62 protein-coding genes, 1 tRNA gene and 2 pseudogenes are annotated in these 50,996 nt (G+C 63.5%); 32 read left to right on the forward strand and 33 right to left on the reverse strand.

What is annotated here, in order from left to right; translation table 11 throughout:
- Nucleotides 1–283: 283 nt before the first annotated feature.
- Nucleotides 284–604, reverse strand: a complete 321-nt coding sequence (locus AC0L3E_RS14995) for a Bbp19 family protein (protein WP_473605068.1) — start codon at nt 602–604, stop codon at nt 284–286.
- Nucleotides 601–2,355 carry a portal protein gene (locus AC0L3E_RS15000; protein ID WP_473605069.1) on the reverse strand — a complete coding sequence of 585 codons (1,755 nt, stop codon included), beginning with the start codon at nt 2,353–2,355 and terminating at the stop codon, nt 601–603. Before AC0L3E_RS15000 ends, AC0L3E_RS14995 begins: the two co-directional genes overlap by 4 nt.
- A 294-nt stretch (nt 2,356–2,649) precedes the next feature.
- Between AC0L3E_RS15000 and AC0L3E_RS15005 the strand changes: the two genes are divergently transcribed.
- A complete protein-coding gene (locus tag AC0L3E_RS15005; RefSeq protein ID WP_473605070.1) occupies nt 2,650–3,261 on the forward strand; it encodes a class I SAM-dependent methyltransferase in 612 nt (203 codons plus the stop codon).
- 339 nt (nt 3,262–3,600) lie between these two features.
- Here AC0L3E_RS15005 and AC0L3E_RS15010 read toward each other — a convergent pair whose 3' ends face one another.
- A complete protein-coding gene (locus AC0L3E_RS15010) occupies nt 3,601–4,185 on the reverse strand; it encodes a hypothetical protein (RefSeq protein ID WP_473605071.1) in 585 nt (194 codons plus the stop codon).
- A 638-nt stretch (nt 4,186–4,823) separates the two neighbouring features.
- On the opposite strand from AC0L3E_RS15010, the gene AC0L3E_RS15015 reads away from it, so the two are divergent.
- Nucleotides 4,824–5,195 (forward strand): nuclear transport factor 2 family protein, encoded by a 372-nt coding sequence (locus AC0L3E_RS15015; RefSeq protein ID WP_473605072.1) that lies wholly within the window; start codon nt 4,824–4,826, stop codon nt 5,193–5,195.
- Nucleotides 5,196–5,524: 329 nt separating this feature from the next.
- On the opposite strand, the gene AC0L3E_RS15020 is transcribed toward AC0L3E_RS15015, so the two are convergent.
- Nucleotides 5,525–6,427 carry a class I SAM-dependent methyltransferase gene (locus tag AC0L3E_RS15020; protein WP_473605073.1) on the reverse strand — a complete coding sequence of 301 codons (903 nt, stop codon included), beginning with the start codon at nt 6,425–6,427 and terminating at the stop codon, nt 5,525–5,527.
- A 195-nt stretch (nt 6,428–6,622) separates the two neighbouring features.
- Between AC0L3E_RS15020 and AC0L3E_RS15025 the strand changes: the two genes are divergently transcribed.
- Together AC0L3E_RS15025 and AC0L3E_RS15030 are read left to right on the forward strand one after the other, a co-directional pair.
- On the forward strand, nt 6,623–6,997 hold the full coding sequence (locus tag AC0L3E_RS15025; protein ID WP_473605074.1) for a helix-turn-helix domain-containing protein: 375 nt from the start codon (nt 6,623–6,625) through the stop codon (nt 6,995–6,997).
- A gap of 152 nt (nt 6,998–7,149) precedes the next feature.
- Nucleotides 7,150–7,818 (forward strand): hypothetical protein, encoded by a 669-nt coding sequence (locus AC0L3E_RS15030; RefSeq protein ID WP_473605075.1) that lies wholly within the window; start codon nt 7,150–7,152, stop codon nt 7,816–7,818.
- 36 nt (nt 7,819–7,854) lie between these two features.
- Here the strand turns inward: AC0L3E_RS15030 and AC0L3E_RS15035 are convergent.
- From AC0L3E_RS15035 to AC0L3E_RS15050, 4 genes and pseudogenes are all read right to left on the reverse strand, one after another.
- A pseudogene (locus AC0L3E_RS15035) lies at nt 7,855–8,604 on the reverse strand (phage terminase large subunit family protein); the annotation flags it as partial.
- A 243-nt stretch (nt 8,605–8,847) separates the two neighbouring features.
- On the reverse strand, nt 8,848–9,543 hold the full coding sequence (locus AC0L3E_RS15040) for a terminase large subunit domain-containing protein (RefSeq protein ID WP_473605076.1): 696 nt from the start codon (nt 9,541–9,543) through the stop codon (nt 8,848–8,850).
- Nucleotides 9,464–9,889 carry a hypothetical protein gene (locus AC0L3E_RS15045; RefSeq protein ID WP_473605077.1) on the reverse strand — a complete coding sequence of 142 codons (426 nt, stop codon included), beginning with the start codon at nt 9,887–9,889 and terminating at the stop codon, nt 9,464–9,466. The genes AC0L3E_RS15040 and AC0L3E_RS15045 overlap by 80 nt, the downstream gene beginning before the upstream one ends.
- Nucleotides 9,882–10,295: a hypothetical protein gene (locus AC0L3E_RS15050; protein WP_473605078.1), complete on the reverse strand. Its 414-nt coding sequence runs from the start codon at nt 10,293–10,295 to the stop codon at nt 9,882–9,884. The genes AC0L3E_RS15045 and AC0L3E_RS15050 overlap by 8 nt, the downstream gene beginning before the upstream one ends.
- A gap of 179 nt (nt 10,296–10,474) precedes the next feature.
- On the opposite strand from AC0L3E_RS15050, the gene AC0L3E_RS15055 reads away from it, so the two are divergent.
- From AC0L3E_RS15055 to AC0L3E_RS15065, 3 genes are all read left to right on the forward strand, one after another.
- Nucleotides 10,475–10,798: a hypothetical protein gene (locus AC0L3E_RS15055; RefSeq protein WP_473605079.1), complete on the forward strand. Its 324-nt coding sequence runs from the start codon at nt 10,475–10,477 to the stop codon at nt 10,796–10,798.
- A 294-nt stretch (nt 10,799–11,092) separates the two neighbouring features.
- Nucleotides 11,093–11,362, forward strand: coding sequence for a hypothetical protein (locus AC0L3E_RS15060; protein WP_127270778.1), 270 nt, complete (start codon nt 11,093–11,095; stop codon nt 11,360–11,362).
- 73 nt (nt 11,363–11,435) lie between these two features.
- On the forward strand, nt 11,436–11,741 hold the full coding sequence (locus tag AC0L3E_RS15065; RefSeq protein ID WP_023813813.1) for a hypothetical protein: 306 nt from the start codon (nt 11,436–11,438) through the stop codon (nt 11,739–11,741).
- Nucleotides 11,742–11,780: 39 nt separating this feature from the next.
- On the opposite strand, the gene AC0L3E_RS15070 is transcribed toward AC0L3E_RS15065, so the two are convergent.
- A complete protein-coding gene (locus AC0L3E_RS15070; RefSeq protein ID WP_127270776.1) occupies nt 11,781–12,209 on the reverse strand; it encodes a DoxX family protein in 429 nt (142 codons plus the stop codon).
- A 187-nt stretch (nt 12,210–12,396) separates the two neighbouring features.
- Between AC0L3E_RS15070 and AC0L3E_RS15075 the strand changes: the two genes are divergently transcribed.
- The 5 genes from AC0L3E_RS15075 (at nt 12,397) to AC0L3E_RS15095 (ending at nt 14,464) form a co-directional block, all read left to right on the forward strand.
- Entirely contained in the window at nt 12,397–12,576 is a 180-nt protein-coding gene (locus AC0L3E_RS15075) for a hypothetical protein (protein ID WP_164898530.1), read from the forward strand.
- Between the two features lie 502 nt (nt 12,577–13,078).
- A complete protein-coding gene (locus AC0L3E_RS15080) occupies nt 13,079–13,258 on the forward strand; it encodes a DUF3606 domain-containing protein (protein ID WP_023813816.1) in 180 nt (59 codons plus the stop codon).
- Nucleotides 13,259–13,429: 171 nt separating this feature from the next.
- Complete coding sequence (locus AC0L3E_RS15085) at nt 13,430–13,873, forward strand: GFA family protein (RefSeq protein WP_473605080.1); 444 nt, start codon at nt 13,430–13,432, stop codon at nt 13,871–13,873.
- A 95-nt stretch (nt 13,874–13,968) separates the two neighbouring features.
- The gene (locus AC0L3E_RS15090) at nt 13,969–14,205 is read left to right on the forward strand and encodes a DUF982 domain-containing protein (protein ID WP_128307680.1); all 237 of its coding nucleotides are present in this window, start codon (nt 13,969–13,971) and stop codon (nt 14,203–14,205) included.
- Between the two features lie 13 nt (nt 14,206–14,218).
- Nucleotides 14,219–14,464 carry a DUF982 domain-containing protein gene (locus tag AC0L3E_RS15095; protein WP_128307679.1) on the forward strand — a complete coding sequence of 82 codons (246 nt, stop codon included), beginning with the start codon at nt 14,219–14,221 and terminating at the stop codon, nt 14,462–14,464.
- Between the two features lie 86 nt (nt 14,465–14,550).
- On the opposite strand, the gene AC0L3E_RS15100 is transcribed toward AC0L3E_RS15095, so the two are convergent.
- Together AC0L3E_RS15100 and AC0L3E_RS15105 are read right to left on the reverse strand one after the other, a co-directional pair.
- On the reverse strand, nt 14,551–14,685 hold the full coding sequence (locus AC0L3E_RS15100; RefSeq protein ID WP_281035303.1) for a hypothetical protein: 135 nt from the start codon (nt 14,683–14,685) through the stop codon (nt 14,551–14,553).
- An 85-nt stretch (nt 14,686–14,770) separates the two neighbouring features.
- Entirely contained in the window at nt 14,771–15,079 is a 309-nt protein-coding gene (locus tag AC0L3E_RS15105) for a hypothetical protein (protein ID WP_128307678.1), read from the reverse strand.
- A 146-nt stretch (nt 15,080–15,225) separates the two neighbouring features.
- On the opposite strand from AC0L3E_RS15105, the gene AC0L3E_RS15110 reads away from it, so the two are divergent.
- Nucleotides 15,226–16,164, forward strand: coding sequence for an alpha/beta fold hydrolase (locus tag AC0L3E_RS15110; protein ID WP_206631174.1), 939 nt, complete (start codon nt 15,226–15,228; stop codon nt 16,162–16,164).
- Here the strand turns inward: AC0L3E_RS15110 and AC0L3E_RS15115 are convergent.
- Together AC0L3E_RS15115 and AC0L3E_RS15120 are read right to left on the reverse strand one after the other, a co-directional pair.
- Nucleotides 16,144–16,692, reverse strand: a complete 549-nt coding sequence (locus AC0L3E_RS15115) for an MgtC/SapB family protein (protein WP_127271137.1) — start codon at nt 16,690–16,692, stop codon at nt 16,144–16,146. The two genes, AC0L3E_RS15110 and AC0L3E_RS15115, sit on opposite strands and share 21 nt — an antisense overlap.
- A gap of 141 nt (nt 16,693–16,833) precedes the next feature.
- On the reverse strand, nt 16,834–17,889 hold the full coding sequence (locus tag AC0L3E_RS15120) for a PAS domain S-box protein (RefSeq protein WP_473605081.1): 1,056 nt from the start codon (nt 17,887–17,889) through the stop codon (nt 16,834–16,836).
- A gap of 186 nt (nt 17,890–18,075) precedes the next feature.
- Between AC0L3E_RS15120 and AC0L3E_RS15125 the strand changes: the two genes are divergently transcribed.
- The 5 genes from AC0L3E_RS15125 to AC0L3E_RS15145 all read left to right on the forward strand — a co-directional run bounded on the left by AC0L3E_RS15125 (nt 18,076) and on the right by AC0L3E_RS15145 (nt 20,300).
- On the forward strand, nt 18,076–18,558 hold the full coding sequence (locus tag AC0L3E_RS15125) for a pyridoxamine 5'-phosphate oxidase family protein (protein ID WP_128307677.1): 483 nt from the start codon (nt 18,076–18,078) through the stop codon (nt 18,556–18,558).
- 387 nt (nt 18,559–18,945) lie between these two features.
- Complete coding sequence (locus AC0L3E_RS15130) at nt 18,946–19,233, forward strand: hypothetical protein (RefSeq protein WP_164898529.1); 288 nt, start codon at nt 18,946–18,948, stop codon at nt 19,231–19,233.
- Nucleotides 19,234–19,317: 84 nt separating this feature from the next.
- Nucleotides 19,318–19,391: transfer RNA gene (locus AC0L3E_RS15135), tRNA-Gln, on the forward strand.
- Nucleotides 19,392–19,709: 318 nt separating this feature from the next.
- The gene (locus AC0L3E_RS15140) at nt 19,710–19,895 is read left to right on the forward strand and encodes a hypothetical protein (protein WP_128307676.1); all 186 of its coding nucleotides are present in this window, start codon (nt 19,710–19,712) and stop codon (nt 19,893–19,895) included.
- A 198-nt stretch (nt 19,896–20,093) separates the two neighbouring features.
- Nucleotides 20,094–20,300, forward strand: coding sequence for a hypothetical protein (locus AC0L3E_RS15145; RefSeq protein ID WP_127331684.1), 207 nt, complete (start codon nt 20,094–20,096; stop codon nt 20,298–20,300).
- 96 nt (nt 20,301–20,396) lie between these two features.
- Here the strand turns inward: AC0L3E_RS15145 and AC0L3E_RS15150 are convergent, their stop codons facing one another.
- On the reverse strand, nt 20,397–20,639 hold the full coding sequence (locus tag AC0L3E_RS15150) for a hypothetical protein (protein WP_127269195.1): 243 nt from the start codon (nt 20,637–20,639) through the stop codon (nt 20,397–20,399).
- A 281-nt stretch (nt 20,640–20,920) separates the two neighbouring features.
- On the opposite strand from AC0L3E_RS15150, the gene AC0L3E_RS15155 reads away from it, so the two are divergent.
- Entirely contained in the window at nt 20,921–21,238 is a 318-nt protein-coding gene (locus AC0L3E_RS15155) for a hypothetical protein (RefSeq protein ID WP_127269194.1), read from the forward strand.
- 104 nt (nt 21,239–21,342) lie between these two features.
- On the opposite strand, the gene AC0L3E_RS15160 is transcribed toward AC0L3E_RS15155, so the two are convergent.
- A complete protein-coding gene (locus tag AC0L3E_RS15160) occupies nt 21,343–22,212 on the reverse strand; it encodes an SDR family oxidoreductase (RefSeq protein ID WP_473605082.1) in 870 nt (289 codons plus the stop codon).
- A gap of 103 nt (nt 22,213–22,315) precedes the next feature.
- Between AC0L3E_RS15160 and AC0L3E_RS15165 the strand changes: the two genes are divergently transcribed.
- The 3 genes from AC0L3E_RS15165 (at nt 22,316) to AC0L3E_RS15175 (ending at nt 24,944) form a co-directional block, all read left to right on the forward strand.
- Nucleotides 22,316–23,200 (forward strand): LysR family transcriptional regulator, encoded by an 885-nt coding sequence (locus tag AC0L3E_RS15165; protein WP_128307675.1) that lies wholly within the window; start codon nt 22,316–22,318, stop codon nt 23,198–23,200.
- Nucleotides 23,201–23,618: 418 nt separating this feature from the next.
- Entirely contained in the window at nt 23,619–23,813 is a 195-nt protein-coding gene (locus tag AC0L3E_RS15170; RefSeq protein WP_128307673.1) for a hypothetical protein, read from the forward strand.
- Between the two features lie 129 nt (nt 23,814–23,942).
- Nucleotides 23,943–24,944, forward strand: coding sequence for an aldo/keto reductase (locus tag AC0L3E_RS15175; protein ID WP_473605083.1), 1,002 nt, complete (start codon nt 23,943–23,945; stop codon nt 24,942–24,944).
- A 101-nt stretch (nt 24,945–25,045) separates the two neighbouring features.
- Here the strand turns inward: AC0L3E_RS15175 and AC0L3E_RS15180 are convergent, their stop codons facing one another.
- The 6 genes from AC0L3E_RS15180 to AC0L3E_RS15205 all read right to left on the reverse strand — a co-directional run bounded on the left by AC0L3E_RS15180 (nt 25,046) and on the right by AC0L3E_RS15205 (nt 30,896).
- A complete protein-coding gene (locus tag AC0L3E_RS15180) occupies nt 25,046–25,693 on the reverse strand; it encodes a glutathione S-transferase family protein (RefSeq protein ID WP_127271145.1) in 648 nt (215 codons plus the stop codon).
- A 145-nt stretch (nt 25,694–25,838) separates the two neighbouring features.
- Nucleotides 25,839–27,824 carry an AI-2E family transporter gene (locus tag AC0L3E_RS15185; protein ID WP_128307671.1) on the reverse strand — a complete coding sequence of 662 codons (1,986 nt, stop codon included), beginning with the start codon at nt 27,822–27,824 and terminating at the stop codon, nt 25,839–25,841.
- Between the two features lie 128 nt (nt 27,825–27,952).
- Nucleotides 27,953–29,020 (reverse strand): D-alanine--D-alanine ligase family protein, encoded by a 1,068-nt coding sequence (locus AC0L3E_RS15190; RefSeq protein WP_473605084.1) that lies wholly within the window; start codon nt 29,018–29,020, stop codon nt 27,953–27,955.
- 26 nt (nt 29,021–29,046) lie between these two features.
- A complete protein-coding gene (locus tag AC0L3E_RS15195; RefSeq protein ID WP_128307669.1) occupies nt 29,047–29,664 on the reverse strand; it encodes a C39 family peptidase in 618 nt (205 codons plus the stop codon).
- Nucleotides 29,665–29,764: 100 nt separating this feature from the next.
- Nucleotides 29,765–30,280 (reverse strand): hypothetical protein, encoded by a 516-nt coding sequence (locus tag AC0L3E_RS15200; protein WP_127319408.1) that lies wholly within the window; start codon nt 30,278–30,280, stop codon nt 29,765–29,767.
- Between the two features lie 187 nt (nt 30,281–30,467).
- Complete coding sequence (locus AC0L3E_RS15205; protein ID WP_473605085.1) at nt 30,468–30,896, reverse strand: VOC family protein; 429 nt, start codon at nt 30,894–30,896, stop codon at nt 30,468–30,470.
- 322 nt (nt 30,897–31,218) lie between these two features.
- Here AC0L3E_RS15205 and AC0L3E_RS15210 point away from each other — a divergent pair, with 322 nt between their 5' ends.
- On the forward strand, nt 31,219–31,521 hold the full coding sequence (locus tag AC0L3E_RS15210) for a hypothetical protein (protein ID WP_245469453.1): 303 nt from the start codon (nt 31,219–31,221) through the stop codon (nt 31,519–31,521).
- Here AC0L3E_RS15210 and AC0L3E_RS15215 read toward each other — a convergent pair.
- The 3 genes from AC0L3E_RS15215 to AC0L3E_RS15225 form a co-directional block, all read right to left on the reverse strand.
- On the reverse strand, nt 31,498–32,697 hold the full coding sequence (locus AC0L3E_RS15215) for an aminotransferase-like domain-containing protein (RefSeq protein WP_206631175.1): 1,200 nt from the start codon (nt 32,695–32,697) through the stop codon (nt 31,498–31,500). The genes AC0L3E_RS15210 and AC0L3E_RS15215 overlap by 24 nt on opposite strands.
- A 176-nt stretch (nt 32,698–32,873) precedes the next feature.
- On the reverse strand, nt 32,874–33,326 hold the full coding sequence (locus tag AC0L3E_RS15220; RefSeq protein WP_473605086.1) for a GNAT family N-acetyltransferase: 453 nt from the start codon (nt 33,324–33,326) through the stop codon (nt 32,874–32,876).
- A 257-nt stretch (nt 33,327–33,583) separates the two neighbouring features.
- Nucleotides 33,584–34,336 (reverse strand): pyridoxamine 5'-phosphate oxidase family protein, encoded by a 753-nt coding sequence (locus AC0L3E_RS15225; protein WP_256746866.1) that lies wholly within the window; start codon nt 34,334–34,336, stop codon nt 33,584–33,586.
- A gap of 35 nt (nt 34,337–34,371) precedes the next feature.
- Here AC0L3E_RS15225 and pdxR point away from each other — a divergent pair, with 35 nt between their 5' ends.
- The gene (gene pdxR / locus AC0L3E_RS15230) at nt 34,372–35,796 is read left to right on the forward strand and encodes a MocR-like pyridoxine biosynthesis transcription factor PdxR (RefSeq protein WP_473605087.1); all 1,425 of its coding nucleotides are present in this window, start codon (nt 34,372–34,374) and stop codon (nt 35,794–35,796) included.
- Nucleotides 35,797–35,847: 51 nt separating this feature from the next.
- Here the strand turns inward: pdxR and AC0L3E_RS15235 are convergent, their stop codons facing one another.
- Nucleotides 35,848–36,342, reverse strand: a complete 495-nt coding sequence (locus AC0L3E_RS15235) for a hypothetical protein (protein ID WP_473605088.1) — start codon at nt 36,340–36,342, stop codon at nt 35,848–35,850.
- A 118-nt stretch (nt 36,343–36,460) separates the two neighbouring features.
- Here AC0L3E_RS15235 and AC0L3E_RS15240 point away from each other — a divergent pair, with 118 nt between their 5' ends.
- On the forward strand, nt 36,461–37,060 hold the full coding sequence (locus tag AC0L3E_RS15240; protein ID WP_127383395.1) for a DUF922 domain-containing Zn-dependent protease: 600 nt from the start codon (nt 36,461–36,463) through the stop codon (nt 37,058–37,060).
- 72 nt (nt 37,061–37,132) lie between these two features.
- Here the strand turns inward: AC0L3E_RS15240 and AC0L3E_RS15245 are convergent, their stop codons facing one another.
- Together AC0L3E_RS15245 and AC0L3E_RS15250 are read right to left on the reverse strand one after the other, a co-directional pair.
- Complete coding sequence (locus AC0L3E_RS15245) at nt 37,133–38,191, reverse strand: Gfo/Idh/MocA family protein (protein ID WP_127272050.1); 1,059 nt, start codon at nt 38,189–38,191, stop codon at nt 37,133–37,135.
- 47 nt (nt 38,192–38,238) lie between these two features.
- Complete coding sequence (locus AC0L3E_RS15250; protein WP_023813851.1) at nt 38,239–38,943, reverse strand: SDR family oxidoreductase; 705 nt, start codon at nt 38,941–38,943, stop codon at nt 38,239–38,241.
- A 127-nt stretch (nt 38,944–39,070) separates the two neighbouring features.
- Here AC0L3E_RS15250 and AC0L3E_RS15255 point away from each other — a divergent pair, with 127 nt between their 5' ends.
- Nucleotides 39,071–39,970, forward strand: a complete 900-nt coding sequence (locus AC0L3E_RS15255) for a LysR substrate-binding domain-containing protein (protein WP_127271872.1) — start codon at nt 39,071–39,073, stop codon at nt 39,968–39,970.
- On the opposite strand, the gene AC0L3E_RS15260 is transcribed toward AC0L3E_RS15255, so the two are convergent.
- Nucleotides 39,967–40,428: an Lrp/AsnC ligand binding domain-containing protein gene (locus tag AC0L3E_RS15260; RefSeq protein ID WP_023813853.1), complete on the reverse strand. Its 462-nt coding sequence runs from the start codon at nt 40,426–40,428 to the stop codon at nt 39,967–39,969. The genes AC0L3E_RS15255 and AC0L3E_RS15260 overlap by 4 nt on opposite strands.
- Before the next feature lie 127 nt (nt 40,429–40,555).
- Here AC0L3E_RS15260 and AC0L3E_RS15265 point away from each other — a divergent pair, with 127 nt between their 5' ends.
- On the forward strand, nt 40,556–41,551 hold the full coding sequence (locus AC0L3E_RS15265; RefSeq protein ID WP_473605089.1) for an ornithine cyclodeaminase family protein: 996 nt from the start codon (nt 40,556–40,558) through the stop codon (nt 41,549–41,551).
- 126 nt (nt 41,552–41,677) lie between these two features.
- Here the strand turns inward: AC0L3E_RS15265 and AC0L3E_RS15270 are convergent, their stop codons facing one another.
- Nucleotides 41,678–42,295, reverse strand: a complete 618-nt coding sequence (locus AC0L3E_RS15270) for a helix-turn-helix domain-containing protein (RefSeq protein ID WP_473605090.1) — start codon at nt 42,293–42,295, stop codon at nt 41,678–41,680.
- Between the two features lie 135 nt (nt 42,296–42,430).
- On the opposite strand from AC0L3E_RS15270, the gene AC0L3E_RS15275 reads away from it, so the two are divergent.
- The 3 genes from AC0L3E_RS15275 to AC0L3E_RS15285 are packed head-to-tail and all read left to right on the forward strand — an operon-like array spanning nt 42,431 to nt 46,406.
- Nucleotides 42,431–43,564 carry an NAD(P)/FAD-dependent oxidoreductase gene (locus AC0L3E_RS15275; protein ID WP_473605091.1) on the forward strand — a complete coding sequence of 378 codons (1,134 nt, stop codon included), beginning with the start codon at nt 42,431–42,433 and terminating at the stop codon, nt 43,562–43,564.
- A gap of 55 nt (nt 43,565–43,619) precedes the next feature.
- Entirely contained in the window at nt 43,620–45,221 is a 1,602-nt protein-coding gene (locus AC0L3E_RS15280) for an ABC transporter substrate-binding protein (RefSeq protein WP_473605092.1), read from the forward strand.
- A gap of 3 nt (nt 45,222–45,224) precedes the next feature.
- Nucleotides 45,225–46,406, forward strand: a complete 1,182-nt coding sequence (locus tag AC0L3E_RS15285) for a serine hydrolase domain-containing protein (protein ID WP_473605093.1) — start codon at nt 45,225–45,227, stop codon at nt 46,404–46,406.
- On the opposite strand, the gene AC0L3E_RS15290 is transcribed toward AC0L3E_RS15285, so the two are convergent.
- Nucleotides 46,403–47,116: a 3-keto-5-aminohexanoate cleavage protein gene (locus AC0L3E_RS15290; protein ID WP_127269269.1), complete on the reverse strand. Its 714-nt coding sequence runs from the start codon at nt 47,114–47,116 to the stop codon at nt 46,403–46,405. The genes AC0L3E_RS15285 and AC0L3E_RS15290 overlap by 4 nt on opposite strands.
- Before the next feature lie 320 nt (nt 47,117–47,436).
- On the opposite strand from AC0L3E_RS15290, the gene AC0L3E_RS15295 reads away from it, so the two are divergent.
- Nucleotides 47,437–47,631 (forward strand): hypothetical protein, encoded by a 195-nt coding sequence (locus tag AC0L3E_RS15295; RefSeq protein WP_164748793.1) that lies wholly within the window; start codon nt 47,437–47,439, stop codon nt 47,629–47,631.
- 54 nt (nt 47,632–47,685) lie between these two features.
- Here the strand turns inward: AC0L3E_RS15295 and AC0L3E_RS15300 are convergent, their stop codons facing one another.
- On the reverse strand, nt 47,686–49,803 hold the full coding sequence (locus AC0L3E_RS15300; protein ID WP_473605094.1) for an EAL domain-containing protein: 2,118 nt from the start codon (nt 49,801–49,803) through the stop codon (nt 47,686–47,688).
- A 249-nt stretch (nt 49,804–50,052) separates the two neighbouring features.
- On the opposite strand from AC0L3E_RS15300, the gene AC0L3E_RS15305 reads away from it, so the two are divergent.
- Entirely contained in the window at nt 50,053–50,502 is a 450-nt protein-coding gene (locus tag AC0L3E_RS15305; RefSeq protein WP_292459098.1) for an ester cyclase, read from the forward strand.
- A 77-nt stretch (nt 50,503–50,579) separates the two neighbouring features.
- Here the strand turns inward: AC0L3E_RS15305 and AC0L3E_RS15310 are convergent, their stop codons facing one another.
- Nucleotides 50,580–50,720 carry a hypothetical protein gene (locus AC0L3E_RS15310; protein WP_245469987.1) on the reverse strand — a complete coding sequence of 47 codons (141 nt, stop codon included), beginning with the start codon at nt 50,718–50,720 and terminating at the stop codon, nt 50,580–50,582.
- A pseudogene (locus AC0L3E_RS15315) lies at nt 50,720–50,996 on the reverse strand (hypothetical protein); the annotation flags it as partial. The pseudogene AC0L3E_RS15315 and the gene AC0L3E_RS15310, both read right to left, overlap by 1 nt.

Genomic DNA, 50,996 nt, shown 5'->3' on the forward strand with positions numbered 1-50,996 from the left:
GCGGTGCTGCCTGGGTGGGTCAGCCGACCAGAGGCGCCGGCGCCGAAACAGCCAATCTCCCCCCTCGTGGGGGAGATGTCCGGCAGGACAGAGGGGGGCGCCGTAGAGCGCCTACCTCTGTCGTCGTCGAATTGCCCATACCTTTGCCGCCAAGCTTGAGCGGCCGCTTGTGATTTGATTGTCGTGCGATGAACGCGGCAAGGTCAGCGGGAAAGCGCCCCCCTCTGTCCTGCCGGACATCTCCCCCACGAGGGGGGAGATTGGCAGCTTCACCGACGGCGCCCTACCCCTCCGCCCGTGCCGCCTTCTCCAGCGCCGCAAGCTGCGCATCGTCCAGCGTCAGGAACTCCATAATGTGCTGCACCACCTCGGCGCGCGCATTGCTCAAGGCGCTGTGCAGCTCGAAGCCGTTGGGCGTCCTGGTGCGTGCCATCCACTCGCCATAGGACGGACGCCGGTAATAGCCGGTCGTCGCCGCGAGATCGGCCAGCACCATCTCACCGTCCTCGCCTGAAAACACCCTGAGATACGCCTTGGCCAGCGCGTCCCGCGCCTTGGCGGGGCTGCCGGCCTGTCCGGCATGGGCGAAGCGTTTCCGGCTCATGCGCCGTTACCCGTCGGACCGACGGGCTGCCCGCTTTGGCCACCGCCGCCCAGCATATCCTGCAACCCGTCGAGCAAGCCGCTGTCGCGCGCCTGCACGGCCGCCGGCACAGCGTCCCTGGCGGCCTTGCCGGCCGTGGCGATCGCCGCCATGCCGGCCTGCGCCTGGCTGGCCTTGGCGCGGGCATCGCGCAACTCGTCCACCTCCTCCTTGCGGCGAAAGATGCGCTGCGGGCTGCGGCCGGCGCTCTGCACGATCTTGATCGCCTCGTCGCTGTCGATATTGTCCATGACGCCTGGGTCGAACTGCGCCATCTGCATGGCTGTCGTCACCACCTGGATGGTGTCGCGCGCTTCGGCCGAGCGGCGCAGCACGTCGAGCGGACCGGTGAAGGTCGGCCGCACCGCCTTGCCGGCCAGGCTTTCCGGCGGCACGAAGCGGCTGTCTTCGTCATAGAGCCCCTTGTCTTCCAGAATGCCGAGCTCGCGGTCGAGATTGCTGGCGAAGCCGGCCTGAATGATCGAGCCGGACGGCCCGAGCAGCGCGCCCTTTTCCTCTTGCCTGATCAGCGCTTCGGTCGCCGTCATCTGCGGGTTCTGCACCAGCGTCTGGAACAGGTTGACGAACATCATGTCGCGGATCTCGTCGGCGCGGCTCTGCGCGTAGTTGAAGGCATAGGTTGGGTTCTGCCCGGTCGAGATCGGCGCGATCAGCGGCCTGCCATTGTCGTCGATCAGGCCGGGATAATTCTCGCCGGGGTTGAGCACCGGCACATAGTCGAGCCGGGCCTTCGAGGCGGTCGCCGGATCGGTGATCTGCTGCAAGGCACGAAGCCCCGAGCGGCGCACGGCGTTTTCCTCGCGCACGGTCGTCAGCGCCTCGATAGCAGGCGAAATGCCATAGGGGTCGCCCTCGTAACGGCGCCAGTTGAAGGTCGACACCGGAAACGTGCGGAACCCGCTTTCCCGCACGATCTCCTCCTCGTCCTCGATGACATGGTAGGAGGCAAACGCCGTGTCGAGATACTGGTACTGGCCGCCCAGCCGATACATCTTGCGCTCGTCGCGCGGCTCAATGCACTGGATCAGCGAGATTTTCGTCTCGCATTTGGCCGGATCGTCGACCAGCACCTTGATCCGCGCCGGCAGCTTCTCATAGCCGAGCAGCTGTGCCGCCTGCCGCGCCGTGCGCTCGTAGCGGCGGTGGAAAATGTCGACCTGGCCCCAGCGGTTGCGGCTGAGATAGCCCTCGACCACCGGGATCGAGGCATAGCGGATCAGCGTCGCGCCGAACCCTTCCTCGGCATAGAGATAGGCAGGGCCATAGCGCACGACATTGCGCAGGCAGGCCTGCGTCGCCGGCACGAAATTCGAATTGGCGGAGTAGCGCAGCGCAAACAGGAAATCGCGCAAGGCCTCCGCCCATTCCTTCTCCTCGTCGGTCTCCTCGTCGTTCATGGCCGCCGTCGACAGCCCGTGCCATTTTTCCGACTGCGGGATGATCAGGCTTTCGAGCCCCGCGGCCAGCCGGTTGGCGGCCGAGTTGATGGTGTTGGCATAGACGCGGGCACCGCGCCGCTCCTGCCGCTCGGCCTGCGAGTCCGGGCTGCCGCTGCGGCGCCCGCTCCAGATATCGGGCGCATCGGGGTCGCAGAACTCCGCCACCTGCTCCCACACAGCCTCATACTGGCTGCGCTCGCTCTCGAGCTCGGACTGGCGGGACAGGATATTGCGGGCGCGGGTGTCGGTCATGGGGGTCTCGCTGGGGTGAGGAATGGAAAAAAGTCGAGAGCAGGCGGCGAAGCTGCTGATCTCCCTCCTTGAGGGGGAGATGGCCGGCAGGCCAGAGGGGGTCGTCTCGCATGGAGCGCTAGCATTCTCTTTTTAAGCCTGAAGGTCGCGTCCCGTCGTACCGACCCCCTCTGTCGCCTTCGGCGACATCTCCCCCTCGAGGGGGAGATTGGCAGCCTCGATGTGGCAGCTTGTCATCTTTTGCCCACTTGGCGGTGCTACGCACGTCAGCGGCGGGTTTTGTTGGAGGTCGATGTGACGACAAGCCTTGCCGCCCTGAAAAGCCAAAGCAAACGCGCCGTGAAACGGCTCATTGGTTACGATTCCCGCAACTGGCTGCGCATCCGCCAGATCGAGGCGTTCACGCTGTTTCTCGAAGCCGGCAACCGCAAGGCTTCCGACGTGATCGAGATCTCGCCCGGCTGGAACCGCTATTGGCGGGCGATGTGCCCCAATTACCGCTCGGTCGATTTCCCCGCCTTCGACATCTGCAGGGACCGCACCGACGAGCAATATTCGATCGTCATCGCCGACCAGGTGCTGGAGCATGTGCGCCGGCCGCAGGCGGCGGTGGAAAACATCCACGCCATGACCCGGCCGGGCGGCTGGGCGATGGTGGCGACACCCTTCCTGTTTCGCGTCCACGCCAGGCCGCACGACTACAACAGATGGACCCCCGCCGGCCTCAAGCAGCTGATGGTCGAGGGCGGCTTCGCGGAAGCCAACGTCAAGGTCCACGGCTGGGGCAACAAGGCCTGCGCCAGAGCCCATATCGGCGGCCCCGTCCGCGCCTACGGCCTGTGGCGGGATCTCAGCAATGACGAGGAATACCCGCTGATGGTGTGGGCGTTTGCGCGGCGAGCGTAATCTCCCCCCTCGAGGGGGAGATGTCGCCAAAGGCGACAGAGGGGGTCGGTCCGACCGGACGCGACCTCCTATCGCCGACAGGGGAGGCTAGCGCTCTACGCGCGACGACCCCCTCTGGCCGCTTCGCGGCCATCTCCCCCTCGAGGGGGGAGATCACCCCCGCCTTTTCATCACCCGCGCATGCCGTCGCCACACCCACCAATCCCACACCCGCTTCCTGAAACTGCGCTTCATCGCGGTCACGGTCACATCCCCAACAGCACGCGGCGCTGGCCGGTCAGGCTGCCCGGTGCGAGGTCGGTCTTGATGGTGCCGGCGGTACCGTTCCGCTGTTCGAGCTCAGCCCGAAGCGCGGCTTCCCGCGCCTGCACGTCCTTGTCCTGTGCCGTCGGTACAGGCGGCAGCGGCTTCAGTTCCGGTGGTTTTTGCAACAGACACATGGTTCCAGCCTTCTCCAAAATTAGAGGTTCTTGTCCAGTCGTAGAGGAAAAAATCTTCGCCGTTGCGGCCGTAACCCGGCAGCAGGCAGCGTTGCGTGGCGCCCAGCCGGCCGAGCCAGCGCAACGCCAGTTCATTGGCGGCCAGCGCCCGCGCCTCGACACGCCAGGCGCCGCGCGCCGCGACCTGAGGCCCAAGCACGGCGTGAAAGAACCCGGTGATCCCAGGCACGCAGCGCTTCATGCGGCGCGTGCCCCAGCTCCAGGCGATCCACAGCCCGCCGCGCTGTTCGGCAGCGCCAAAGCCGGCCTCCGGATTGCCGTCGAGCTCGGCGACATAAGCAAACCCCTGCAGCGCCGTCAGCGCCAGCAGTGCCGGCGACCAGTGGTCGAGCTGGCAGTCGATCTCGGCCCGGTCCTCAGGGCGCAAATTGGCTGCGATGTAACTGAGATCGCGCAAGGTTGCGGGGATGATGCGAGGGTGCATGCCTGGCCCTTCGTCCTGCTGTGGCGAAGCGGCGTTCGCAAGGACTTGGGACGCCAGCCGTGACGGTTGTTGAAGAATGCCGCTGTCCGGGGTTTATTCATCGCCACGACGCTTGGAAGTCGCGGCATAATCTAGGATCAGCCGAAAAGCAGACGCATCCCGTTCCTACTGAAACAAAACCACTACAAATATAAGCATCATATACACAGCAAATAATCCGGGAACACTAAGCAGTGCGGCGAAAAAAATAAGCGCCACTCGCTTCTGTTGGCTGATATCTCTAGATTTAACAGCAGCTATCCCCATGGCGATCGCGAGTGACAGCGCTATAACTCCGAAAATGGTGAAAAATAAGATCGGAATCTCAAGGATTATTGTGAGAAAGATTCGCTGCAAGGCCGGGTGATAGGTATAGCATTCAGTGAATTACCAATCGCCAAACGACATCGTATTCTCGAAATGCGCCCGTCCGACAGCTGACTGTGCATCGTCGTAAGCCTTTTGTGCTTCGTCGCGAATCGGGACGTAGAACTCCGGTGACAGTGCGCTATTTATATTTAAACTAACTAACACACTCGCATATAACAATGAATCACCATGACCTACTCGACATCGACGGCTATCCAGGAGACGGGCGAATGGACATTCGGGCGACACTGACGGAGCTATGCGAAGCCTTCAACGCGCACGATCTCGATCGCATCATGGCGTTCTTTGCCGACGACTGCGTCCTGGAGATGCCGAGAGGCGCCGAGCCCTGGGGAACGCGTTGCGAGGGCAAACGCAACGTACGGGACGCGCTGGCGACACGCTTCGAAGGCTTGCCCGACGTCCACTACGGCAAGGCTGAGCATTTTGCGGACGAGGCTGCCGATACCGGCATGTCGAAATGGACCCTCACCGGCACCACTCGCCAGGGCGTGAAAAAGGAAGTCCGGGGCTGTGATTTCTACACGTTCCGCGACGGCAAGGTGATCCGCAAGGATTCTTACTGGAAGATCGTGGAGTAACCACGGCTTCAATTCGAAATGCGGTGGTGCGATCGATGCCTCTTCGTCATCCTATGGCGGAGCAAGGAGCGGAGCGACGCGGCGCAGACCATAGGATCCATGCCGTGACCTTGGAGCGCTGCTACGGCGCAGAATTCTGACGTGCCGCGTTCCCCGGCTGATGTCGCGGCATGGATCCTCGGGTCAAGCCCGAGGATGACGAAGTGAAGGGCGCTTCGCTTCACCGAAAAGAAATTACGGTGACAGTGCACTATATTTTCCATGTCTCAGTCTCCACGATGCAAGTCGCGATCGCGAAGATCGAAAGAGCAGAGCAGCGATGGAACACGTTAGCCTTCAGCTGTCGCCAAATTGGTGCTGAGCTCGAAAGCCAGTCCCGGTCCATCGGCGTAGGGGCGCAGCGCGGGCGCACTTTCGCTCACGATGGCCTCCACGACGCGCTTGCGCTCCTGATCGCCCATTTCCCTGCCGACAGCGCTCATGCCGACGAAGGCCATCGTGTTCAATCGCAGGAAGGGTGCGCCGTCCTGGAAGCGTATCGTGCGCGATATGGTCGTTACCCGGACTTCGTGGAAGCCGGCGTCCCGGAGCAGCGCCTCGATGGGGACCGCGTCACCAAAGCTGTACCGCGGATCCTTGATGGCGCCCAGATGGCGCTCCGCCACGCGGCGCAACTCCCGAAAGAACGGGATTTCATCGTCGGATCGCCATGTGGCTACCGCTAGCCTGCCGCCCTTCGCCAGCGCCCGCCGCATCTGCGCTGCCGCCGCGGGCTTGTCGGGAAAGAACTGCAGTCCCTGCTGGCAGACGACAACGTCGAACTGCTCTCCGTCATGGAGAGGCAGGGCGCTGGCATTGCCTTCGCGCCATTCGATGCCCGGCGCCACGGCACGCGCAACGGCAAGCATATCCGAACTGACGTCGATGCCGACGACGTATCCGGCGTCACCGAGCCGCTCCCTTGCAACGCGGGCCACCATTCCCGTTCCGCAAGCGACGTCGAGGACACGATCGCCTGGAGACAACGCCACCTCTTCGAGAATCATTTCGGCCCACGGCCGGAAGAGAGGACCTGCTAGCCACCGCTCGTACATCTCCGGGAAACTTGCCTGGCTCATCGCGTGGTTGGCCATCATTGCCTCCAATGGATCGACCTGAGATTGGCATATTCTGTGCCGACATGCCGCCCAGAAAGTCCCGGCAAACTGCGGATTCCAGCGCTCCTGCGCCATAATCCGGCCCTCGGCATTATGCACATCATGCCGATATCGGCAGCACCGGTGGCCACCGGTTGAACTGGCAGTCGATCTCAGCCGATGCGGTTGAGCGCTGCTCTCCGCAGACGGCTCACTTGTTAATAAGTGAAATCGCTTGTGAATTTATAAAACCTAATGTAATGATACGTTCAAGAAAAGCGGAGGCGTAGGATGTCACTTAAATTGACCCGAATTCTAAAAGCGCCGGAGGGCTTCAACGAGCGCTTGAACGGTGCGATGGCTGACCGAATGCTCACACCATCGGACCTAGCTAGGGTGCTTGGAGTGACGCCTACCGCAGTATGGAACTGGCGGAACAACAACACATTGCCTAGACCACAAATGCTATCCTCCATTTCAGCCGCTCTCGGTGTCACCGAGCGCTTTTTGCTCGAAGGAATCGACGATGAGGAGGAAATTGAAGCAGAGCCTGACGAAAAACATTCGATAAGTGCTTTGATCCACGATCTGCGCGCACGCACTGCTAAACAGATCGGCTGCTCGGTGGATCTAGTCGACGTGAAGATAGAAATAAGGTCCGTCTGATTGGCAGTCCGACCCGCGCGTTGCGTGCCCCCAAAAAGGGCGAAGGCGGCGCCTTTCGGCCCGCCTTCTAATCTTGTCCGCAGCAGATTTACGCTAGGCGCAGTGATCACTTCCGCGGCGCATAACCAACAACTAGGGCAGAGAAGTTAAGAATGCAATACCCGTTCTCATGTCTGTCGATCACGTTTGCGGCCATCGAAAAAACATTGTCTCCCGCACGCCTTGCTCGTTATCTCCCCGCTGCTGGTGGTGACAAGCACCTAGCTTTGAGGCTTTATATCTGGAATGCTCGCCTTTGCGAAGCGATGTATCTCCCTATCCAGTTTGCCGAGGTGGCGGCCCGAAACGCTATCCAGATTCCTGTTGGAAAACGCTTCAATGACCAGTGGTACGAAAACCCAAAATTCATCAATCTCCTGCCAACCACAAAGAAGGATGAGCTATTTAGCACCGTAGGCAAGGAGCGTGGCAAGAGAGGCGCTGCACTTAACCAGGATCACATAATCGCGAGTTTGCCGTTTGGTTTCTGGGTATCTCTAATGACTGCTTCCTATAGCAAGCAGCTGTGGATGCATGGCATACAAATGGCATTTCCCGGGGCGGCCGCAGACGAGGATAGGGAAAGCATCTACAACCGCCTTGATGCGATGCGGCGCTTCCGAAACGACATCGCTCACCACGTTGCGATATTTGATCGGTCGCCCCAAAAGGAGTTTCAGAACGTATTGCACGTCACAAAACTTGTCTGTGCCGAAACCCATTGGCTGTCCACTGAAACAGCACGCGTCGGGCGAGTCATCAATGAACGACCTGCCGTCTGAATATGAAACTAAGACTCACCCGCGTCCACGTCTCCTTCACCTGAAAGCCCCCAGCGGATCGCTCTGCCCCGCCGGCCTTCTCGCAGCCTTGAACTCCGCCGGATCCACCACCGCTTCCCGCAGCATCATCACGCCATAGCGGGTCGCCGCCATCAGATCATCCCGCAGCTTGACCACCTGACCATCCTTCCGATGAAAAAGCCGAAACTCCTCGAACCAGTCGGCCAGCGTCGCAAACACCTTGAAGCGGCCGGATTGCATGCGGTCGAGCATCTCCATCAGCCCGGCCTCGACCGAGACCGAACCGTCCGAAAATTGCGCGTGACGCGACAGCATGTTGAGCCCATGCGCCGAATACTGCCGGGCGAGCGCCACGCCTGCCCCTTCCAGCGTCTCGCGGCGGCCGTCGCGCGGCCAGGCGAAGGGTAGCCATTCGCCCCATGGTTTGAGCGTCAGCGTCTGCATGGCGGGCGTCTGCTGCGAAGCGCGGCAGGCTTTCGAGACATAGACGACATCGGCCTCCGTATCCCAGGCCAACTCGACCGCGGCCGAAGGATGGTCCCAGCCGAAATCGAGCGCGCCGAGCCTTGGCCAGTAGCGCGGCAGCCGGAACGGCTCGCAGGCGATCAGCGCCTCGGCCACCGGAAAAATCCGGCCCGAACCCAGCACCGGAATGCCGCGGGCGCGAGCCTCGCGCTCATGCGCCGGATAGGCGGCAACGATCGCCGCGCGCTCCTGCGGCGTGTAATGCGCGGCATCGTCGATGGTCATGAAGGTGACGTGTCGGGACATGGGGGAATTCCTGAATCAGCATGGGAGATGCCGGCTGTATCGTATTGTTCGGACGCTGTTTTTCGGATCAGGTGCGACTGTTCTTACCTTCTGTGGGAGAAGGTGGATCGGCGCGCAGCGCCGAGACGGATGAGGGGTGTTCCAGCGAAGTGAAACGTTGGCGTTCCCTGGAACACCCCTCATCCGTCGCCTTCGGCGACACCTTCTCCCACAAGGGGAGAAGGCAAGTCAGGCGCATCACCCCTTCGCCATCCCCTCAATCTCTCCCGCCGACAAAAACAGCAGCACCACATCCGACATCCCAAGCAGCGGCGTGAACGTCACGATGGTGATGCCGCCCGTCGCGTTGGTGCGGGTCAGGCCTTCGGAATAGATGTCGAGCGGCGGTTCCTCGTCGAACCAGACGCCGTGTAAAGTCTCGCCCTGCCATTTCTCGCGGCCCTTCTCGAAGCTCTTGAACGACAGCACCGATTCATCGGCCTGCACGTCGCCGCCGCCGCCCCAGCGCACCACGACGCTGTCGAGCGCGCCCGGTGCGCCTCGGCCCATGAAGGTCTGCACAATGGCGTCGGCCGGGATCATGCCGGTGCCCCAGGCCGCCTGCTGCTGCGGCGGGCCGACCAGCACGCGCTGCGGATTGTCACGCGTGCCTTCGCCGGTGACGCCGGCCGCCCACAGCCTGACGGCCGAGTCAAACACCTTGCCTTGCCACCACTGAGGATAACGGCCGGTGAGATGCATGGCCCATTCGGCGCCCCCTGCCCTGGTCTTGCCGAGCTGGTTGCCGGCCATGAACAGGCGCTCGCGGTTCTGGGCGCCCGCTGCGTGAAACTCGGCCTGGCGTTGATACGGTCTATAGGCCGCCAGCTGATTGGTCCGGCGCCGTCTGTCCAGTTCGGCCATCAGCGCCAGATATTCCGTCTTCACGGACATCGCCGGGTTCTTCGAGGAACGGCTTGACGACGGCCTCGAGGGCGCGGATGCGGCTGCGGATTTCGTCATCGCTCAGGCCGTCCATTTGGTTGATCGTGGCATCGAAATCCTTGGGCAGCACCGACAGCACGATCTTCAGATATTGATCCGGCTTGTCGGCCCGCACCTCGGCGATGACGCCGGCGCCATGTGTGCGGAAATCGGCACGCACGGCGGCCAGGAAATCGTCGCCCAGTGTTTTCTTGGCGCGCTTGCGGCGCGGCTTCTGCGTCGCGGCCGGTTTGGCGGCGGGCCTGCGTCTCGCCGGCTTGCCGCGCGTTGGCCCGGTTGCGGTTTTGTCAGCCATGGACCTGGTCCATGGCGCTGGCACCGGCAGCGGAAACCATTTCGGCCTTGGGCGCCTCCGGTCGGGGCCGGCTGGCTCGCTTCTTCGAGCGAACCGTTTTCCTCTTTGCCTTCTTGGCGCGCTTCGGCCCTGTCGCCTGGGCGGGCTTCGTCGCACCGACAGGCTTTGCCACACCGGCCCGCGCCTTGAGCCGCGCCATGGCGAGACCGACAAGGGGTCCGGCAATGCCGGCCTGCGGAAAACAAAAGTCGCCGGCCGCATCCCGCACCATGCCGATCTTTACGCCGGGTGCGACCTGCTCGACACGCCCCAGACGTGGCTGCGGCGCAGTGCCTTCGAATTCGCCGATGGCGCTGACGATTTCCTGGCCGTCAGCATCGGTGATGATGGTGGCGTAGCGGTACATCGCGAGCCTCTTGAAGACTGGTGTAATTTGGTTCAATCAAAGGCGGCGGCGTCGCGGTGGCTGATGGCCAAGATAGAAGGCGAGTCCGATTGCCTCGATACCATCCGATCAGAGTGACCCCCGAGATAGATTGCGTCCAAAGCGACCTGCACGAATTGCGCTGGACAAATGACGCGGTCGTGGCCGACTTCATAATCCCCGGCGACGAACACCATGTCTTGCGTGTTCTGTTCACCAATCAGGTGATCATCCGCATCCTCGACGAAATGCCGCTGAGCACCGAGCATGAGAACACGCCCGGGGAAGGTAACATTCCTCATCACTTCGCCTATCGGGTCGAAGGCGCCACCTTTGAGACAACGCAGTCCGAGACGTGGAAGTTCGCGCAGCACCCGGCAACACATTATCGCTTCGTGACCGGCTGGACATGCCTAGACGTTTTGTCGTCCAAGGAGCCGACCTTTCGGGTCGTCAAGCGAATGCCGATTTCAACCTTCGACTGACCAGAAACGTCTCGCAAAATACGGCAGCACAAAGCCAGAAACAAAAAACCCGCCTCGGCGGCGGGTCGGTGGCGCAACTCAGCACCATAGGCAAAAATGTAGCATAGCTGCACTCACCCCGTCAACCGTTTTCTGAGAAAAAATTCCTAGACCGGCCGGAACTCCCACTCTGAGCGACGCTGGCAAGCGCGTAACCCTGCTTTTGCCGGCGGCTGGTCACAAGCCGGCAGGTGTGAAATCATTCGTCGAAGCTCATGGAATGATTCCCGTCGCACGGCCTTGTGGGAGAGGACGATGGACAGACCAGCCATGGCATCCGTGTTCAGGATGCGGCATGCACAAGCCACGGTTTCCGGCGTGCGCAGCACCGGCCAGGGTCAGGCCGATCCAGTCATCCGCGTGCGTTCGCTGGGCGAAGCCATCCGTTTCGTCGCCAACGCTTACCCCCAATACGACATCAGCGCCGTCGCCATCAGCTGTGGGGATGTTTCGATCGGCAGCCTCGGCAACCTGGAGGTCAAGGCGCTGTGGCGCGAATATGGCGAACGGCTGACGCAGGAATAGGCATTCGCCCGCAGCCTTTCTGGAGCGGAAATGCCGCTCGCGCGTTTCAACCCCAGCCACGGGAGCAATCGCCATGAATGTCGCCAACCTGCAACTCGAAGGCCTGTTGATGGCCGTCGCCTCGATCAACCGCCTCCTGGTTCAAAAGGGGGTGCTGACGGCGGAGGAGATCGACCTGGCCTTGCGCAAGACCGAGGCCGGCGAAACCAACCAGGAGCGATCCGAAGGCATGTCCGCGTCCAGCCGCGACGCCGTCAACTTTCCGATCCGGCTGCTGGAACTCGCCAACCAGTGCCAGCCGGAGGCGGAGATGCCGTCTTTTTCGAAGCTGGCCCGCATGGTCGGCAAGATAAAGGAACCCTACAACGACCAGCTGTGAGCGGCCGGCGTGCGTCCGCGGTGGCCCGCTGCCCTCGCCTCAAGCCCTGCCCGGCCATCCCGAATTGAGCGAAAGCACCTTGCCCGGTCCATGCACGGCCGCAAACAGCAGTCCGGCCAGGAACGAAAAATGGTCGACGAAGAAGCCGAACTCGGCCTGGTTGCCGGCCCAGTGGCTGGGTCCGTGAAAGGCGAAGCCGAGGAACAGCACATAGGCGGCGGCGACCAGGGCTGCCTGCGAGAAGAAGGCGCCGGTCAGGAAGCACAGCACCAGCGCGACTTCCAGGATCGCCGCGCACCAGGCCAGGAACAGCGGAAACGGAAAGCCGGCGGCGGCGATATAACCGGCGGTGGCGTCCATGCCCATGAATTTGAAGGTCACGGCCATCAGGAAGACGCCGGCGAAGATCAGCCGGGCGACGACAAGGGCCGCGGTCTGCCACGGTGATTGAGTGATTTGCGACGACATGCTCGTTCTCCAGCTTTGCAGGTTGATCGCTCCTAGGACGCGCGACCGGCGCCAGGTCCGACACATCAGGCCAATTTTTCTCGACAGGATCGCAGAGGGGTTTCGAAGCGTCACACCGTACGGCAAGAGCGATTTTCGGTTTGCCGGCTGACGGCATATTATTGCTCGCTCCAAGGGGGAATCGGACATGGCCAAGGCATTGACCATCGGCGCACCGCGGCATCCGGCGACGAGCACCGCCTACGAACAGGAATGCAGGGATATCCTGGTTCCGCATCTCGACGCCCTGCTCCGCAAGGTCGAGGCCGCCGGCTGGGACCGCGGGCAGGCCGCTCGGCGCTCATGTATCTCGCCGCGATGCGGCTGAAGCCGGCCTGACGACACGCCGGCCCGGACGGCTTTCCGGCGCATAGCGATGTTGAAACTTGTTGGTAATCACGGACGTGATATCGTTAGTCGGGGCTAATGCACCGGTGTGTCGGTGCAGGGATTTTGGGTGGGCTGAAATTTGCGCACGAGCGTCAGGTTTGGGGCGACATCTCATGGCGAGCGGTCGGCACCGCTGGAGTGCAGCGGCTGCGGCGGCGCTGGCCAGGTCTTCGAATGCCCCCGCTGGACGAGTTCCAACGGCCATTGCTGCCCCGCCGGCACGCACCGGCGCGGCTGCCCCGGCCTCAGCGCGGCATGCTCCGAATGTGACGGCGACCACGCTGCCGCCGCCGACCCCATGCAGCCCTCGGCCTGATACAGGCCTATCGCAGCCCAGGCCGTGTAGTCTGGTGGAACCGGCGGCGCCAATCTGTGTTATGTCGTGTTGATCGCGGGCGCCGAAGGCTGCGCGTCCCCGACAACAGAAAGCGAGGCCTGAGATGGCTGACGACAAGTCGAAGACGAAACAGGACCGCAAGCAGGTCTCGAGCGAAGAGCCCTACGAGGTTGCCGCCTTTGCCCGCAAATACGGCATCCCGCCAAGCGAGGCACAGACCATCATCAAGCGCTACGGCCCCTCGCGCAAGAAGCTCGACGCCCATATGGCGGCCCGCGGCTAGCCGAAACCATTTCGCCTGGGCGGCGTTGAAGATGCTGCGGGCCGTGTCAACCGGGCCTGGTGGTACGGTGAACAGGATGTCTTTTTCCCGGTTTCTCATCCTGGCCAACGAAACGGCAGACGAGCATCTGTCCCACCCGGCCCGCAGCGCCACGCATTGAGGGAGGTCGCCATGTCCGACACCATACGCAGGACCGGCAGCTGCCTGTGCGGCGGCGTGCAGTTCGAGGTTCACGGCCCGCCATTGCGCGTTGGCCTGTGCCACTGCAAGGATTGCCGCAAGGCCGGCGGTTCGGTCTATTCGGCCTTTGCCATCTGGCCGCGCGAGGCCTTCGAGACCACCGGCCTCATCAGCTCCTATGGCACGCGCAGCTTTTGCCCGACATGCGGCGGCCGCGTCGCCTGGGTCGACGACAACGAGGCCGAGGTGGCGATCGGCAGCCTCGACATCGCGCCGACCGATCTCGTGCCCGAATATGAATTGTGGACCTCCAGGCGCGAGACCTGGCTGCACGCTCTGCCCGGCACCGAACAGTTCGAGCATGACCGCCCAGCGCAGCACAGCGCCGAAGCGCCGACGCCGAGATCGCTGTCGGACATCGACGCCGAGATTTGATCTCCTGGGAAGGGAACCCTGTCCTGCCGCCGACGTTACCGATCGCCTCTCACGCATGTCGCCAGCGACACTTGCGGCAATCATGGAGACGACCGTTGAATGACAAGATATTTCCCCGCCCCATCAGGCTGAAATTCGCGCCTGAGCGCGAGCGCATCATCCGCAGCGCCTGGGAAGGGCTGGAATGCCTCGGCGACTGGCCGTCTGGCCAGGGACGGCGCTACCGGGCGGCGTTGCGCAGTTGCCGCGATGCGCTGGATGGCTGGACGCCGGCGGAAAAAGCGATGCGGGCGATGATCGACGCCGCGCGCGAAGCAAAACTCCTCCAGTAGTTGGAAACAGGACATGTCCGAGCTCATTTTGCCCACACCGATGCGGATCAAGCCGCATGGGTCGGACACGATCCGCGACGTCGCCACGCTCAAGGATGCCAGCGAAATCCTGATCGACTGGCCGCAGGCCAAACGCGGCCCGTTCTACCAGGCGGCGCGCGAGAAGGTCGAAGCCGCATTGGAAAACAATGCAGGTGCTGCCGAAGCGCAGGAAGCGTTCGCAGCGCTCTGCAGCCACTCCGGCGTCTTGGTGCGATAGCGGTTTCAATGAAAAGAAGCAGGCGGGACATCGTGCCTCGCCTGCTTCACGCAAATCGTCCTGATCACCCGCAATAGTCGATCCGATTATTCCGCCGGAAGCTCGCCCTGTACGATCGGGTGTGAGGTTTCGAAGCCAAAACTCTTCGGCGCCAGCAGAATCAAGGCAATCACGATGGCAATCGAGGCAAGTAACGTGGCCGTTGTCGCAATATCTCTCACGATAATCTCTCCGAATTCCAAGTCGTGAGAGAAACGCTCCTGAGATAACGAGGTTCCATTAGCTTGCGCGACCAGCCAGCGGCGTTTATTGCTTCGGCGGCTGGGGCGGCACTTCACCCGGCTTGATCACCGGCGTCTTGCCTTCCTCGGGGGCCGGCGCCGCCATGCCCTGATCGCCCGTCGGGGGCGGTTTCAGCACGCCGCCGCAGTCGTTGAGCTTCGCGGTCAAATTGCCGTCATCGGCCTGCTGTCCAGGCTGCTGTTTTGCCCCTTGCTCGGTCTGAGCCCTGCATTTGTCGGCCTGCGGCGCCTGGCTGTCGTTCTGCTGCTGGGCCGCGGCCGGCACTGCCAGCGCCAGCATGAGGCCTAGTGGCATGATGGCGAGAGTTCTCATCACTGCCTCCTTCTTTCTTTCACGGCCGCCCGCGGCGACCTTCCTTTCAAAGGGACAACGCCTGTCGATGAAAAAGGTTGGCCGCCTCGCCGCGCGGCATTGCAACCAAACCCGTTTGCCGGCCGTTGCGCGTGCCGGAGGCGATCATGTTCGAAGGTTTTCAGGGCGCGGAAATCGACACCGGCGATGCCGGCATATTCTGCCTGCGCGCCGGCGGCGGGCCACCGCTGCTGTTGCTGCACGGCTTTCCGCAGACGCATCTGATGTGGCGCGACATCGCCCCCGCTCTGGCCAGCCGGTTCAGCGTCGTCTGCGCCGACCTGCGCGGCTATGGCGGCAGTTCGTGTCCGGCGTCCACTCCCGACCACGCCCCCTATGCCAAGCGCACCATGGCCGCCGATATGACGAGGCTGATGGAGAAGCTGGGTTTCAGCAGCTTCATGGTCGCCGGCCATGATCGCGGCGGGCGTGTCGCCTACCGCATGGCGCTCGATCATCGGGGCAGCATCGACAAGCTCGCCGTTCTCGACATCGTGCCGACCGCCGATGCCTGGGACCGGGCCGACGCCAGGCTGGCGCTGGGTTATTGGCCATGGTCGCTGCTGGCGCAGCCCGAGCCGTTGCCGGAAGAGATCCTGTCCGGCGCCGCCGAGGCGATCGTCGACAATGCGCTCAACGGCTGGGGCTCGCCGCCATCGGCGTTTCCAGCCGAAGTGCGTCAGGCCTATGTCGAGGCCTTGCGCGCGCCTGCCCACGCCCATGCCATCTGCGAGGAATATCGGGCGGCAGCCACGCTCGATCGCGAGCACGACCATGCCGACAAGGCAGCCGGCCGGCGCATTCGCTGCCCGCTGCTGGCGCTATGGAGCGGTCAGGGCGCGTTGGCGCAATGGTATGCCGGCGAAGGCGGGCCGCTGGCGCTGTGGCGCGGCTGGGCCGACGATGTGCGCGGCCAGGCGATGCCGGGCGGGCACTTCTTTCCCGAGGAGAACCCGGCGCGCACGGCCGATCTGCTGGCCGGCTTCTTCGGTGAAACCAGTCACGGCATCTCTCGGCGAACGGGATTACCTTCGCCCTCCCTTTGATCGGGCCGAGGCCCCCTCCTTCTCCGCCTTTGCCTGACTGCCTTCATCACCGGCGGCAAGGCCGGGCCCGCGTTCGAACCGGCGCAGAAAGCCGGCAACTATCAGCACGATCAGCGTGCCGAACCCGGCCACTTGCCAAAGACCCAGTCCGCAGGCGACGCCGATCGCGCCCGCCAGCCACATGCCGGCGCCGGTCGTCAGCCCATGCACCTCGCCGCGCGAAAACATGATCGAGCCGGCGGCGAGGAAAGCGACGCCGGCGGTCACCGCCTCGACCACCCGGATCGGATCGACCTTGACCGATTCCCCCGCGAACATCGGCGCGTGCACGATCTCGACCGTCAGGATGCCGAAGGTGGCGGCGGCGACGCAGACGAGGATATGCGTGCGAAGTCCGGCCGGGCGATTGCGCCATTCGCGTTCGAAACCGATGACCGCGCCATAGAGGGTGGCCAGCAACAGCCGCGCCGCGATGACCGGAAACGAGGTGTAGGTGGAATGGCCGAATTCCTCGACGAGCTGTTCCATGATGTCCCCTCCAAAAGCTTGACGCCACAACGCGGCCACCGGGTCGCGGTTCCTGAATCCACGGCCAGGTGCGGCAAGGATGCGGCCGCTTTTGAATACGCATCTGCCAAAGGGAGGTTGATGGAGCCAATCCTCAAGGCCTCAGGACGTTTCGGTTTCGGGCACGTCGGCGCCGAGCTGCGGAACGATGATCGAAGCCAGCGGCGCCGTCAGGGACCATTTGAGATGGCCCGGGCTGCGATCCAGCACCGCCAGGCCGTTCAGCGATTGCGGCGCGACCCGTTGCAGGACGACGGTGCCGAAACCCTTGCGCGTGCTTTCGTCCCGCCGCTCTCCCTCGCGCACCGGCATCGTCTCGTCCCAAACCAGATGAATTTCCCGCTTGTCAGAAGCGCCTTCGACGATCCGCCAGGTGATCTCGAGCCGCCCGGCCTCGCTCGCCAGCGCGCCATATTTTGATGAGTTGGTGCCGAGCTCATGAAATGCCATGCCGAGATTCTGCACGGCGTTCGGCTGCAGGGTCAAAAGCGGCCCGGAGAGCGATACCCGCGCCTCGTGGCCGAACGGCTTGAGCTGCTCCTGGGCGAGGTCGAAGAGGCTGGCGCCGGCCCATTCCGAGTTCACCAGCAGATCGTGCGACCGCGACAGCGCCATGATGCGGGAGCGGATCAACTCCTCGAATTCACGCGGATCGGTCGAGCGTTTGCTGGTCTCCCTGATCATCGAGAGGATCACCGCGAACTGGTTCTTGACGCGATGGTTCACCTCGCGGAGCAAAAGCCTGATCCGGCGCTCGCTCTCCTTGCTGGCGGTGATGTCGCGGGCGATCTTCGAGGCGCCGATGATCTCGCCGGACGCGTTCCTGATCGGCGAAATGGTCAGCGACACGGCGATGAGGCCGCCATCCTTGCGCCGGCGGATCGTCTCGTAGCTGGCCAGCAGCTCGCCCCTGCGAACCCGGCTGATGATGTCGGTCTCTTCATCCTTGAGATGATCGGGGATGAGCATGAGCACGGAGCGGCCGACGGCCTCTTCGGCGGTGTAGCCGAACATGCGTTGCGCCGCCGCGTTCCAACTGGTGATGATGCTGTTCAGATCCTTGCTGACGATGGCGTCGAAGGACGAATCGACAATCGCCGCCAAACGCGCATCGGCGGTGATGGCGATCAAGGCATCACGGCCCGCCAAATCTGTCACTGTCGACCCCTTCTCCCTCATGCGCGGATTTCGCGCATGGCCACCAATGCGCCGCGGTGCGTTTTGGTTGCAATCGCCTCCAACATTCCTCCCAGGAACAGTCCGGGCAGTTCATGTCCGGAACCTTGCGCGCCTGCGCGAGTTGCACCCGACACCCCCATGGACGGCTCAATAAGGAGGCACACAATGAGCGACGGCAACAGCGATCTCGACCGGGTCTGGAAACTGATGGACAGGATCGGTTTCTGTATGCTCGCCACTCGCGAAGGCGATGACATCCGCTCGCGACCGATGGCGGCGCATGTGGTGCGCGACGAAAACGCCATCTACTTCCTCACCGATGTCGACAGTCACAAGGATGACGAGATCGAAGCCGAGCCCAATGTCGGCCTCGCCTTCGCCGATTCAGGCGGCCAGAAATATGTTTCCGTCAGCGGTCTGGCGGCGGTTTCGAACGACCGCGCCAAGATCAGGGAGTTGTGGTCGACCCCGGCCAAGGCCTGGTGGGACAGTGCCGATGATCCTTCGATCCGCGTGCTTAAGGTGACGCCGAAAGACGCCCAGTATTGGGACAGCCCCGGCACCGTGGTCAGCTATGTGAAGATGCTGGCCGCAACGGTCAGCGACAGCCGCCCGGAAATCGGTGACACCGGTAAGGTCAGGATGTAGCCGGACGGCGTTGAAAATCACGACATCAGTCAGATGTACGAATGCCGGCGGGTCGCATTTGACATATTGCTGGCGGCATACCGGCGCGGATCAGTCTGGCTCGGGAGGGTCAGGGGCATTCGGCACTGGATCGGCGTCAGTATCCCTTTGCGGACAGTCCTCATAGCTGTGGTCGCGCCCGCCGCAGAAAGAACAGCACATGGCCTCGCGATCCCCGTTTCCGGGCCGCCATTGCGGGGTTTCGTAGGGCTTCCTGCCATCCATCCCCAGCAATGCACGACGGACCATTTGGTTGCGCCGCCACAGACGGCCAGCCGGCGGTTGCGGAACCACCCGCCGGGATGCGAGTTTCGGCCGATATATCCATTCGAGGGAACAGCCATACCGATGCGCCGAATTGCCTTGATAACGGCAGCGATCCTGCTGGCCGCGACCGGCCTCGCCGAAGCCAGGCCTGACACCCGCACGATGAGTTGCGACCAACTCCGGCAACTGCTCCAAAGCCGCCATGCCGTGGTGCTGACCACCGGACCCAACACCTATGACCGCTATGTCAGGCAGTTCGGCAATGAATGCGACTGGCCGGAGGTGCCGATGTCGGCCTATGTCCCGACCCGTGACGGCAGCTGCCCGGTCTACCGCTGCGAGGAACCCGTCACCAACTTTCCGGACTGACACCGCGCTTCCAATCGGCTTTGCCGCCGCAGTGCGTTGATCCGGGCGCGCGAACCGGCTAGGGGTGGGGCGCAACGTGCATTTTCCCGCTTCGTCTAATGGTAGGACAGCGCCCTTTGAAGGCGTGAATCGAGGTTCGAGCCCTTGAGCGGGAACCAGCAACCAAGCGTTCGGCTGCTCAAAAGCTGCGCGCAGGGCTGGCCAGCCGGCATCAGCGTATTAGCGAACGCTTGTATTTCGCCCCAAGCAGGATCATCATCCGGACCGTCAGTGGCTTCAAGGGGTGCAGCGCCATGGAACTGAGTTGCTTTGACGGGGGCGTCCTTGCATCGACGATGTCCCTGAACGTCACGGCGGTTTTCATAATATTGACCGCATTTGCCGCATTTCGGCTGGTTGCAATGTCAGGCAAAGGTTCTGTCGACCAACTCCAGACGGCGTAGCCCGCAGGGGATCTCCGGTTCAGGAGAAGGCATATGGCCGCGAGAAAAGTGATAGCCGTGAAGGACTGGTCTTGCGGCATGAGCGACGAGCTCGGCCGCGTCGTCCTGACCATCAACCCGACCGAGGGTGAGCCCATCCTGGTTTTGATGACAATCTTCCAGGCGGCAAGGATAGCCGGGGAATTGCGGGCTCCGAAACTCGTCTCCATATCTCGGTGACGCAGCGCCCCTGGGCAAATCGGATCAAGCTCGCCGGGGCAGCCCCAACGCCCTCCCCAGCGAGCCCTGTTGCTCCGTTACGATGAACAATGGAGCAATTACTGCTTTACGGATCCGGGCGCCGTTAAGTTGCATCCGGCTCCTGAAACCATTTCGCGGACCCTGCGTTGACCACCGGGCCGACACAGGAGACATCTCATGACCGTCAACTGCCGCATATCGATCGACAACCGGCCGGAGGCCACGGACGCCGTTTTCCAGGCGGTTCCCCGGATCGGCGAAAGTGTTGCGCTGTCGATCGACGGAACCACGCAGGATCTGCGGGTATCGCGCGTCGTGCACGTCACCAATGGCAGCCTGGAAGGTGCCGCGATAATCGTCGAAGTGACGACCAATATCCTCTGAACCGAGAGTCTCGTCCCGGTACGCCAGCCGGCGCCGCGTCGCGGCAACCGCCGACCGGCCTGCGGGACCAGGGCGGCTCAGGCACGGTGAACCGCCCTACTCCTTGCCGCCGTCGGAAATGCCGTTGCCGCCGGCGGTTGGCAGGATGCCGAAGTCTTGCGACTTCGTCCCTTGCTCCGCCGTCAGGAAGCCATCCGAGGCAAGACCGCGCCGCAGCAATTCCCTCACGGCGGCCGAACGGCTCGGCATGCGCTTGTCGAAGCGCCAGTTTTCCAGCGCCGCCAGTTCGTCTGACGTCAGCATGATCTGCAACCGTTCCGGGCGTTCCAGTTCAGTCATCGCGCTTCCCTCGCTCAGCACCACGAATACGTAGAATGAGTATTCAACTTACTCAACTTATAATTAGGAAACCGCTCCTAGCGCGTCAAGACCTCGCGATGGGTGAACTGCTTGTCATGCTCATGAAGAGCCCGATGCGTATTCGGCGTAACACACACAGTTGCACAACTATACTAACTTATTGATTTGTTTGGATATTATTTAATTAGTGACTTGCCAAGCCCAAGCCCCTGCCGCATTGTGCAACCTGAACAGAAAACCATTCCCTTTGGGAGGTTTCGATGCGGTATGATTACTCGGCGCGACTGCGCGATGACGTCCGTTCAGCAGTCCAGGTCGCCTTCAGGAAGACCGGCATCGTCAGCATCACGGCGGTGGCGGAGCATGTGAGGGTCAGGAATCTGGCCGAAAACGTCGCCCTCGAGGACGTCGAATACCTTGTCTTCCAGGCAGCCCAGCTGATTGGCGCGGCAATTGAATTCGACGGGCTCACCAATTTCGACGGCGTAGCTGGTCTGTTCGTGGATGGCCTCGGTGGCGACGATGGTGAGCGCGTCAACGCCCAACTCGACAGACCTGGTGAGGCCACCCTGCAGTAAGGCAATTCCGGCTGAACGCGCATTTGTTCCGTGCCAGTCAGGGCGGCCTCCTCAAAAGGCCGCCCTGCTGTTTCCGTACCTTGGTGATGACCGGAGCCGTTCCGTCAGGCGGAGCCGGCGATTTGTGAGGCGAAGTCGCGATAGGGACGCAGCGGGCGGCCCAGAAGCGTGGTCAGGCGCTCGACGTCGCCGGCCTCGGGCAGCATGCCGTCGGTCAGGAACCGTTCGCCCATCAAGCGCATATCGTACGCTATCCAGGCAGGCAGGAACTGCTTGAGGTTCTGCTCGAAACCTTCGGTGTTGTCGCCGCCGTAGCTGATCGGGCGGGCAAGCACGTCGGACCAGATGGCGGCGATATCCGTCCCGGTCAGTGTCTGCGGACCGACGAGGTTGATCCGCTCGAGCGCAAGCGGCTCCGCGGACCGTTCGCGGCGCAGCAGCTCGAGAGCGGCGATCTCGGCGATATCACGCACGTCGACCATGGCGAGCCCCTTGGCGCCGACCGGCATTGTGTAGGTGCCGTAGCCGGTGATGACGTCTTCGATCATCAGGTCGTTCTGGATGAAATAGGCCGGGCGCAGGATCGTAGCCTGGAAGCCCATCTGCTCGATCATTCGCTCGACGCCGAATTTGCCGGCGAAATGCGGCACGTTCACATAGACGTCCGCATGGATCACCGAGAGATAGACGATCCGCTCGATGCCCGCCGATCGGGCGACGTTCAGCGCGACCAAAGCCTGGGTGAATTCGTCCGGCACCACGGCGTTCAAGAGGAACAGGGTGGAAACACCGGACATAGCTTTGCGCAGTGAATCGACATCGAGAAAGTCGCCTTGCGCGACCGATACGCCTGCCGGAAAGCTGGCTTTCGACGGATCGCGGACGAGAGCACGGACGTCGGCGCCGCGCTTGACGAGGTGTTCGACGACTTGGCGGCCAACATTGCCTGTGGCGCCGGTAACGAGAATGGTCATGGAATTTCTCCTGTTGGGTTGCTTGACAGGCCCAATATGTGTGGCTCACAAACAGTCAAACAGGCCGAAATTTTAGACGCGCCGTCTCACTGGTGGAACACTCATGGATCTTCTGGCCCTCACCGATTTCAACCTCGTTGCCCGCCATGGCGGTTTCGGCAAAGCGGCAAGGGCCACCGGCCGGCCCAAGGCAACCTTGTCGCGGCGGGTTGGAGACTTGGAGGGCAGCCTTGACCTGCGCCTGTTTGAACGGGGCGCGCGCAACCTGAAGCTGACCGAAGAAGGACGGGCGCTCTTCGAGCGGACGGGGGTATTGCTTGCCGAACTGGACGAGACGGCTGCGGAGATAGCCTCGGGCGGTCGGAAGCCCAAGGGCAGATTGCGTATCAGCGCGCCCCTGCTTTTTTCTCAGACCGCGATGGGGAGGATCGCCGCGGGATTTACCCTCAAATTTCCGGAGGTGAGGCTGGAGGTCACGACGGAGGACCGGGCTGTGGACATGATCGAGGAAGGCTACGACCTGGTGATCCGGGTCAACCCGGATCCCGACGAAAGCTTGGTCGGACGGGCGTTTCTCCGCGACCGGCTGGTCGTCGTGGCGAGCCCTCAACTTCCTCGCACCGGTGGTCCGGCCCCTGGCGTTGCGCGCGGGACAGGCGAACGGCAAATATGGCACGTGAAGACAGAGGCTGGCCGGTCGGCGATAGAAATCGAGCCGGTCCTCGCTTTGGGAACGCTCATTATGGTGCGCGATGCGGTGCGAGCGGGGGTCGGGGCAGCACGTCTTCCCATTTCGTTGGTGGCCCACGATTTAGCTGACGGCACACTGGTGAATTGGGGAGACATTGACGGCCCTGAGATCGCTCTGTGGACGCTCTACCCGTCTCGGCGGCTGCTCAGCCCGCGCGTGTCGGCTTTCCTGGACTTTCTGAAACAGGCCTTCCCGAACGGGACGCCGGACGAACTGGCCGCCTATATCGGCAGGTGATGCCCGGCCGCTTTCAGCGCACTGGGAGCCTGGGCAGCGTCACGTCACCTGCCAGCCTGCTTGGCAGAACATGCCGCGACCTCCGATCCACTCCTCGACAGAACCCGGCAAACAGGCCGATCGCGCCGGCAGGCGCCGTTTCGCGAACGATTGTTTTCGGTGTGGAACAAACTGGGTGCATAGAGGTTTTGGCCTCGCCGCACTCAGGAGGACGTGGTGAAGGCTCTGCGCAGTCTCCTTGCCGAACTGTCATCCAACTGGCTCAGGCGCCGCAAGGCGCAAGCGTCCAACACCGCTGGGAATGCCAAAGCCACGCCCAGCGTTGCGCCGCAGGCGTCAAACCAGCGTGCCACTCATAGGGCCAAGCCTCCGTCCACCCCCGATGTCGCCTCCAACATGTGAGCGAGCTGCAAAGGCCATGATGATGCTGAATCGCCTGACTACAGATCCACTTCTCCGCCTTTTCATCGGTATAATTGCCGGCACATTGGCTGGAGGCGGTGTCGGCGAAGTGGTCGGCAACCATATCATGGCCGATCCCCTTGTCGGCGCATCCATGGGCGCTTTTGTCGGCGCCGCGATTGCCGGAGTGATCCTGGCCGTCGAAGAATAGCGCCGCCGCATGGTGAGCAGCCATGGGGCGGCCGCGTCGTCTTCAAGCCATCGACATGCGGCCGAACACCCTGTGGGAATTGAGCGATCGGCTGCTATAATTCCTGGACCTTCCCGGAGAACGCCTGCCATGACCCTGAAAACACGCAAGCTCGGCAGCCAGGGGCTGCAGGTCTCGGCCATCGGCCTCGGCTGCATGGGCATGAGCCAGTCCTACGGGCCGGCCGACGAGGCCGAATCCATCGCCACGCTGCACCGCGCCATCGAACTCGGCTGCACCTTCCTCGACACCGCCGAGGTCTATGGCCCGTATACCAACGAGGCATTGCTCGGCCGGGCGTTGAAGGGCAAGCGCGGCCAGGTGACGATCGCCACCAAATTCGGCTTCCGCATCGAAAACGGCAAGCAGGCTGGAACCGACAGCCGGCCCGAGCATATTCGTGAGGTCGTGGAAGCCTCGCTCGGCCGCCTCGGAACCGACCATATCGACCTGCTCTACCAGCACCGCGTCGACCCGGCGGTGCCGATGGAGGATGTCGCGGGCGCCGTCGGCGAACTCGTCGCGCAAGGCAAGGTGCGCTTCTTCGGCCTGTCGGAGGCCGGCGCGGCCAACATCCGCCGGGCGCATGCCGCGCACCCGGTGTCAGCGGTGCAGAGCGAGTATTCGCTGTGGGAGCGCAATCTGGAGCCGGAGATCATCCCGCTGCTTGGCGAACTCGGCATCGGCCTGGTGCCGTTCTCGCCGCTCGGCCGAGATTTTCTCACCGGCCAGGTCAAGCGCGCGGAAGACTATCCCGACGGCGATTATCGCCGCAACGACCCGCGCTACCAGGGCGAAAACTACGACGCCAATGTCGAGGCAGCCGCCAAGGTGCGCGACATCGCAGCAGCCAAAGACATCAAGCCCGGCCAGGTCGCGCTGGCATGGCTGCTGGCGAAGGGCGACGGCTTTGGCATCGACATCGTGCCGATCCCCGGCACCAAGCGCAGAAAATACCTGGAAGAGAACGTCGCCGCCGCCACAATCAAACTCGATGCCGCCGAGATGGCCGCGCTCGACGAAGCGCTTGCGCCGGGAAAAGTCTCCGGCCCGCGCTACACCGAGCGGGGCATGGCGATGGTCGACCGGTAGGGGGCGCCGCCCGTCTCGCTCTGAGGGCAATGCTCTCGCTCAACTCTTCGGCGGCAGCTGATGTCAAATCGGCTGTCGGCTCGGCTTTATCAGCCAATGTTTCAGCTGGCCGGTGGAGCGTTGATCGCAAATTGCGCAGCGAAAGCCCTGATGTAAGCAGGCCGAGCTTCACCGCGCGCTACATATGCAGCAAGGTTTTGATATTCGTCCAAAATGCCCGACATTCTTAGTCGCAGCAGCACCGATACCATCAACAGATCGCCCGCGCTGAATGCATCGTCGAGCCACTCGGCGGCGTCCAGACGAGCCGAGAGCCTGTCGAGACAAGCGCGAACACGATCCTTCACCAATGGCAAACGCTCCTCGCTCCAGGGCTTGTCAGCTTCGAATATCTTTGCCGTCGTTAATTCGAGGATCGGCGGCTCGACTGTGTTAAGTGCGGCAAACATCCACGTGATCGCACGCGCGCGGGCATCGCGATCGCCGGGCAGCAGGCCCGCGTGCTGCTCGGCAAGGTGAAGGATGATCGAGCCGGTCTCGAACAGTGAGAGAGAACCCTCCTCGTAGGTGGGGATCTGGCCGAAGGGATGGAGGGCCAGATGGTCCGGCGCCTTCATCTGCGCGAAGGAAACAAACCGAACCTCATAAGGCAGCCCTACCTCTTCGAGCGCCCAGCGAACGCGCGTATCGCGCGCCAGTCCCTTGCCGCGATCGGGCGATCGCTCAAATGCCGTGATGGTGATTGTCATCGCATCGTTCCTGATTGGGCGAATTCTTCGGCTCCCTATCGTGAAGACGAATGGGCCTCCCGGAAATCGACATCTGTGAACTATTTTCCGCAATTCGTGCCTGGCTTGTCGACCCCGACATTGCCGAAAAAGGCAAAGGCAGGGCCTAATCCGCCGCTGCCGCCGTAACCTTCTTGGACGCGGCCCGCTGTCGCCGCATGCGCCGTTTGGCGACGAGCTTGAGAGCGACCGGCGGCTCGTTTGACAGCGCGCCCAGCACGGCGTCGACCATGCCATGCGCCACGAAATCCGCGTTCAAGTCACGGGCCAGTTTGTCGGCCGTCTCCTTGTCCTCGCTGCCGGCCTCCGACCAGAACACGATTCCCACCCGAAGTGCGGCCTTCGCACGCTTCAGCCGGCGAACCAGAAAACGGGCGTGCTTGACGGAATCCCGGTTCAGGAATCCGACCACGACAGTGTCGACGGTTTCGAGCTCAAGGCGGCGAATGCTGGCGGGCTCCATATCCGCAAAGCCGGCTTTCGATACCGTCGCGCCCTGGACCTCCAGCACCTGCGCCAGCATCGCGGCGGCGGCGTCGTCGAGCTCGCCACGCCCACCGGCGCAAAGCACGGACATATCCGTTCCATCGGGCAGGTCGGTCTCGTCTTCCCCGTTGGGATCGCCATCGTCGCTCGCCTCTGCGGCCACGGGCGGCGCCTCCTCCTCGCCTGCCTCCTCCTGCGCGCTGTCGTCGAGATTGGCCACCAGCACCAGGGCACTGGCCGCCACCTGCCGCCTTTGCAAATCGCCCATGACGCCGCGCACACGGTCTTGTTCGCCCAGCAAAAGCGCCGGAATGGCAACCTTGTCGTAGAATTCGACCAGATATTTCTCCTCCAGCATCTCCTCGGCATGGTCGGTGGCTTCTTCCGGATCGCCGGCCAGAAGCCGCTGGTACAGGCGCGCATGGGGTTCGAGCACGGGCTCGTTGCCGAACAGCACGTCGAGGAATTCAAACTGCGGCACGTGTCTGCCCAGCACCACCAGGCAGACGGTGAGCGGTGTCGACAGGATCAGCCCGAGCGGCCCCCAGAGCCACGTCCAGAAAATCGCCGCGACGATGATCGCCAGCGGCGACAGTCCTGTCCGCGAACCGTAGAGCCAGGGTTCGATGATATTGCCGGTGATCAGCTCCATCACTACGAACAGGGCGGCGGTCCACAGCACGAGCGACCAGCCCGGCGCAACGGCCAGCGCCAGGAACAGCGGCAAAAGCATGCCGATGATCGGGCCGATATAGGGAACGAAACGCAGCGCCAGCGCCAGCAGCCCCCACAGCAGCGCATTGGGAATACCGAGGGCCCAGAGCCCGATCGCGATCGGTACGGCGTAGACGATGTTGACGACCAATTGCATCAAGAGATAGCGGCCCACCCGCTTGGCGGCATCCTGAAGCGCCTCGGTGGTGCGGTGGAGGTCGCCGTAGCCGACAAGCCGGATGAAGCGGTCGCGCAGATCCTCCCGCTCGAGCAGCATGAAGATGACGACGACGATGATCAGTCCGGCCGACCCAAGCGGGCTGATCAGCGGCCCGACGATATTCTGCAGGACCTGGAGCGGCCTTTCTCGGGCGACGATCTCGACAGGCACCGGCTCGCGCGGCGGCTTTTCCGGGGTGGCAGCCGGCAGCGAGGGGTCCTGCCTGTCGATCTCCTGGCCGACCCGTTCGACCACCTTGCTCAGTCTGGCAAGGATCCCGCCCCCGACCCCGGTTTCCTTGAGCGAGCGGATCTTGGTCAGGATGTTGGTCTGGTAGACCGGGATGTTCTGCGCCAGTTCGCTGACCTGCGTGGCGACGATGAAGGAGAACAGGCCAAGCGCCGCGAAAGCGCCGAGCACGCTGGCAATGACGGCGGCAATCCGGGGAATGCCGATTTTTTTAAGAGCTGAGACAAGCGGCGCCAGTGCGAAGGTCAGCAGCAGCGCGATCGCGATCGGCAGGAAAACCTCGCGCCCGAAATACAGTGCGGCCACCGTCGTGACGATGGCCGCCACATTGGGCAAAGAGGTTCGCGGATGGGGCGCGGCTGCTGAAAGGGCGTCCCCTAGCCCATCAGCCGGAGACGCCGTGCCGTTTCGACGATTGGCCACGTGATGCCTCCCCTGCCAAATGCCATGATCGGGCATATAGAGCGGACGTGCAACTTTAGCCAACGATGAAATACGCCTCGCTCACAGGCAATGATCCGGGCCGCATCGGCCGCTCTCGACCGATCGGATCAGCGCGCCGCATGCCTGGCCAGCGCGTGCTCGATCAGCACGTCGATGGTTTGGCTGTAGCCGATGCCTGAGGCGGCCAACGCCTTGGCGTACATCGAGATGTCGGTGAATCCGGGAATGGTGTTGACCTCGTTGACGAGCAGGCTGCCATCGGCGCGCAGGAAGAAATCGACGCGCGCCATGGCTTCGCAGCCGAGCGCCTGAAAAGCCTGACGCGCCATCTCCCTCGCTTTGTCGGCCACAGTGGCCGGGACATCAGCGGGCACCTTGACCAGCGCGCCGTCGGCATCGAGATATTTGGCCTCATAGGTGTAGAAGCCGTGCTTGCCGGCCGGAATGATCTCGCCGGGCAGCGACACCGTCAGCGACCCGCCGGCGCGCTCCAGCACCGAGAACTCGATCTCGCGGCCCTCGACGAATTCCTCGATCAACACTTTGCCGTCGTAGCGGAAAGCCGTGTCGATGGCCTGCTCGAAGCCATCCCTGTCATTCACCTTGCTGACCCCGAAGGACGAGCCCTGGCGCGCCGGCTTGGCGAAGAACGGCAGGCCGAGCGCCCCGGCAATCTCCTGGAAGGAATGCTTGCCGTTTCGATGCACGGTGACGGAGCGGGCAACCGCCAATCCCGCCTCGCGCATCAGCCGCTTGGCGACATCCTTGTCCATGGCGGCGGCCGAGGCGAGGATGCCGCAGCCGACATAGGCGACATCGGCGACCTCGGCATAGCCCTGCACCGAGCCGTCCTCGCCGAACGGCCCGTGCAGTACAGGAAACACGACGTCGATGGGAGGCAGGTCAGGCTGCGTACCATCCCGAGCCACAGCGACCAGCCGGCCCTTGCCGCCGGGCAACAATGCGACCTCGGCACCATCTTCGGATGCCGGCGCCCCTGCCGCGTCATCAAGTTGTTGCAGCAGCCATCTGCCGCTTTTGGTAATGGCGATCGGCACGATGTCGTAGCGCGTCCGGTCGATCGCCTTCAGCACATTGGCGGCCGAAAGGCGCGACACGTCATGCTCGGCCGAACGCCCGCCATAGAGGATGGCCACTCTTGTCTTACCGGTCATCGAAATCCCTCGACTCTCAAAAAAAATCAAATGGCGACGGCAATGCCGCGATTGGCGAAGAAGCGGTCGAAATCGGCCGGCGCCAACACTGCGTCTGCCTGTGTGGCGGGGTCATGGCCTGACGGGTTGTGGAAGCGGAAACCCTGATTGGATGCCGCGGTGACCAGCACCAGGTGACCGCCCTTCGAGGGCGGCTCGCGCTCGGGCCAGCGGATCGAACTGCTGACCGACGCGATGAAGAAGCGCATCCGCTGCATGATCGCCGGAATCTCCGCCGTCGCGACATTGGTCACCACCTCGGCCCGGAGTCCAAAAACCTCTTTCACGAAGCTGACGAAGGGCGCGTAGATCAGCCCCTTGATCGATCCCCCGTTGACGACATAGCCGCCATATAAGGTGCAGCGCCTGGCAAGCTCGATCGTCGGCACGATCTCGCCGCGGCTTGCCAGGATCATCTTAAGGCAGGCCATGCCGCAGATATTGGCCGCCCAGACCGCATATTCATCGAGTGTTTCCGCGCCCGATCCCCGCCACAGCGGATCGCGCCTGAGGGCAACATCCGCGCCGTCGGCGAGCACGTCCAGCGTCATATCTGGCGTCTCCCACTGGCTGAAAAACGGCACGGTTTCAGGCAGTGGACTCATACGGGCTCCTCGGCGGTTGACTCCATCTCGTATACGAGGATACGAGATGGATGAAAAGCCGCTTAGGCCCGTTTAGGTGTGGCGAGCCGCGCGCCGCCGCCTACTCGGCCTTCGTCCAACCGAAAACCAGCCATGCATATTTCGATTTTTCGTCGGGTTCGACAGTGTAGGTCATCTGCATGTCGCCGTCCTTGGCGTAGATATCCAGCCGGGGCGCCGTCTCCAGCTTGAGCCACGCCGAACTGTTGCTGAAGGACCAGGTTCCGCACCAGACGCAAGGCCCCGACGTCGGATCACCCGGCTGATGAAAGTTGTAGCGGCCGTCCGCCGTGATCTCCAGATAGTCGAACGCGCCGTAAAACGCGGTCACCGTCTGCTGGAATTCATTGGCGGCCGCTTCCTGTTCCGGTGTCGGCGCATCCTTCATATCGCGCGGCGGCCGGATGGCTCCGCCGTTGAGTTTCCATTTGCCGACAAAATCCTTCTGGGTCGGAAGATATTCCTCCTGCGCCTGCGCCGATGAAACATAAGCAAAAGGTGATATACTTGTGAGGCCCACGGCCCCGATCGCAAATAAAAGCGTGGCGGCACAGATCGCCCTTGTTGGGTTTTGCATAAAAGATATATCTCCACGGAGGTAAGGGGAGTTCTATTGAGGATTTTGCAGCGCACGTTGCTTCGATGCCGATTCCCGCCCGCCATTTGCACGGTTAGCATCGTGGCCATCAATCTGGCAACGCAAGGAAGCCTCTCTCCAGCATCGCCCATGCGCCCGCGATCCCGGCCGGCTGAATATCGGCAGCTTAGAAGGTGATCTTCACCGAAGCGGCGCTGCGACGATGCGGACCATGATGGACGGCCTCGATGTTGTTGCCGTCGGGATCGAGCAGGAAGGCGGCGTAATAGCCAGGATGATAGGGCCGTTCGCCCGGCGCGCCATTGTCCGTGCCGCCAGCCGCCAGTCCGGCCTTGTAGAAGGCGTCGACCATGGCGTGGTCCCTTGCCTGGAAAGCCAGGTGATGGCGACCGGTGAGTTTTCCCTGGGCGGCCCGGCTGTCGGCAGTGGAGACAAACAGCTCGTCGGCCCAGAAAAAATCGTCGCCGCTCCCACCGATCGGAACATCGATCGCCTGCAGGACCGCCTCGTAGAAACGCCGGCTGGCCGCGAGATCCCTGACCACCAGTTGGATGTGGTCGATGAGCCGGCCGCGATGCAATTCCTGGGTTTCCATAAAGATGCCTCCTCGTGAGGTTCGAATTTAGGTTCGGACAGGGCGTCGTCAATGCGGATACTTGTTCTATCCAGCAAACAAAAAGCCCGCCGGGAGGGGATCCGGCGGGCCTTTGGAAAGCATGTCTAGCCTTCAGGGGTCTGAGGGGGGATCAGACCTGGTAAGAACCTTTGTTGGCCGCGGAGGTTCCACCCGAACAAAAAATTGCCGATGGCCCGTCGAAACCGCGGAAGCGGTGGAGGCGATTTCTTCGCGAGAGCACTCACAGTTTGGAACTTTCCGCTCACAACCGGGTTGGGTGCCCCGGTGGGAGGAATTGCTATTGGATAGTTTTCAGAGGCTCGAAGCGCTGGTCGACAGCGCCGGTATCGAGGATATCGAGGAAGCAACCGTTCTGCTGCGCCGGTTCAAGGGCAGGTCGCGCGAGGTCGCGGCAGCCATAGATGAGTTCATGCTCGATTTCATGACGTTGGTCTTCGTCGTCGAAAGCGGCGAAGAAGGTTTCGAAAAGCCGGTCCGCAAACTCGCTCGCACCAGGCTTTCAAAGCTTGAGCGGATGGTGACTGTGATGGCGGAGGAAAAGCCGGCCTCCGGCGCCGGCCTATCCCTTCAGGATGGCGGCTAGCCTTGGAATGCCTTCGCTCACCGCGCGCCGGTCGGCGAGCGTGAAGGACAGCCGCAGCGTGTTGCGCCCGGTGCCGTCGGCATAAAAGGCGCTGCCCGGCACGAAGGCCACCCGCGCTTCTTTCACCGACCGCGCCAGAAGCTCGGTGGCGTCGGCCCCTTCCGGCAACGTTACCCAGACGAACATGCCGCCTTCCGGGCGGCTCCAGGTCACGCCTTCCGGCATATTGGATTCCAGTGCCGAGAGCAGCCCGTCGCGGCGCTCGCGATAGGCGCCGATAAGTTTTTCCACCTGGCCGTCGGAGACGGCTTCGGCGACACGATGCATCACCACCTGGTTGATCGACGGGCTGTGCAGGTCCGAGGCCTGCTTCATCAGCACCAGTTTCTCGACGATGTGGCGCGGGGCGCAAACCCAGCCGACGCGCATGCCCGGCGACAGTATCTTCGAGAACGAGCCGCAATAGAGCGTGCGCGCCTTGTCGATGCCGCCGGACCTGATGCAGTCGAGCGCCAGGATCGGCGGCTCGCCTTCGCCGTCATAGCGCAGCGCGCGATAGGCGGCATCCTCGATGACGGCGATGTCGAGTTCGCCGGCAAGGTCGAGCACCGCCTCGCGCTGCTCACGGTTCAGCGTGTTGCCGGTCGGGTTGGCGAAATCCGGCACCAGATAGGCGAATTTGGCCTTGCCGCCATTTGCTGCCGCCGCCGCGCGATAGGCATCGGGCGTCATGTTGCCGCCGGCCGGGGTCAGCCGGTCGTAGCGAGGCTCATAGGCGTTGAAAGCCTGCAGCGCGCCGAGATAGGTCGGCCATGTCACCAGCGCGGTATCGCCCGGCGACAGGAACAGTTTGCCGAGATAGTCCAGCGCCTGCTGGGAGCCGGAGGTGATGAAGATATTGGCCTCGTCACAGGCGACGCCGAGCTTGCCCATCTGCCCGGCGAGCCAGCGCCGCAACGGCAGGTAGCCTTCCGAGACCTGGTACTGCAGCGCCGCACCCGCCTCCGCGCCGCCCAGCACCGAAGCATAGGCGTCGCGGATCGCCTCGGCCGGGAACAGCGCCGGATCGGGAATACCACCGGCGAACGAGATGATGTCCGGCTGGTCGAGCAGCTTCAGGAGCTCGCGGATTTCGGACGCTTTCATGCGCGACGAGCGCGAAGCCAACAGATTCATAAGGGTCACGACACGCCTCCCCAGACGCTGCAATATAGGTCAACTTGGCTGACCTATATCCCCTCTTGGCCGCGAATTGAAGTGTGCCTGAACGATTTCCCGAATGCGCCAGCGCTGGCGCACTGCTCGAACGCCGCGAGCAGTTCCACAAAAAATGTGCAGCGGTTTCCGTCCGCCTAAAGGCTCTTCTTGTAGCCGAGATGGCTGCCGGTGAAGCCGAGGCTCTCATAGAAGCGGTGCGCGTCCGCGCGCGACCTGTCGGTGGTCAACTGGACGAGGCCGCAGCCGCGCACCCGGCACGCATCGATCGCCCATTCGATCATCAGCCTGCCGACGCCCCCCGAGCGCCGGTGGCCGGCAACCCGAACCGCCTCGATCTGCCCGCGCCACGCGCCCTTGTGCGAGAGCCCGGCAAGGAAAGAAATCTGCAAGGTGCCGATCACCTCGCCGCCCTCGACAGCCACCGCCAGCAGTTGATTGGGATCGGCGTCGATGGCGTTGAAAGCATCGACATAGCCTTGCGCCAGCGGCAAGGAAGCGTCCTCGCGGCCGGCGCCAAGCGGATCGTCGGCCAGCATCGCGACGATATCAGGCAGGTCGGAGGCCTGCGCACGACGGAAGGTGATCATGGTGTCGAGATATCGCGAGGCACTGGTGGCCGCAAGATTTGAATACGCTCTCCACAGGGCGCTGGTGCCGCCCCTCATCTGCCTGCCGGCATCTTCTCCCCGTATAGTGACGGGGAGAAGGACGCTGTGTCAGATGATTTCGCCAAATCGCCAGCGTCGCAGAAAAAGCGCCAACGTGGCGGCCGGACATTTCTCCCCGTCACTATACGGGGAGAAATGTCCGGCAGGACAATGAGGGGCGGCGCTAACTTTGCTGACTACAGCTCGCCCTCATACGTCAGTTGCGCCTGCGTCAGCGCCCGATCCAGCCTTTCGCCCTCGGCATATCTAGCCAGATTCTGCGGCCGCTCCACACCGGGCAGCAGCCTCGGACACGGCTCGGCGGCGCCGACCACCATCCGCACCGGGATGACGCCGGCCCAAACCGGATGCCCGTAATCCTCCTCGTCGTCGCCGACGCCCTTGGCGCGCACTTTGGCTGATGCCTCTTCGATGCGCATGCCGATCACCGTCGTCGCCTTGGCCTCCTGCACCGAGATCGGCCGCAGGGTCTCGCTCCGGCCGGGGTAGAAGCGGTCGACGACTCCGGCCAGCGCCTTCAGTTTCTCATCAGGCTCGTCGATGATCCGCGCTGTGCCGAAACACATTGCCGAGCGGTAATTGGCGGAATGGTTGAAGCCGGAGCGCGCCAGCACCAGCCCGTCGAGATGCGACACCGTCAGACACGCCGGCGTGCCGCCGCGCAGATTGCGCAGCATGCGGCTGGCCGACGAGCCGTGCCAGTAGAGCATGTCGTCCTCGCGCCAGTGGATGGTCGGCGTGCAATAGGGCTGGCCGTCGAACGTATAGGCGACATGGCACAGCAGCCCGGCATCCAGCACCGCGAAGACTGCCGCATGGTCGTAGCTGCCGCGCTCGTGCAGGCGCTTGACGCGGTTGCGGCTGGTGGTCGGAAAGCTGGCTGGCGTGTCGTTCACGGCTTGCATCCTTGGTTGTTGTCTGCCAACCATGCGCCATGACATTGGTTGATAAAAGAACCAATCCGATGAAGAAAAAACAGACCAATTTGCCGGATTGGTCGGCGCTGATCCCGGTCCTCCCGGGCGACGGCCCGCGCAGCCGCGAGCTTTATGCGGCGCTCAGGCGGCTGATCGAGACCGGCGCGCTGGCCGCCGGGGCCAAATTGCCGACCACCCGGGATCTCGCACAGCGCTTCGGACTATCGCGTTCGGCGGCGGTTGCCTGTTTTGAAATGCTGGTCTCGGAAGGCTTCGCCGTCGCCAGGATCGGTGCCGGAACCTTCGTCGCGCCTGACGTGCCGCATCTGCCGACAACACTGGTCAAGCCACGGCCACCCGAGATCGATGCCGCCACCTCGCTGCCTTGCGGCCTTGGCGTGGCGGTGTCCGATCCGCGCACGCTTAATTTGTTTCGCATCCTTCTGTCGCGCCACCTAGCTCGCCCCGGGCCGGAGCATTTCCGCTATGGCGATCCGCGCGGCGGCCTGCCGCTGCGCACGGCAATTGCCACCTATCTCAGGACCGCACGCGGCGTGCGCTGCGATGCCGGCCAGATCGCGCTGACTTCGGGCACGCAGCAGGGGCTGGATCTTCTGGTGCGCGCCGCGCTCAGCCCCGGCGATGCCGTCTGGATCGAAAACCCCTGCTATCCCATGGCGCAGGCCGTGCTGGCCGGCAGCGGCGCCAGGGTTTTTGGGGTACCGGTCGACGCGGAAGGGCTCGATCCCGAGATCGGCGAAAGCCTGTGCTCCAAGGCGTGCGCGGCCTATGTCACGCCCTCGCATCAATATCCGCTCGGCGTGACGATGACGATGCGCCGCCGTCTCGCTTTGCTCGACTGGGCTCGGCGCAACGATGCCTGGATCATCGAGGACGACTACGACAGCGAGTTCCGCTATGCCGGCCCGCCGCTGACCTCGCTGCAGGGCATGGACGGTTCAGACCGTGTCGCCTATCTCGGCACCTTCTCGAAAATCCTCTTCCCCGGCCTGCGCATCGGCTATGTCGTGGTGCCCGAAGCGCTGCTCGATGCCGTGATGGCGGTCAGGGCGCGCTCCGACCGCTTCCCCTCGACTCTGGCCGAAGGCGCGCTGACCGACCTGTTGAACGAAGGCCATTTCGCCGCGCATCTCCGGCGCGTGCGCCGCCGCGTCCAGGCCGCGCGCGACGTCCTGGTCGCCGGCCTCGAGGCGCATTGCGGCGATGCCCTCGAAGTAACCGTGCCCGAACAGGGGTTGCATTTGATGGCGACGCTGAAGGACGCCGGGCCGGACACCGCGATCGTCGAGGCGGCGAAGGCGGCGGGTGTCGGCGCCAGGGCCTTGTCCTCAATGTTCATCGGCGGGGCGCCCCGGCAAGGTCTGGTGCTGGGTTTTTCGGGGTTTTCGGACGAGGAGTTGATGGCCGCGATGGTGCGACTGGGTGGGGTGGTTCGGCAGCAAGCCCGGTGAGCCAACGAGAACCGCCTCATTGGTGCGCCGGCATCGAACTGTAGAGCCCCGTCAATCCCCATCCGCTGGCCCGGCCTTGCCGCACTGCGCCAGCACCTTGCCGATGGCCGCGCTGGAGCCCTTCAGCGGAAAGCTGATCTCGCCATATTTGGCTGAACTGACCGACACATCGCCTTTGCCGCGCAGCAGGTCGAGCAGCGGATCGGCTTTCGCCAGATTGACCACGAAGTAGTTGTACATGGCCTCCAGCTGCAGTGTCTTCGTTACCGTCTTGCCGTCGGCCTTGAACGCGAACGAACCGCTGACGCCAGGTTCCAGCTGCTGGCCGGCGGCACCGAGATCGTAGCTCAGCACCGGCGTGTCGAAACAGGTGAGCATCATATGCGCATCGCCTTTCGGCCCGCCGCAGACCGAAGCCGTCAGCACGCTGCCGCCCTCGTCTTCCTCCATCTTGGCGCTCCAGCCACCGCACGACGCGGCAAACGCCGGCTGCGCGGCCTGCACGACGGCCAAGGCACCAGCGACGATGAGATGTGCAACTCTCATGACTCCCCCAATTGACTGCCTCCAGGGCATTTGCAGCGTCCGTCGGCAGCATATAGGAAAAAGCGATCCAATGGCATTGCCCGTTGCGGCAGCCGGTCCTGTTTCGTGGAGAGTTGGATTGAGAGCCTGCGTTCGCCTGTGTCTGTCCTTTGCCGCCCTGCTTGCCTCGCCGCTCACCGCTCGTGCCGAGTGGAAGCCGGTCGAGAAAATCGAGCCCTACGCGATCTCGGGCCGGTCCGGCGCCGAACTCTACCGCTCGATCGGCGAGAAAGGGCCAAAGCTCGGCATTGCCCGCGCCATCGCCTACACCAATTTCAAGCTGACCTGGGGGTTAAGGGACTACAAGCCCAGTGGCAAGGACTGCGTGCTGACGGCCGGGCGGCCGAAGCTGATCGTCACCTACACCTTGCCAAAACCCTCCGGCTCCCTGCCGCCCGCCGTCCAGAAGAACTGGGAAACTTTCATCGCCGGCGTCGCCGCCCATGAGAAGGTGCATGGCGCCAGCATGGTCCAGATGGTCCACGACATCCAAGCCGCGACGAACGGCCTGACCGTCGCCGACGATCCCAAATGCAGCAAGACAAGGGCCGAGGTGGTCAAGCGGCTCGACGCAATCTCGAAGGCGCGGGTGCTGGCAAGCCGCGATTTCGACCGCGTCGAATTCGGCAATGGCGGCAATTTGCAGAAACTGGTTTTTTCGCTCGTGACCGGCCCCTGACTGGCGCAGCCTCCAATCCGAAGTTGGCGGCAGTGCTATCTTCGACCGCTGGCGCCGGCCGCTTCGCCCAGCTCACCGCGTTTCCGCACTCGCCCTCAGCTCCGCCCGCTTCTCGTCCGAGACGACGGCCAGATCCAGCACCTTCTGCAATTCGGCGGCATGGCGGAAGGACGGTTCGGCCTGCACGCCGGATCGCACCGCGTCAGTGAAACGCTGGTAGTTGGTCGGCACCGTGCCGGCGTCGAGCTCTTCCCATATGGCGTTCTCGACGTTTTCGCCGATGCAAGCCTTGAGCGTCGAACCATCCAGATTGTGCACCACTTCGATGCCGCCCTTCTCGCCATAGATGCGCAGGCGCAGCTCGTTGAGATGGCCAGTCGCCCAGCGGCTGGCATGCACCACGCCGAAGGCGCCGTTGGAAAAGTCCAGCGTCATGGCGAAGCTGTCATTGGCGTCTAGCCCGTAGTCGCCGATGCGGTTGCCGGGCGCCTTGTCGAAGGCGCGCAGCCGGCAGAAGACATGGTCGATGTCGACGGCTGCGCCATAGCTGGCGAAATCGAGGATGTGGATGCCGACATCGCCAAGCACGCCATTGGAGCCGTGGCCGCGTGACAGGCGCCACAGCCATTTCGGATCGGTGCGCCAGTCGCCCCAGAATTTCGACACCAGCCAGCTTTGCAGGTAGGACGCCTCGACATGCCTGACGGTGCCGATCTCGCCCGCCTGCACCATCTGGCGGGCCTTCTGCAGCGCCGGCACATTGCGATAGGTGAGGTTCACCATGTTGACGATGCCGGCGGCCTCGGCGGCGTCGGCCATCTCGGTCGCCTTGCCATAGTTTTCGGCCAGCGGCTTCTCGCACAGCACCGGCTTGCCGGCGGCGACCAGCGCCATGGTGGTCGGGTGGTGGATGCGGTCCGGCGTGACATTGGCCACCGCGTCGAACTCACCCCATGTCAGCGCCTCATCCAGCGCGGTAAAGCGGTTGGGAATGTCAAAACTGTCGGCGAACTCGCCGACCCGTGCCGGATCGACATCGACCGCGCCGACGATGTCGACGCCGTCGATGGCGGTGAAGCGCCGCGCATGTTCCTGCGCCATCCAGCCGGTGCCGAGTATCAAAAGCCGCATTCTTTGCTCCTTGGGGTGAGATGCCGGGATCCCCCCGGCCGACGCCCTCAAATAGCGCGTATGATGCCGCCGTCGACCCGGATGTTCTGGCCGGTGATGTAGCCGGCGCCTTCGGACGCCAGGAAGGCGATGGTCGCGGCGATTTCTTCCGAGGTGCCGTAGCGCTGCATCGGCACACTGTCGCGGCGTTCTTCTGTGGCCGGCAGGCTGTCGATCCAGCCGGGCAGCACGTTGTTCATGCGCACATTGTCGGCGGCGTAGGTGTTGGCGAAGATCTTGGTGTAGGCGGCAAGCCCGGCACGGAACACCGCGGACGTCGGGAACATCGGGCTCGGCTCGACCACCCAGGCCGTCGAGATGTTGATGATGGCCCCACCCTTCTGCTTGACCATCTGCGGCGCCACGATGCGCACCGGACGGATGACGTTCAGCAGATAGACATCCATGCCGGTGTGCCATTGCTCGTCGGTGATTTCGAGGATCGGCGCACGCGGCCCGTGGCCGCCGCTGTTGACCAGCACGTCGATGCGGCCAAAACGTTCGAGCGTCAGGTCGACGAGACGCTGCAGATCTTCATTGGATTGGTTGGAGCCGGTGACGCCCAGCCCGCCCAATTCCCCAGCCAGCGCCTCGCCCTTTCCGGACGACGAAAGAATGGCGACCTTGAAGCCGTCCGCCGCCAGCCGCTTGGCCGCCGCCGCACCCATGCCGCTGCCGCCGGCCACCACCACAGCTACTTTTTCTACACTCATCGGATTTTCCTCTCAGGGTTTGCGGGCACCGCAAGCGGTGTTTTCGGGAGCTGAGCGTTGATATAGCTGGTTTTCCCCGCTGGTTCGAACCAGAATGCCTGAAATCAACCTGTAGAAAAACTCCTGCATGCCCGAAGCCTTCCTCAGCCTGCCGCCGTTGAATGCGCTGCGCGCCTTCGAAGCCTCGGCGCGTCATCTCAACTTCCGCATCGCCGCCGAAGAGCTCAATGTCACGCAAGGGGCGGTCGCCCAGCACATTCGCGGGCTGGAAGCCGATCTCGGCACAAAGCTGTTCGAGCGGCTGCCGCGCGGCCTGGCGCTGACCGATGAGGGCCGCGCCTATGTCCCCAATATCCGCCGCGCCTTCGACCTGATCTCGGAGGCGACGCTGCTGCTTCGTCCCGAGCCGGCGCGGCTGACGATCAGCGTGACGCCGAGCTTCGCCACCAAATGGCTGATCCCGAGATTGCACGACTTCGTCGCGCACAACCCGCTGGTCGATTTGCGCGTGCTGGCCAGCGAGAGCCTATCGAGCTTTCAAGCCGATGGCGTCGACATCGCGGTCAGGCAAGGCCGCCCGCCCTTCGGCGCTGGGCTGATCGTCGACCTGCTGTTTCCCCAGCAGATCGTCGCCGTCTGCAGCCCGGCCTTGCTGCCGGAAGGTGTTGCTGAAATCGCAGCCTCCGAAATCCAGCACCATGTGCTGTTGCACGATGCCCACAATCTGTGGCCGGAATTCATGGAGAAAGCGGTCGGCCTGAAGATGACGACCGAATTGAAACGGATGCGCTTCAACCAGACGGGCCTGGCCATCGACGCGGCCGTCGCCGGCCAGGGCATTGCGCTGGCCAGCCGCTTCCTCGTAGCCGCTGATCTCGCCACGGGCCGCCTGGTTCAGCCCGTCAGCGGCGAAATGCGCGGCACGCAGGATTTTTATGTTGTGATGCCGAGAAAACAGCGCCACCCCGAGCCGACGCAAGCCGTGCGGCAATGGTTGCTGGATGCGGGAGAAAGGCCGCCGCTCTAGATCGGCAGCAAGGCGTCGGGCTTCACATTGGCGATCGAAGCGTAGGTGTGTGTCTCCCGCACCCCGGGCAGCGGCAGGATGACGCGCTGCAGGAAATCCTGGAACATCGCCATGTCGGCGATGCGCGCCTTGACCAGATAGTCGAAGCCGCCGACCACCATGTGGCATTCGATGATCTCGGGCGCCCGCAGAACCGCCTCGGCGAAGCGGTCGAACACATGCGGCGCCGTGTGGTCGAGCCGCACCTCGATGAAGACGAGCTGCGCCTGCCCGATCCGAGCAGGATCGAGCACCGCGCGCACGGCGCGAATGAAGCCTTCGGCGAACAGCCGCTTGACGCGCTGCGTCGCCCCCGTCGGCGACAGACCGACCCGGCGCGCCAGATCGAGCGTCGTGCGGCGGCCGTCCTCCTGCAACAAACGCAGCAGCGAGCGGTCGATACGGTCGAGATCGTCCATTTCAGGATTCACACTTTTTGACCAGAACAAACGTGATAATCACGCCAAAATAGCAAAAGCAGTATATTTCATCACGCTCCCAGACCGCAATACCGTTGTCGTGCAACCGACAACGAAAGCGGATCCCATGACATCAGCGATATCGATCTCCTGCAGCGCCCAGGCCAAGGGTGACATGCCCGTACTCATCCTGAGCGAGGCCGAGGTGAAAACCTGCATCGACCTGCGCCAGCTTCTCGACGTGCTCGCTGGCGGCTTCAAGGCCTTGTCCGGCGGCAAGGTGGTCAATCCGGCACGGCCGCAGCTCGATGTTCCGCAGGCCGGCTATTCGCTGGCGATGTCGGCATGGATAGCGGGCATGCATCTGACGGTGAAGATCGTCAACGTCTTCGAGGGCAACGTCGCCAAAGGCATCCCCAGCCACCTCGCCACCATCCATCTGTTCGACCCGCAGACGGGCATGCCGGTCTGCGTCATGGACGGCACCTACATCACCGCCGTGCGCACCTCCGGCTCGGCCGTGCTTTCGGTGCGTGAACTCGCCCGCCGCGGCGCCAAGGTCGCGACGGTGGTCGGCGCCGGTGTGCAGGCCGGCCAGCATCTGCATCTTCTGCCGCTGGTGCGCGACTTCACCGAGATCCGCGTCGTCTCGAAGGAATTCGCCGATGCGCAGGCGCTTGCCGCGCAACATCCCGGCGTCGTTGCCGTCGCCGATATCGAGGCCGCGGTGCGTTCGTCCGACGTCGTCTGCCTGGCAACGCATTCCTATGCGCCGGTGATCTCGGCCGAATGGGTGCGGCCGGGCACCCATGTCTCGTCGATTGGCGTCGCACCGCCCGGTGGCGAGTTGCCGGTCGAGCTTATTGGCCGGGCCAGCCTGTTCGTCGAGACCAGGGACGCCTTTGCCCCGACGCCGGTCGGCTCTTGCGAACTGGCGGGCATTGATCCGAAAGCCGGAATCGAGCTCGGCGACATGCTGCTCGGGCGGCGGCCGGGACGAGTCAGCGCCGATCAGGTCACCGTCTACAAGGCCATGGGCGTCGCCATGGAAGACATGGTGGCCGCCGACCTCGCCTACCGCGAGGCGGTTCGGCGGGGAATGGGACGTGTAGTTGCGCTGTAGCGGAGCCGCTCAATTGTTGGAGCCAGCGCCGCCCGTCGATAGGATCGTCCTTCTCCCCGTTTACGGGGAGAAGATGGCGGCAGCCAGATGAGGGGCAGCACCAACGTGGAGGGTTGGGACCTGCCCCTACCCCTCCACCGTCTCCAGCACGCTCAGCAGCGCGCCCTCCATGTCAGGCTCGTCGCCGGAGCAGACGCACAGCATCTCGGCGTCGCCCTCGCCCACCGACAGATAGGCGTGACCCATGGTGGAATCGATATAGACGCTGTCGCCCTGTTTCAGCCGCACCGGCGCGTACTGGTCGGTGTGCAGTTCGATCTCGCCCTTGAGCACGATCAAAAATTCCTCGCCGGCATGCCTGGTCAGCGGGCCGAATTCCTGCAGCGTGCGGGCGCGTGCATAGGCGTGGATCGGCACCATGCGCTTGCGCACCAGATCGGTGGCCAGATAGCGGTAATCGTAGTTGCGGGTCAGCTGGCGCAGCGTGTTGGACTGCGAGGTCACCGAACGACGGGTGCGCGCGGCCGGCTGCTTGCGGTCGCCGCTGAGCAGCTCGGTGACATTGATGCTCAGCCCCTCGCAGATCTGCAGCAGCTTGTCGTAACTCAATGACATCTGGTCGTTCTCGACCTTGGACAGCGTCGACACCGCGACGCCGGTCAGCGTGCTGACCTCCTGCAAGGTCCAGCCATGCGTCTTCCTCAAGCCGCGCAGACAATCACCGAGGTTCGGTTGCTCCGACATCGTCAGCTCCTGGCGCGGCCACCGGGCCGCTTCTTCACCCTAGGTAGTCCAACTCCCTGCCGCCATCAACAACGCTAATAATTTTCTTATACGCTAAATATTGACTGGATACGAAAATATTTCTACCCCTAGGACATGCAGTCCAAGTCTCACCAAAAAATCGTCGTCATCGGCGGCGGCATTGCCGGCCTTTCGCTGGCGGCGGCCGTGCAATCCTGGGCCGAGATTACCGTGCTCGAGCGCGAGCCGCATCTCGGCTACCACGCCAGCGGCCGCTCCGCGGCGCTGTTTTCCGAAACCTATGGCAATGCGCTGGTGCGGGCGCTGTCGCTGGCCAGCCGACAGGCGATCATCGATGGCGGCTTCGCCGCCCACCGGCGCGGCGCGCTGCATGTCGGCGGCGTCGAGGACAGTGCAGCCGTCGACCGCATGGCGGCCGAGATGCAGGCGCTGGTGCCGAGCGTGCGGCGCCTGTCGGCCACGGAAGTCACCGCGCTGGTACCGGTCATCGCCACGGCAACCACCTGCGGCGGCGTGCATGAACCCGGCGCGCTCGATGTCGACACGGGAAAGATGCTTGCGGCTTCAGCCTCCGCGCTCAAGGCCGGCGGCGGCGTGATCCGCACCGGCGAGGAAGTGCTGGAGATTTCTCGCGTCGCAAACGGCTTCAGCGTCACCACCAGTGCCGGCGCCTACCAGGCCGACATCGTCGTCGACGCCGCTGGCGCCTGGGTCGATGTCGTCGCCGGGCTGGCCGGTCTCTCCGGTCTCGGCTTCCGGCCGAAGCGCCGCACCGCCTTCCTTTTCGATCCGCCCGCCGGCACCGACATCAGCGCCTGGCCGCTGGTGGTCGATTTGCATGAACAATTCTACTTCAAGCCCGATGCCGGCAGGCTGATCGGCTCGCTGGCCGACGAGACCGATTCCGAACCCTGCGACGCCTATCCGGAAGACATCGACGTCGCCATCGCCGTCGACCGCATCGAACAGGCGACGTCGCTGCGCATCGGCCGTCCGTCGACGCCGTGGGCTGGCCTGCGCACCTTTTCGCCCGACCGCACGCCGGTCATCGGTTTCGACCCTCGCCTGCCCGGCTTCTTCTGGCTCGGCGGCCAGGGCGGCTACGGTTTCCAGGTGTCGCTGACGCTGGCGCGGCTGGGTTCGGCGCTGCTGCGCGGCCAGCCGCTGCCGGACGATCTCACGGCTCGCGGCATCACCTCCGCCGCGCTTGCGCCCGACCGTTTCATCACCCCGGCGGCGACGCCATGAACTTCACCGGCCTGCCCTTCCCTCAACCCGTAAAGTGTCATCAGGAGCGTTTGCGATGAAATCCGTTCTGCGCGCAGTCCTTACCTCGTCCTTGCTGGCCTCGTCCGTCCTTCTTGGCGGACAGGCCTACGCCAAAACCCTAGTCTATTGCTCGGAAGCCAATCCCGAAACCTTCAACCCGGCGATCGGCACGGCGGACTCCACCATGGATGCCGCCGCCAAGACGATCTTCAACCGGCTGGTCGAGTTCAAGCCTGGCACCACCGAGGTCGGGCCGGCGCTGGCCGAAAGCTGGGAGGTCTCAGCCGACGGCAAGATCTACACGTTCCACCTACGCCACGGCGTGAAATTCCAGTCGAACGACCACTTTACACCGTCGCGCGAGTTCAATGCCGACGACGTGCTGTACACCTTCAACCGCCAGCGCGACGCCAGCAATCCCTACCACAAGTTCGGCGGCGGCGCTTACGAGTACTTCAACGCACTGGGCATGGGCTCGCTGATCGACAAGATCGACAAGGTCGACGACCACACCGTGCGCTTCACGCTGACGGCTGCAAATGTCACCTTCCTGCCCGGCATTGCGCTCGACTATCTCTCTATCCTGTCGTTGGAGCAGACCGAAAAGATGGTCGCCGCCGGCACGCCGGAACTGATCGATAGCGAGCCCGTCGGCACCGGCCCGTTCGTGCTGCAGGCCTATGTCCCCGACAGCCAGATCCGCTACGCCGCCAACAAGGATTATTGGCGCGGCCCGCCGAAGATCGACACTCTGGTCTTCGCCGTCACCCCCGAACCGACCACGCGCGTCGAGCGCCTCAAGGCCAATGAGTGCCAGGTCGCCGCCCCGCCCCCGCCAAGCGCCGTCGCCGATTTGCGCACCGATCCCGACATCACCGTGCTCGACCTCAAGGGTCAGAACATCGGCATCCTCGGCTTCAATGTCGAACACCAGCCGCTCGGCGATGTGCGCGTGCGCATGGCGCTGGCCAAGGCCGTCGACCGCAAGGCGATCGTCGACGCCGTCTATGCCGGCGCCGGCACGGTCGCCGGCAGCGTCGTGCCGCCGGCGCAGATCGGCGCCGTCACCGACGCCGGCATCGACTATGACCCGGATGGCGCGAAGGCGCTGCTGAAGGAAGCCGGCCACGAAAGCGACCTGAAAATCAGCCTTTGGGCGATGCCGGTATCGCGGCCCTACAATCCCAATGCCAAGCGCATGGCCGAGATGATCCAGGCCGACTGGGCGAAGGTCGGCGTCAAGGCCGAGATCGTCAGCTTCGAATGGGGCGAATATCTCAAGCGCACCGCGGCGGGCGAACAGGACGCCTATCTGCTCGGCGGCAGCAGCGACAATGGCGACCCCGACAACATGCTGAGCTACCTGCTGTCCTGCGACGGCGTGAAGGGCGGCTCCAACCGCTCGCGCTGGTGCGATCCGGCCTTCGAGAAGCTGCTGCAGGACGGTCGCGTCGCCGCCGATCCGAAACAGCGCGCCGACATCTACGCCAGGGCGCAAGCGATCCTGAAGGTCGAGGTGCCGGTGGCGCCGATCGCCCATTCGGTGGTGGCGATCCCGATCCGCAAGAGCGTGCTCAACTACGTGCTCGACCCCTTCGGCCGGCAGAACTTTGCCGCCGTCGATATGGCGGAGTGAAGCTTGGCGACCCTGCCCTCGGGCTCGGCCCGGGGACGCACCGACACCTATGAAACCAGCAATTTGGCGGCGAAAGCAGAATCCATGCGTGAAGACCTGAACGCCCTCCTCAAGACCTATCTCACCGATGGCGCGGTAGGCGCCTCGCTCGCCTACTCCACAGGCGCCGCACCAACCGCCCTCACTGCCGGCCTCGCCGACCGGGAGCATGGCATTGCCGTCTCGCCCGACCGCCTGTTCAAGATCGGCAGTTGCACCAAAACCTTCGTCGCCGCCGCATTGGTCAAGCTCGCTCAGGACGGCAAGCTCGACCTCGGCGCGCCGATCGCCTCCTGGTTTCCCGACCTCCCGGGAGCAGAAGACATTTCGGTGCGCCAGCTGATCAACCACCGCAGTGGCCTGCCCGAGTTCGAATATTACATTCCGATGGATCCGAGCCGGCAATGGACGCCGCAACAGCTGGTCGACATAGCCTTCGTTTCCGACAAGCAGAAGGCGCCGGGCGGGCCCGCCGTCTACAACAACACCGGCTATGTTCTGGCCGGCATGGTGATCGAGGCTGTCTCCGGCCAGTCGCTGGGCGGTTATGTCAGAAGCGCGATGCTGCACCCGCTCGGCCTGACAAACACCTGGTCGCCGGCCACCGAAGCCTTTCCGGAAAAGTCGATGGTGCGTGGTTACTACCACCGCCCCCCGCCGCCAGCGAATGCGCCCACCGACATCGCCTCGGGCGGCGAGATGTGGCGCATGGATGGCGTGCTGCCCTACTCCGACGACTTGCAGGATTCCTCCGATTCCTTCCCGTTCGGCGCCGCTTATGGCTGCGGCGACATGGTGTCGACGCCGTCCGATATGGTGAGCTTCATGCGTGGTCTCTTTTCCGGAAAGCTGCTGTCGCCGCCGTTCTTCGCCGAGATGTTCGAACACCGCGTGCCGGCAAGTTTCCCTGGCACACGCATGCGCGAGACCGGCGCCGGCATGTTCCAGAGCGCCTACGCCGATCGCGCCTTCTACGGCCACCAGGGCAGCATCCCCGGCTACGTCGCCGTGATGCTGCACGACCCGCTGTCCGGCCTGACCATCGCCATGACCAGCAATGTCGGCTCCGGCAACCGGCTGTCCTTCCAGGCCAGTGGCCTCCATCCGGTGGTCGATAAGGCGATCAGGATCATTCTGGAAAACTAGCCGCGAAAGATCGCCACGGCGGCAGCGATGATCGCCGCGTTGTCCTTCGCCACAGTTCCATCGGCGAGCGTATTGCCGTCTTCCAGACCGACCCGTGTCGACCAGCGCTTGCGATGCGCAACCTTGACGAAGGGCCAGACAGTTGCATCGACGCCATGCAGCAGGATCGGCCGCCGTACCCCGGCGCGCTCGAGCACGGCGACGATGCCATGCGCTTCGTCGAGTGCAGCGGACAGGTCCGGGATGTCGATCTCGATCAGAATGCGCAGCACCTGGTCGTGGCCGGGAAGCGCTACGAAGCGCTCGGCATCGGCGACGACGGCAAGCCCCGCCTCGATGCCGACACCACGCTGGCGCAGCAGTTCCATCACGGCGGGCGCATCCGGTTCGGACAGGTTGACCGAAGCATAGTCGGGCAGGTCTCGCCAGCCGGCGATCGCCGTGCGGGTCCGCTCGACGTCGTTCTCGATCCAGGCGCCGGTCGACACGCCGACCAGTGTTCCCGGGCAGGTCCGGCGCACCGCCAGCACGGTGGCGTCGACGGCTGCCAGGCTTTCGCGCCCGTCAGTGCCGCGCGGATGGATGTGCAGTTCGGCCGCTCCAGCGGCGACGCAGGCTGCCGCATCGCTGGCCATTGCCTCAGCAGTCAGCGGCAGCTTCGGGTGGAAATCGCGCACGCGCGCGCCGTTGATGCAGGCCTGGACGATCATCGGTCTCACCTTGCGCAGGAAGTTGACAGTCTAATCACGCGGCGGTGAAGCCGCCAATCTCCCCCGTGTGGGGGAGATCTTCAATCTCATCAAGCGTGCAGGCTGCGAAACAGATCGAAAATCTGATTGTTCAGGTCGGCAGGACAGCGCCCCCCTTTATCCTGCCGGACATCTCCCCCACGGGGGGAGATTGGCAGCATCAACGCCGCGCGCCTCCCCGCAACATTCGGCGGCATTTGAATAAAAGCCGCTCGTGGATATTTACCCGGCGTTCCCTCGTCTCCGGCAAGGTCTTCTAGGGCGGGATCATGGAGGGACCATTGACCAGCGATTTTTCAGCCGCCCGCATCCACCTCGAACGAGCCTATCATTATCTGCAAGGCAACGACGAGACGAGTCGCGCGGCCTGTGAAGCGCTCGATCTGTTGATCGAAGCGGTGACGGAAGCGCAGCACAGGCGACCCGAGGCTGGAGTGCTGGAGTTTCCGCAATCGACGGCGCGGCGAACCGGATAGAATGCGGCGAGTTTCAGGTCAGTTCGGCCTGGCCTGAAACTCGCCGCACCCGGATCACGATGCCTTGCGGGCCGTCGCTCCCTTAGTCGCACGCGCGACAATTCGTTCCAGCGGCTCTGGCCGGTGCAGCAAAAATCCCTGGCCGAAGGCGACGCCCATGTCGCTCAACATGGCCAGCGTGTCCTGCTGTTCGATCTTCTCGCCGACCACGTCACAGCCGAGGCTGCGGGCGATGCTGGTGATGGCCAGCACGATCTCGCGGTCGAAACGGCTTTGCGTGATGTGTTCGATGAAGGAACCGTCGATCTTGATCGTGTCGACGGGGAACCGCCGGAGATATTCGAACGAGCTCATACCGGCGCCGAAATCATCGAGGCTGACCCTGCAGCGCCGCTCGCGCGCCTTGCGCACAAACTGTTCGGCCGCGTCGAAATTGGTGACGGCGGCGGTTTCGGTGATCTCGAAGCCGATGCCCGAATGCGGCGCCCCGGTTTCTTCTATGACGTTGTCCACGAAGTCCCAAAGCTGCGGGTCGCTCAGCGTCTGCGCCGACAGATTGAAGCCAAGCGTCAACACCCCCGAACGCAAGGCGGCACCATGCCGCGACAGCGCGGTGCGGATGATCCAGCGGTCGAGCCGCGACGCTATGCCGAACCGCTCGGCCACCGGAATGAACTCGCCGGGTGGCACCAGCCGGCCGTTGCGGGCGGCGAGCCTGGCCAACACTTCGACATGGCGGCTTTCCAGCCAGGGACGGCCCAGAAGATGGATTTCCTGGCCAAACAGCTTCAGCCTTCCGTCTTCCATGGCATCGACCGTGTCGGCGACGACGCGCGCCGCGTTGAGGCCACCCGAACCCGATGCCGTATCGGTGGAGAAGACGGCAAATCGGTTCCGCCCGGCGGCCTTGGCCGCGTAGCAGGCGTCGTCGGCACAGGCCAGCGCGTCGGCGACCGTGGTGCTGGCATCATCGACGAAAGCGATGCCGATCGAGGCCGCCAGCTTGCGCGACGTGGCCGTCGATCCAAGTTCGGCATCGCGAACCGCGGCAAGTACCGCGTCGGCCAGCCGCCCGGCCTGCGCCGTATCGCAATTGGGCATCAGCAGCGCGAACTCGTCACCGCCCAGGCGCGCGGCATGCGCCGTCGGGGGAAGGCAGCCCAGAATGCCTTGGGCAACGCTTTTCAGTGCCAGGTCGCCGGCCGCGTGGCCGGCAAAATCGTTGAGCGCCTTGAAGTAGTCGAGATCGACATAGAACACGGAGAGCGGCAGCCGCTGCGCGGCCGCGATGTGATCGGCCAGCAGCCGGTCGAACGCGGCACGGTTCAAGAGACCGGTGAGCGCGTCATGGCGGGCCGCATAGGCAAGCTCCTGCTCGCGCTGCTTGTCTTCGGTGATGTCGCGCACCGTGCCCAGGATCTGCCCCGCCAGCCGGCGGTCCGGGATCTGCGGGTCGGCAATGAAACGCAGCAGGGATTCTATGTGCCGGACCTCTCCGTCGCGCCGGACGATGCGGTATTGCACGGCGGTGACCTTGTCCGTTTCGAGCGGCACCAGATGCGCGCGCGACGCGGCCTCCTTATCGTCCGGATGCAGATAGCCGAACCAGTGGTCGCGCTCGACTTCGGCGGTGTCGGAGACAAGCCCGAAAATCTCCCTGGTGCGTTCGTCCCAATAGCTTTTGCCGGTGGCAAGGTCGTGGTGCCAGATGCCGGTACCGCTGGCGGCGAGCGCCAGGCGGAAGCGCACATTGACCTGCTCGAGTTCGGCTTCTGCGGCTTTCTGCTTGGAGATGTCGGTCTGCACACCCATCAGCCTGAGCGGCTTTCCCATCGCGTCGCGCTCGACGGCGCCGCCGCGATCGAGCACCCACACCCAGTGTCCCTGCTTGTGCTTCAGCCGCAATTCGGTCTCGATGGCGTCGGTCAGGCCGGCAATGTGGCGGTCGCCGCTGGCCAGCGCCCGCTCGCGGTCGTCGGGATGGGTCAGTTGCAGCCACAGGTCGCTGGTGTTGGCAAGTTCGCTCTCATCGTAGCCCAGCATCCGCGCCCAGGTCGCGGAATAGAAGCAGTCGCCGGTTACAAGATCCCAGTCCCAGACACCAAGATGGGCGCGCTCCAGGGCCTTGGCCCAGAACGTTCCATTGCGACTTTTCTTGCCCTGACGCGCCATCGTCTGCTTCGCCTGCTCCACCGCAGGGCAATCTGCGGCAAAACCAGAGAAGAAACAGTTACCACGGCGATGGCGGGCTGCTTTGTTGGCTCCTCACCTGCCGCCTCTGCTCTTCGATTGGCCGGCAAGAACCGGAGTTTCGCATCGGCCGGATGTTCCTAGTCATGGCTCCAGGTCATCGGCCAATCCGGTGATCCCGGATCATCGGCGGCGCCGATGATCACATTGCAGAGACAAGAGGATCTTCCAATGACCAGACAAGAAGACAACAAGGCCGTCGTCGTCAGATGGTTCACCGACTTCTGGGGTGAAAGCTGCGACCTGTCCGTCGTCGACGACATCGCGGCACCCGACATGCTGCTGAAATACTCGCTGCACGAGCCGCGCCGCGGCCGCGACGACATCAAGGCCTTCATGAGCGGCTTCCGCGCCGCCTTCCCGGACCTCAACTTCTGGGCCACGGCCGACCTGATTGCCGAGGGCGACTATGTCGTCGGCCAGTGGGAGGGCGGCGGCACGCATACCGGCCCGGCCTTCGGCGATTTCCTCGCCGGCTCGCTGCCGGCCGCCACCGGCCGCACGATGCGTTTCACCGGCACCACGGTGCTGAAGGTGGTCGACGGCAGGATCGTCGAGGAGATCGGCCTCGATGACGGCGTCGCCGCCCTCACCCAGCTCGGCCTGATCAAGGCCGCTTGATTCGAAAAGAGCCATCGCCATCCAGGCGATGGCCACCTTCAACGGGATCAGGGGCTTCGATCGGGTAGTGCTTGTCCTCACTCGATCAGAGTTGCGAGAACGTCGAAGCGGTCACCATCGCGAGAGCCGACCTCCGGCTCATTCCCGAAATATTTGACGATTTCGGCAATTGCCCAATCGTAATCGGCTTCGGTCTTGATGGGTCGAATGTTTTCCATCACACCTTTTCCGGATCAATCCTGTCATACTCTTTGTGTGTTCCGACGAACAGGCTTGCACCCTCCTGACCCTTGTCAGGAAACGGGTGGCGAGGCCGGCCTTTGGCGGCTTCAATGCGGCCATGTTCATCACCCTGGCCAAGAATCTGAAATCCACGCCACTGCAAGCCGCCGACGCAACCCGCGGGGCGCGGGTAGTCCTGGCCGCCCAAACCGCCCCCCGCGGCATATTGGTTTAGGGGGGGGCCACCCGCGGCTAATTGACGCCCTACAGCC

The organism is Mesorhizobium sp. WSM4822 (assembly GCF_055811155.1).

Excerpts from the sequence above, each read along its gene's own strand:
- AC0L3E_RS14995 (WP_473605068.1), bottom strand. The coding sequence starts at position 604 with ATGAGCCGGAAACGCTTCGCCCATGCCGGACAGGCCGGCAGCCCCGCC.
- AC0L3E_RS15000 (WP_473605069.1), bottom strand. The coding sequence starts at position 2,355 with ATGACCGACACCCGCGCCCGCAATATCCTGTCCCGCCAGTCCGAGCTC.
- AC0L3E_RS15010 (WP_473605071.1), bottom strand. The coding sequence starts at position 4,185 with ATGCACCCTCGCATCATCCCCGCAACCTTGCGCGATCTCAGTTACATC.
- AC0L3E_RS15015 (WP_473605072.1), top strand. The coding sequence starts at position 4,824 with ATGGACATTCGGGCGACACTGACGGAGCTATGCGAAGCCTTCAACGCG.
- AC0L3E_RS15020 (WP_473605073.1), bottom strand. The coding sequence starts at position 6,427 with ATGGCGCAGGAGCGCTGGAATCCGCAGTTTGCCGGGACTTTCTGGGCG.
- AC0L3E_RS15025 (WP_473605074.1), top strand. The coding sequence starts at position 6,623 with ATGTCACTTAAATTGACCCGAATTCTAAAAGCGCCGGAGGGCTTCAAC.
- AC0L3E_RS15030 (WP_473605075.1), top strand. The coding sequence starts at position 7,150 with ATGCAATACCCGTTCTCATGTCTGTCGATCACGTTTGCGGCCATCGAA.
- AC0L3E_RS15040 (WP_473605076.1), bottom strand. The coding sequence starts at position 9,543 with ATGTCCGTGAAGACGGAATATCTGGCGCTGATGGCCGAACTGGACAGA.
- AC0L3E_RS15045 (WP_473605077.1), bottom strand. The coding sequence starts at position 9,889 with ATGGCTGACAAAACCGCAACCGGGCCAACGCGCGGCAAGCCGGCGAGA.
- AC0L3E_RS15050 (WP_473605078.1), bottom strand. The coding sequence starts at position 10,295 with ATGTACCGCTACGCCACCATCATCACCGATGCTGACGGCCAGGAAATC.
- AC0L3E_RS15060 (WP_127270778.1), top strand. The coding sequence starts at position 11,093 with ATGGACAGACCAGCCATGGCATCCGTGTTCAGGATGCGGCATGCACAA.
- AC0L3E_RS15065 (WP_023813813.1), top strand. The coding sequence starts at position 11,436 with ATGAATGTCGCCAACCTGCAACTCGAAGGCCTGTTGATGGCCGTCGCC.
- AC0L3E_RS15070 (WP_127270776.1), bottom strand. The coding sequence starts at position 12,209 with ATGTCGTCGCAAATCACTCAATCACCGTGGCAGACCGCGGCCCTTGTC.
- AC0L3E_RS15075 (WP_164898530.1), top strand. The coding sequence starts at position 12,397 with ATGGCCAAGGCATTGACCATCGGCGCACCGCGGCATCCGGCGACGAGC.
- AC0L3E_RS15080 (WP_023813816.1), top strand. The coding sequence starts at position 13,079 with ATGGCTGACGACAAGTCGAAGACGAAACAGGACCGCAAGCAGGTCTCG.
- AC0L3E_RS15085 (WP_473605080.1), top strand. The coding sequence starts at position 13,430 with ATGTCCGACACCATACGCAGGACCGGCAGCTGCCTGTGCGGCGGCGTG.
- AC0L3E_RS15095 (WP_128307679.1), top strand. The coding sequence starts at position 14,219 with ATGTCCGAGCTCATTTTGCCCACACCGATGCGGATCAAGCCGCATGGG.
- AC0L3E_RS15105 (WP_128307678.1), bottom strand. The coding sequence starts at position 15,079 with ATGAGAACTCTCGCCATCATGCCACTAGGCCTCATGCTGGCGCTGGCA.
- AC0L3E_RS15110 (WP_206631174.1), top strand. The coding sequence starts at position 15,226 with ATGTTCGAAGGTTTTCAGGGCGCGGAAATCGACACCGGCGATGCCGGC.
- AC0L3E_RS15115 (WP_127271137.1), bottom strand. The coding sequence starts at position 16,692 with ATGGAACAGCTCGTCGAGGAATTCGGCCATTCCACCTACACCTCGTTT.
- AC0L3E_RS15125 (WP_128307677.1), top strand. The coding sequence starts at position 18,076 with ATGAGCGACGGCAACAGCGATCTCGACCGGGTCTGGAAACTGATGGAC.
- AC0L3E_RS15130 (WP_164898529.1), top strand. The coding sequence starts at position 18,946 with ATGCGCCGAATTGCCTTGATAACGGCAGCGATCCTGCTGGCCGCGACC.
- AC0L3E_RS15140 (WP_128307676.1), top strand. The coding sequence starts at position 19,710 with ATGGCCGCGAGAAAAGTGATAGCCGTGAAGGACTGGTCTTGCGGCATG.
- AC0L3E_RS15145 (WP_127331684.1), top strand. The coding sequence starts at position 20,094 with ATGACCGTCAACTGCCGCATATCGATCGACAACCGGCCGGAGGCCACG.
- AC0L3E_RS15150 (WP_127269195.1), bottom strand. The coding sequence starts at position 20,639 with ATGACTGAACTGGAACGCCCGGAACGGTTGCAGATCATGCTGACGTCA.
- AC0L3E_RS15155 (WP_127269194.1), top strand. The coding sequence starts at position 20,921 with ATGCGGTATGATTACTCGGCGCGACTGCGCGATGACGTCCGTTCAGCA.
- AC0L3E_RS15160 (WP_473605082.1), bottom strand. The coding sequence starts at position 22,212 with ATGACCATTCTCGTTACCGGCGCCACAGGCAATGTTGGCCGCCAAGTC.
- AC0L3E_RS15165 (WP_128307675.1), top strand. The coding sequence starts at position 22,316 with ATGGATCTTCTGGCCCTCACCGATTTCAACCTCGTTGCCCGCCATGGC.
- AC0L3E_RS15170 (WP_128307673.1), top strand. The coding sequence starts at position 23,619 with ATGATGATGCTGAATCGCCTGACTACAGATCCACTTCTCCGCCTTTTC.
- AC0L3E_RS15175 (WP_473605083.1), top strand. The coding sequence starts at position 23,943 with ATGACCCTGAAAACACGCAAGCTCGGCAGCCAGGGGCTGCAGGTCTCG.
- AC0L3E_RS15180 (WP_127271145.1), bottom strand. The coding sequence starts at position 25,693 with ATGACAATCACCATCACGGCATTTGAGCGATCGCCCGATCGCGGCAAG.
- AC0L3E_RS15190 (WP_473605084.1), bottom strand. The coding sequence starts at position 29,020 with ATGACCGGTAAGACAAGAGTGGCCATCCTCTATGGCGGGCGTTCGGCC.
- AC0L3E_RS15195 (WP_128307669.1), bottom strand. The coding sequence starts at position 29,664 with ATGAGTCCACTGCCTGAAACCGTGCCGTTTTTCAGCCAGTGGGAGACG.
- AC0L3E_RS15200 (WP_127319408.1), bottom strand. The coding sequence starts at position 30,280 with ATGCAAAACCCAACAAGGGCGATCTGTGCCGCCACGCTTTTATTTGCG.
- AC0L3E_RS15205 (WP_473605085.1), bottom strand. The coding sequence starts at position 30,896 with ATGGAAACCCAGGAATTGCATCGCGGCCGGCTCATCGACCACATCCAA.
- AC0L3E_RS15215 (WP_206631175.1), bottom strand. The coding sequence starts at position 32,697 with ATGAATCTGTTGGCTTCGCGCTCGTCGCGCATGAAAGCGTCCGAAATC.
- AC0L3E_RS15220 (WP_473605086.1), bottom strand. The coding sequence starts at position 33,326 with ATGATCACCTTCCGTCGTGCGCAGGCCTCCGACCTGCCTGATATCGTC.
- AC0L3E_RS15225 (WP_256746866.1), bottom strand. The coding sequence starts at position 34,336 with ATGGTTGGCAGACAACAACCAAGGATGCAAGCCGTGAACGACACGCCA.
- pdxR (WP_473605087.1), top strand. The coding sequence starts at position 34,372 with ATGAAGAAAAAACAGACCAATTTGCCGGATTGGTCGGCGCTGATCCCG.
- AC0L3E_RS15235 (WP_473605088.1), bottom strand. The coding sequence starts at position 36,342 with ATGAGAGTTGCACATCTCATCGTCGCTGGTGCCTTGGCCGTCGTGCAG.
- AC0L3E_RS15245 (WP_127272050.1), bottom strand. The coding sequence starts at position 38,191 with ATGCGGCTTTTGATACTCGGCACCGGCTGGATGGCGCAGGAACATGCG.
- AC0L3E_RS15250 (WP_023813851.1), bottom strand. The coding sequence starts at position 38,943 with ATGAGTGTAGAAAAAGTAGCTGTGGTGGTGGCCGGCGGCAGCGGCATG.
- AC0L3E_RS15255 (WP_127271872.1), top strand. The coding sequence starts at position 39,071 with ATGCCCGAAGCCTTCCTCAGCCTGCCGCCGTTGAATGCGCTGCGCGCC.
- AC0L3E_RS15260 (WP_023813853.1), bottom strand. The coding sequence starts at position 40,428 with ATGGACGATCTCGACCGTATCGACCGCTCGCTGCTGCGTTTGTTGCAG.
- AC0L3E_RS15265 (WP_473605089.1), top strand. The coding sequence starts at position 40,556 with ATGACATCAGCGATATCGATCTCCTGCAGCGCCCAGGCCAAGGGTGAC.
- AC0L3E_RS15270 (WP_473605090.1), bottom strand. The coding sequence starts at position 42,295 with ATGTCGGAGCAACCGAACCTCGGTGATTGTCTGCGCGGCTTGAGGAAG.
- AC0L3E_RS15275 (WP_473605091.1), top strand. The coding sequence starts at position 42,431 with ATGCAGTCCAAGTCTCACCAAAAAATCGTCGTCATCGGCGGCGGCATT.
- AC0L3E_RS15280 (WP_473605092.1), top strand. The coding sequence starts at position 43,620 with ATGAAATCCGTTCTGCGCGCAGTCCTTACCTCGTCCTTGCTGGCCTCG.
- AC0L3E_RS15290 (WP_127269269.1), bottom strand. The coding sequence starts at position 47,116 with ATGATCGTCCAGGCCTGCATCAACGGCGCGCGCGTGCGCGATTTCCAC.
- AC0L3E_RS15300 (WP_473605094.1), bottom strand. The coding sequence starts at position 49,803 with ATGGCGCGTCAGGGCAAGAAAAGTCGCAATGGAACGTTCTGGGCCAAG.
- AC0L3E_RS15305 (WP_292459098.1), top strand. The coding sequence starts at position 50,053 with ATGACCAGACAAGAAGACAACAAGGCCGTCGTCGTCAGATGGTTCACC.
- AC0L3E_RS15310 (WP_245469987.1), bottom strand. The coding sequence starts at position 50,720 with ATGGAAAACATTCGACCCATCAAGACCGAAGCCGATTACGATTGGGCA.